This is a genomic window from Vibrio sp. JPW-9-11-11, from assembly GCF_013369335.1.
GTDB lineage: Bacteria > Pseudomonadota > Gammaproteobacteria > Enterobacterales > Vibrionaceae > Vibrio.
In genome coordinates, this window is the sequence record NZ_SZQJ01000007.1 from 230,686 (window position 1) to 279,602 (window position 48,917).

The window sequence follows — 48,917 nt, forward strand, 5'->3', positions numbered from 1 at the left end:
AGCTTCATCAATGATGAGTAAGGTTTGTATGCCTCGAGAGTGATTGTCGAGTAAAAACTGATGAATCGCTTGGTTAAGCATTTTCAGTGACGACCCAGCGGTATAGTCAATGGCAAACTCATCACAAATTGCCTCCAACAGCTCGACATCACAAAAAGTAGGATTGAGGATCAGCCCAGAGCAAGTATTGTCTGCTAACGTATTCAGTATCGATTTAGCTATGGTTGTTTTCCCGGTTCCGACCTCGCCTGTGAGCATGGCAAACCCGCCGCCTTCACCGAGTCCTGACTGAATCTGGTTCAGAGCTTCTTGATGGCGTCGGCTCTGATAAAGAAAACGAGAGTTTGGCACAATCGAAAAAGGCAACTCGGTCAGCGCAAAATGTTGTAGATACATACTTCTCGTCTCTGGGAATTTGTTGCTAAGGAAAGTACCATTGCTAACACAATTAGCCAATGGTCAGATAAGTAAAAGGGAGAGCTAGGTGCAAAGATACCTTGTTGGTGGTGCCGTTCGCGACCAGTTGTTAGATATTGATGTCTACGATCAAGATTGGGTAGTCGTAGGCTCCACTCCAGATGAGTTAATACGTTTAGGCTACACCCCTGTGGGTAAAGACTTTCCGGTATTTCTCCACCCCAAAACCAAACAAGAGCATGCACTGGCACGCACCGAACGCAAAACTTCAAGTGGTTACACTGGCTTCGACTGTTACTTTGCACCAGATGTAACGCTTGAGCAAGATCTTGAACGTCGCGATTTAACCATCAATGCCATGGCGCAAGATCCAAACGGAAATATCATCGATCCGTTCAATGGTCAGGCCGATCTCAATAATCGGGTGCTGCGCCATGTCTCCGAGGCCTTTACAGAAGATCCTTTGCGTGTGCTGCGTGTTGCCCGCTTTGCCGCCAAGCTTCACCATTTAGGTTTTACGGTCGCCCCAGCCACCCTCGAGTTGATGCGTGATATCAGCCACTGCGGTGAACTCGAGCACCTAACACCTGAGCGTGTATGGCAAGAGTGGCATAAATCCTTGTCCACTCGTAATCCGCAGATCTTTCTCAAGGTACTAAAACAGTGCCACGCGCTGAAAGTCGTGTTGCCAGAAATAGACGCACTATTTGGTGTCCCCCAACCTGAGCAGTGGCACCCTGAGGTTGATACCGGCATCCACACTCTTCTTGTCGCACAACAAGCTGCAATAATGAGCAATTCCCTGCCGGTCCGTTTTGCTTCTCAGGTACATGATTTAGGCAAAGGGATTACACCAGAATCAGAGTGGCCGAGTCACAAAATGCACTGCCATACTGGATTGAAACTGATCAAACAGTTATGTCAGCGTATCCGTGTGCCCAATGAGTTTCGCGACCTCGCCCTGATGGTCTGTGAGCAACACTCCAATATTCATAGGGCGGCGGAGCTGCGCCCCGAAACCAAACTCAAAATACTCAATAAGTTCGATGTGTGGCGCAAGCCGGAAAGGCTTGAAGAAATATTGCTGTCTTGTATGGCGGATAGCCGCGGTCGAACTGGCTATGAAGAGATTGAGTACCCACAAAAGGCCATATTTGAACAAGCGTATCAAGCCGCCCTCTCCGTCAATGTACAGGACATTATTAAGGATGGGTTTAAAGGCGCGGATATTCGAGCAGAGATGGAAAAGCGCCGAGTTGAGGCTATTCGCGTAGCTTAAGGAGATTCCCTACTCTCTCCTTCGTCGCTCTATGGAATAACACAAACAAAAACGCCTCCGAAACCGGAGGCGTTTTTTAAAGCTCTAAGCTAATAATTCAAACTATGAATTACTGACCTTTCACTTCTTTAAGACCGTTGAAAGGAGCACGCTCACCTAGCGCTTCCTCGATACGGATTAGCTGGTTGCTTTCTTTTAGGTATAGCAGCAACACGGTCAGAGCGGCTCATTTTTCTTAGAACCTTAAACGCAAAATGCCCCACTAAAAAGTGAGGCATTCATTAAAGCTTTAAGCTAATAATTCAAACTATGAATTACTGACCTTTAACTTCTTTAAGACCGTTGAAAGGAGCACGCTCACCTAGCGCTTCTTCGATACGGATTAGCTGGTTGTACTTAGCAACACGGTCAGAACGGCTCATAGAACCAGTTTTGATTTGACCTGCAGCAGTACCTACCGCTAGGTCAGCGATAGTTGCATCTTCAGTTTCGCCAGAACGGTGAGAGATTACTGCTGTGTAACCTGCGTCTTTAGCCATCTTGATTGCAGCTAGAGTCTCAGTTAGAGAACCGATTTGGTTGAACTTGATAAGGATAGAGTTAGCTACGCCTTTCTCGATACCTTCAGCTAGGATCTTAGTGTTTGTAACGAATAGATCGTCACCTACTAGTTGAAGCTTGTCACCTAGTAGTTCAGTTTGGTGCTTGAAGCCATCCCAGTCAGACTCGTCTAGACCGTCTTCGATAGAAACGATTGGGAACTGGTTCGCTAGCTCAGCTAGGTAGTGGTTGAACTCTTCAGAAGAGAAAGTTTTACCTTCGCCTTTCATATTGTAGATGCCAGCTTCTTTGTCGAAGAACTCAGATGCTGCACAGTCCATCGCTAGAGTCACGTCTTTACCTAGTTCGTAACCCGCAGCAGCAACCGCTTCTGCGATCACTTCTAGAGCTTCAGCGTTAGACTTAAGGTTAGGAGCGAAACCACCTTCGTCACCAACTGCAGTGCTGTAGCCTTTAGACTTAAGAACTTTAGCTAGGTTGTGGAATACTTCTGCACCGATACGTAGACCTTCTTTAAGAGTCTTAGCGCCAACTGGTTGGATCATGAACTCTTGGATATCAACGTTGTTATCTGCGTGCTCACCACCGTTGATGATGTTCATCATTGGTAGAGGCATAGAGAACTGACCAGCAGTACCGTTTAGCTCAGCGATGTGCTCGTACAAAGGCATGCCTTTAGCCGCTGCAGCAGCTTTCGCGTTCGCTAGAGAAACCGCTAGGATAGCGTTAGCACCGAACTTAGATTTGTTTTCAGTACCGTCTAGCTCAATCATTACTGCGTCGATTGCAGCTTGGTCTTTCGCGTCTTTGCCCACTAGAGCTTCAGCGATTGCACCGTTTACCGCTTCAACAGCTTTAAGAACACCTTTACCTAGGAAACGAGCTTTGTCGCCGTCACGAAGCTCAAGTGCTTCACGTGAACCAGTTGATGCGCCAGATGGAGCAGCAGCCATACCTACGAAACCGCCTTCTAGGTGTACTTCAGCTTCTACAGTTGGGTTACCACGTGAATCGATGATTTCACGACCTAGAACTTTAACGATCTTAGACATTGAATGTTTCCTTCTCGTTGAATATATAATGTCAAAATTAAGGGCAGCAGCACGACTAACGCTACTGCCCGTATCCTTACTTCTCTGATTCGCTGCGTTGGTATTCACCAGCCGCTTTCACGAAACCTGCAAATAGTGGGTGACCATCGCGAGGTGTCGAGGTGAACTCTGGGTGGAATTGAGCCGCTACAAACCATGGGTGAGCTGGGTTCTCAATTACTTCAACCAGTTTCTTGTCTGCCGATAAGCCAGACACTTTCAATCCCGCTTTTTCAATTTGTGGGCGAAGGTTGTTGTTCACTTCATAACGGTGACGGTGACGCTCGTGAATCGTCGCGCTGCCGTATAGTTCACGTGCTTTGGTGCCTTTCTCTAAGTGGCACAGCTGTGAACCAAGACGCATGGTTCCTCCAAGGTCTGACTTCTCGGTACGTTCTTCAACGTTACCAGATTCGTCAACCCACTCTGTAATCAGACCGACAACTGGGTACTTAGTTTCTTTGTTGAATTCTGTTGAGTGTGCACCTTCTAAACCCGCTACATTACGCGCGTATTCAATCAGTGCCACTTGCATACCTAGACAGATACCTAAGTATGGAACTTTGTTTTCACGTGCGTATTGCGCCGCCAGGATCTTGCCTTCGACGCCACGGTCACCGAAACCACCAGGTACTAGAATCGCATCTAAGCCACCCAGCAGTTCAACACCTTTACTTTCTAGATCTTGAGAATCGATGTACTTAATCTTTACGCTAAGGCGGTTCTTAAGACCGGCATGCTTTAGCGCTTCATTCACCGACTTATAGGCATCTGGCAGTTCAATGTATTTACCGACCATGCCAATAGTCACTTCGCCAATCGGATTCGCTTCTTCGTAGATCACCTGTTCCCATTCAGACAGGTTCGCTTCTGGCGCGGAAATACCAAAACGAGCACAAACGAGATCATCCAGGCCTTGAGATTTGATAAGTTGAGGGATCTTGTAGATCGAATCTACGTCCTTCATAGAGATAACCGCTTTTTCTGGCACGTTACAGAAAAGCGCAATCTTCTTACGTTCATTGGCTGGGATCATGCGATCGCTGCGACAAACTAGAATGTCAGGTTGGATACCGATAGAAAGCAGCTCTTTTACAGAGTGTTGCGTTGGCTTAGTTTTCACTTCGCCTGCCGCTGCTAGGTAAGGAACCAATGTTAGGTGCATGAACATGGCACGCTCACGGCCAAGCTCAACTGCAAGCTGACGAATGGCTTCCATGAAAGGTAGAGACTCGATATCACCAACGGTTCCGCCCACTTCAACGATAGCCACGTCGTGGCCTTCAGAACCTGCGATTACGCGATCTTTAATAGCATTAGTGATATGAGGGATAACCTGAATGGTTGCACCGAGGTAATCGCCACGACGCTCTTTGCGAAGAACGTCTGCGTAAACACGACCTGCTGTGAAGTTGTTGCGCTTGGTCATCTTGGTGCGGATAAAACGCTCGTAGTGACCTAGGTCAAGGTCAGTTTCAGCGCCATCTTCCGTGACAAACACCTCACCGTGTTGAGTTGGGCTCATTGTGCCTGGGTCAACGTTAATGTAAGGGTCAAGCTTCATCATAGTCACTTTAAGACCACGAGCTTCTAGAATAGCCGCAAGGGATGCTGCTGCAATACCTTTACCTAGAGAGGATACAACCCCGCCAGTAACAAAAATGTAATTTGTCGTCATGTTTAACCTGAAATTGGTTGAATGAGGGAAAATGGATTTCTTCTGGACGGGATATAAATATACCAGAAGCCCTTATCCGCCACAACGTGAAATCTATCACACTGCAATTTTTTATTTTTTGCTTCAAATCAAACTGCGCAAAGAGAAAACAGACAGCGAGATTTTGTTCTGAGTCACATTTGTCTCAAAAATAGCATTCACTAATTGCGCTTATAGATCTGGTTCAAGTCGCTTTATTTGTTGCCAATACTCTTCTAATTGCTCTAACGAACAGTCACTAAGCTCACGCCCAGATTGGGCCACTTTCTGCTCAACTTCACGGAATCGGCGAGTGAACTTGAGGTTTGCCTTACTCAGGGCGACCTCCGGGTTTGCTCCTAAGTGGCGAGATAGATTGACACAGGCAAACAGCAAATCCCCCATTTCCATCTCGACTTTTTCTTGTTCTGGCGTAACTTGCAACGCTTCGTCTAACACCTCTTCAATCTCTTCCTGAACTTTGTCGACAACTGGTCCAATCGAGTCCCAATCAAAACCATATTTAGCGCATTTTTTCTGGATTTTTGTAGCACGAGAAAGCGCCGGAAGAGAGACTGGTATAGAGTCTAGAATACTTTGCTCATTTTTTCCTGCTTGCGCTTTTTCTTTGGCCTTCTCCGCTTCCCAGTTGGCATTAATTTGCTCATCACTGTCAAACTCGACATCAGAAAAAACATGCGGATGGCGACGAGTGAGCTTCTCGTTCACCGCCTCCACCACCTCTGAAAAATCAAACAAATTCTGCTCTTTGGCTAACTGACTGTAGAAAATCACTTGAAACAGCAAGTCACCCAACTCTTCCTTGAGGTTAGGCCAATCACGATTTTGGATCGCGTCGACCACTTCATAAGTTTCCTCAATTGTGTGGGGCACTATGGTATCGAAGCTCTGCTTAAGATCCCATGGACACCCCGTTTTAGGATCGCGTAACTGCGCCATGATTTGTTCTAGCTGATCGATTGGATGACTCATATTCTTCTCTACCTTTGCTCTTTTTATCTAAACAACATCTCTAAAAAAAGTGAGTAGCCTAAACTACTCACCTTCACAAACGATACCGACTGTTTTTATTGACAAATACCTAGCCCAAACGCTTAACAGACATAACATCGCGAATCTGCTCAACCCGTTTTGAAACCCGTTGCAAGATTTCAATGTTGGTCACTTCAAGATCAAAATCCATAATCGCCATCTGACGTCGGTAATCGACGCGGTTTTTCATACTGGTCACTTTGATTTTCTCGTTGGCAAATAACGTAGTAATGTCTTTGAGCAAGCCACTACGCTCCATCGCCTCCACTCGCACGGTGAGAATGTAAGATCCGACGAAACCGCTGCCCCAAACCGTATCAATAATTCGCTCTGGGGCATGGTGGCGCAACTCTTCCAGCTGTTCACAATCACTGCGATGGACTGATATACCGCGACCTTGAGTGATATAACCACAAATATCATCGCCAGGAATAGGTTGGCAACAGCGGGCGAGATGCGTCATGAGATTATCCACACCTTCGACAACGACAGCATCTTTCTTCGGCCGACTTTGGGCCGGCGCTTTATTCACCGCCTCTTGAAGTTTCTCATATGCTTGTTGATCTTCTTCTTCTGCGGTGGGCTTATTCACCAAGGCATTAATATGATTAATGATTTGATTGATACGCAGGTCGCCACTGCCCACCCCGACATAGAGCTCATCGGCGCTATTCACGTTGAAACGTTTCAGCGCGTAGTGCTCAGCGTCTTTAAGTGTTGCGCCGATTTTCGCTAGTTCATCCTCTAAAATCTCGCGTCCTGCTTCGAGGTTTTTTTCACGTGACTGCTTACGGAACCAAGCGTTGATCTTGGCGCGCGCTCTACCAGAGGTCACAAAGCCCATGTTAGGGTTCAACCAGTCGCGCGACGGGTTAGGCTCTTTCGAGGTGATGATTTCGACCTGGTCGCCCATCTGCAACTTATGCGTAAACGGAACAATACGCCCCGCCACTTTAGCACCGATGCAACGATGACCGACCTCTGAGTGAATATGGTAAGCAAAGTCCAGCGGCGTCGCGCCCATTGGCAAGTCAACCACATCACCGCGCGGCGTGAAGGCATACACTCGGTCATCAAAAACCTGACTGCGCAGCTCATCGAGCATTTCTCCTGAATCGGACATTTCTTCTTGCCAATCTAGCAGTTTACGTAGCCAAGTGATCTTCTCATCGTAGCCGCTACGGCCACCGCCACCCTCTTTATATTTCCAGTGCGCAGCCACCCCAAGCTCCGAATCTTCGTGCATATCTTTGGTACGAATCTGTATCTCGATAGTCTTGCCTTCAGGGCCTAAGATCACGGTGTGAATTGACTGATAGCCATTCGGCTTAGGGTTAGCGACATAATCGTCAAATTCACTGGGTAAGTGCTTGTACTTGGTATGCACCATACCTAGCGCGGCGTAACAGTCTTGCAGTTTATCGGCAATGATCCGCACAGCTCGGACATCAAACAGCTCATCAAACGCTAAGCCTTTTTTCTGCATCTTGCGCCAAATACTGTAAATATGCTTTGGCCTACCGCTGACCTCAGCATTGATCCCGGATGCCTTCATTTCCGCTGTCAGATCGTCGACGAAGTTTTTTATGTACTGTTCACGTACAATTCGGCGCTCTGAAAGCTGTTTAGCGATCTGCTTGTAGGTTTCCGGTTGTTGGTAACGAAACGCGTAATCTTCAATTTCCCATTTAAGCTGACCAATGCCCAGACGATTGGCGAGCGGCGCATAAATATTGGCACACTCTTTGGCCACCGCACGGCGCACTTCGTCAGGGGCTTTTTTTACTTCAATGAGGTTACAAATACGTTCAGCAAGTTTGATGATCACACAGCGGAAATCGTCCACCATGGCCAACAACATTCGGCGAACGTTGTCGACTTGTGACGAAGCGGCGCTTCCTTCGAGGGTGATATTGAGCTGCCCCAACGCCGCCATCTCTTCAACACCATCAATCAGCTTGATGGTTTCTTTGCCAAAATCTTCTTCAAATTGTTCGCGTGGATACGCACCATTGGTGACCAGAGGGAACAACATGGCTGCGACTAACGTCGCCTTATCCATCGATAAGGTAATGAGGATTTCGATCATTTCTCGGCCACGCCACAGCAGCAAAGGCCCCTGTGTATTGCCCTCTAAAATCGTCTCGCCCCGCAGATAAACCTCTTTAAGGCGTTTGGCAACGCCTGGCTCTTGGCCGAGGCTGGCTATCCACTTGTCTAGCTCAAACTGTTCGTCTTGATTTAAATGTGCGCTTCTTACCGCAACCATTAGTTTCGTCCCGTTATTTTTTTGTCGTCGAACCACGCGAATTGAGACTCTCAATCACCGCTTTAGTTCGTTTAATCCTTTACAAACAGTGCCATCGACTCAAGATGGCTGGTATGAGGAAACATATCCAGCATACCCAGTTTTTGTAATCGATAGCCCTGCTTAAGCAAGCTGTGGGAGTCCCTGGCTAGCGTAGCAGGGTTACATGAAACATACACCACACGGCTCGCGCCTAGCGTTGATATTTGCTCGATAACGCCACTCGCTCCAGCTCGGGCTGGATCGAGCAATATTTTATCAAATTTTTCGTCAGCCCAGGGCAGACCAGAGACCTCTTGTTCCAAATTTGCTTGGTAAAAACGGGCGTTATCAATTTGGTTCACGCGCGCGTTTTCGCTCGCTTTACTCACCATCGCATCAACCCCTTCTACCCCAACCACCTGTGACACTTTTTGCGCAACAGGTAAGCTGAAGTTGCCCAAACCACAAAACAGGTCGAGCACGCGGTCTTGCTGCTTAAGCTCTAACCACGCAAGGGCTTGGCTCACCATGTCGCGGTTAACACTCTGATTAACCTGAATAAAATTATTCGGTTCGAACGGTATTGTTACCCCTGCGTCACAATAGTAAGGAATTTCACCGGCGACGCGCTCTAACTGTTCAGCTTGAGGCATCAAGTACAGTGTCGCATGATGTTGCTCGGCAAAGTTCAGCAACGCTTGCTTATCTCGCTCAACGAGTGGCTTTAGATGGCGTAGCACCATCACTTTTGCATTATCGCCTTTAACAAGTTCTACGTGCCCTAGCTGCTCTTGATGAGCAAAGCTTTGCAACAACTGATGCAAAGGGGAAATCAGTTGGTTGAGCTCAACATCCAATATTGGGCAATCCCCAATCGTGACGATCTCTTTGCTGTGCTTTTTGCGAAAACCAAACTCCAGCTGCTGAGTTCGCTTGTTGAACTTTATACTAATCCGAGTTCGGCGACGATAACCTTGATCTGGGCCGACAAGCGGTGCTTCCGGAACGATACTCTGCCCTGCAAATTTCTCCATCAACTGACTTAAGGTCTGCTGTTTGTAAACTTGCTGTGACGCAACATCGAGGTGCTGCATATTGCAGCCGCCGCACTCTTGATAATACTGACATATTGGCTCAACACGTTGTTCACTGGCTTTTTGCACCTTAATCAGGTTGGCACGAGCATATTTACTCTTACTTTCAGTCAGTTGTGCCAACACTTGCTCCCCAGGCAAACCTCCCTCGATAAACACCGGCTTTCTGCTCTGATAAGCGATACCTGCGCCATGATGATCGAGCTTTTCAATCGTAAATAACTGGTGCTTGGTGTTGAGTTGATTTTTCTTCTTAGGTTGGAAAAAACGCGCCATAGTGGTTGCCTGTGTCTATTGGCCAAACGGCCTATTGCTCGAAAAAGTGCTTACGTGCCAGCTTTTGTGTCTCAATCATTGTCTGAGTCGACCGAGTTGATTATGCTTAACGATTCGGCAGTCTCATCTTTTAATTGCGACTATTTTCCCATATCCACACCACGATGTTTAGACAATAATGACCAGATATGGCTTGCGCGCTCGCGTTATTACTCTCACTTTAGCTCCAACCCTGATCATTGGATTGCTGTTGAGTGCATTTTTCTCGTTTAATCGCTACCACGATCTCGAGACCCAAGTGGTCAATTCTGGTTTAAATATTATTGAGCCACTGGCCATCGCCAGTGAAGAAGGGCTCAAAAATAACAGTCGCGAGTCGGTACGTCGCATCATCAGCTATGCGCACCGAAAGAACTCAAAATTTGTACGCAGTATTGCTGTTTTTGATTACAACCACGAGCTGTTCGTGACCTCAAATTTCCACCCTAACTTTGAACTGCTGACTTTCCCTAAAAATGAGCCCATCCCTATGCTGGTGAGCTCAGACCTCGATAAAAATACCCTTGTGCTGCGCGCCCCCATTATCGCGGAGTCGGGAGTGGTCGCCACAATGCGAGGACAAAGCACCAATCCTGCGCTTGGTTATGTGGCGATCGAGCTCGATCTGTCTTCACTTCGCTTACAACAGTACCAAGAGATCTTTTCCGCCTGTTTAGTGCTGTTAATTGGGTTGGGGTTATCGGCGATGTTTGCCTATCGCCTCATGCACGACGTTACACGTCCTATCTCGCATATGAAAAACATGGTCGACCGTATTCGCCGTGGTCACCTGGATGTGCGAATTGAAGGCAAAATGCATGGTGAGCTGGATTCACTAAAAAACGGTATCAACGCGATGGCGGTCTCTTTGTCGGAATACCACGTCGAGATGCAACACAGTATCGATCAAGCGACCTCTGACTTGCGAGAAACGTTAGAGCAACTCGAAATTCAAAACGTCGAGCTTGATATCGCCAAAAAACGTGCTCAAGAGGCGGCACGAGTCAAATCAGAGTTTCTTGCCAATATGTCACATGAGCTTCGCACCCCGCTCAATGGCGTGATTGGGTTTACCCGTCAGATGCTCAAGACAACCTTAACCAACAGCCAAGCCGATTATTTGCAGACCATTGAAAAATCGGCCAAGAACTTACTCAATATCATTAACGATATTCTCGACTTCTCTAAACTCGAAGCGGGTAAGCTGGCACTTGAGAACATCCCGTTTGACTTCCAAGGTTCGCTTGAAGAAGTGGTCAGCTTGCAAGCCACCAGCGCCCATGAAAAAGGGCTAGAATTGACCCTAAAAATTGACCCTAAGATCCCACCGGGGTTAATCGGCGATCCACTACGTATCCAGCAAGTGTTAACCAACTTAGTCGGCAACTCAATTAAGTTTACCGAACGAGGCAATATCGATATCAGTGTCGAACTACGCTCCCAGCGTGACGATTTGGTCGAACTGCAATTTATGGTACGCGACACCGGGATTGGTATTTCTGAGCGTCAGCAATCACAACTATTCCAAGCCTTTAGCCAAGCCGATGCCAGCATCTCTCGACGCTATGGCGGCACTGGTTTGGGCTTAGTCATTACCCAAAAACTGGTCAGCCAAATGGGCGGTGAAATCAGTTTGACCAGCCGATTACACCAAGGCTCTACTTTCTGGTTTACACTGCGTTTGAGCGCAACCGATATGCCGGTCAGTGAGTTGTTGGAAACACAAACTCTGCGCCAACGTCGTCTGCTGCTGGTTGAACCGAACATGCAAGCGGCCTCGGTGATTCAACAGACTCTCACACAAGAGGGGTTAATCGTCACCTATCGCTCTTCGCTGCCCGAAGAGATCGAACACTATGACTACGTGCTGCTCAACCTAGCGCCAAACCGTGATAACGATACCGCCAGCGTCGAAATTTGGGTGGAGCATGCGCTACAATGCGCCTCTCATGTTGTCGTCGGTACCCCAAGTACAGCTCTGGCTTTATCAGACCACTTGATTCAAAAATACCCGATCCACTGTATAACTAAGCCTCTATCACGTCGCAAACTGCTACAAACGTTGGTGGCGAATCAAGATAACGTGCCCCGATTAGAGTCTCTGCCTGAGCAAAGCGAAACTCTGCCGCTGACGGTAATGGCGGTTGACGATAATCCGGCCAACCTTAAATTGATCAGCGCCTTACTCCAAGAACGTGTTGAACGAGTCATTACTTGCACCAATGGGGTTGATGCCGTGGAGCAAGCGCAAACTCAACAGTTTGATATCATCCTGATGGATATTCAGATGCCACACATGGATGGCGTGACGGCTTGCAAAAAGATCAAGCAGACTGACCTAAACACTCATACGCCCGTTATCGCAGTCACGGCGCATGCAATGAGTGGCGAACGTGACCGATTGCTCAATGCGGGAATGGACGACTACCTAACGAAACCGATTGAAGAGCATGTCTTGCAGCAAGTTTTGATGCACTGGAGCCCACATACAAGTCAACAAGCGCTGCAGAAGCTCGATATTACCAGCACACCAGTAACAGTGCCGCTAGATGACGCCGCAATCAGTAGCGAGCACAACACCATTATCATCGACTGGCAAGCGGCGCTAAAACAGTCGGCCAACAAAGAAGATTTAGCGCGCGATATGCTAAAGATGCTGGTCGATTCCATTCCCGAGGTGAGTGCCATTGTTGAAGGTGCTCTGGAAGACGACCATTTCGATATTGAGCAGCTTATCCATTATGTCCACAAACTGCACGGCAGCAGCTCCTATTGCGGCGTACCGCGCTTAAAGAGCGTTTGTGCGGCGATTGAAAAAGAGCTACGTTCAGGGGCAAGTATTGAAGAGATCGAACCAGAGCTGTTCGAGCTGCAAGATGAAATGGAAAAGGTCGTCGCCAGCGCGAAGCCATACATAGAGAGTTAAGCGTTAACTCTCTAAAATAACAGTGGCCACCGCGTAATGACGTTCATCTGAAATGGACAGGTGGATACTCGCCACCTGTTTTTGTTGTGCGATAGCTTCGGCCTGACCTGATAAGCTCAACAAAGGTTTACCAAACTCATCATTGGTCACTTGAAAATCATGGAATGTCACCCCTGCTGCGATGCCAGTGCCAAGCGCTTTAGACGCGGCTTCCTTTGCGGCAAAACGCTTGGCCAAAAAGCGGCCCTGCTGCTTAATTTGAGTGAACGTCGCCCATTCGCCTTCAGTCAAAATACGTTTAGCAAAAGGCTCGCCAGTGCGAGCGAGGGCTTTTTCCACTCGCTCAATTTCAGCAATATCGGTGCCTAAGCCTACAATCGCCATGACTAACGACGCGCTTCAACCATGATCGCTTTCATATCGGCAACCGCTTTATCCAAGCCATCAAACACGGCGCGACCGATAATTGAATGACCAATGTTCAACTCAAAAATCTCTGGAATTGCCGCGATTAGCGCTACGTTGTGGTAAGTCAAACCGTGGCCGGCGTTCACCGTTATTCCGAGGTCAGCCGCATAACTCGCGCCCGCCGCAATCTTTTTCAGTTCGCTTTGCTGCTCCTGTTCGGTCTCCGCATCGGCGTAATGGCCGGTGTGCAACTCGATAAACGGCGCACCACACGCTTTGGCCGCGTCAATCTGCTCACGGTCAGCATCAATAAACAGAGAAACTTTAATGCCCGCCTCTGTCAAGCGTTGTGTCGCGGCCTTAACTTTGTCTAAATGCCCAACCACATCTAAGCCACCTTCAGTGGTGAGTTCTTCACGCTTTTCTGGGACCAAGCAGACGTATTCAGGCTTTGTTTGCAGCGCGATATCGACCATCTCGTCGGTCACGGCCATCTCTAAATTCATTCGGGTTTGCAGCGTTTCACGTAGGATACGTACGTCGCGATCTTTGATATGACGACGGTCTTCACGAAGGTGGATTGTGATTCCATCTGCCCCTGCGCGTTCAGCGATCTCAGCCGCATGAACTGGGTCAGGATACTTAGTACCACGCGCATTACGTAGTGTCGCGATATGGTCGATGTTTACACCGAGGTAAATTGAGCTCATTTTCCAATACTCCGTTTGGGAATCATACTAAGAAAGAGTTCCCTGCTTTTTAATGGTTTGCCGCCAAGATACGGCTTTAAGGCTATGCGTGTAAAGCGTTTTGCCGCCTTGAGCTGCTCTTTTGTCGTGAAACGGCGTTCGCTGATGGCAATCAATTCGTCACCGACAAAGGTCAGGTTGTCATGACGCACTGACGCGATAAAACCTTTCTGCTCACGATAGCGATAGGTCATGTTAGGGTCTATCGGCTCGCCCGTGCCGGCACAATGCAAAAAATCAACGCCATACCCCATCGCCGATAATAAGGCCAATTCGAAGCGGCGCAATGCAGGCTCTGGATTATCACTTTGAGCGAGCTCTGTCAGCGCGTGTAAATAGTCATGAAACAGGGCGGGCATCGGCACTTCAGCCATTAATACCCGTCCCATTAACTCATTCACATACATGGCTGAATAGAGGTTAATTCCCGAGAGAGGCAATCCCAAACTGATCGGCTCGGCCTGTCTGAGTGTTTTCATCGAACCATTGCCAGACCACTTGAGCAACAAGGGCGTAAAAGGTTGTAGTGCCCCTTTCAGATTCGAACGCTTGCTACGTGCACCTTTTGACATCAAGGTCACTCGACCATACTCTTCGCTAAAGACATCTAAGATCAAGCTCGACTCACTGTACGGTCGCCTGTGCAGCACAAAGCAGCGCTGTAAGCCTTCTGATGACATATTACCTTCTAATCGAAAAAAGGAGCCAATTGGCTCCTTTATTGTCACTTGGGGAGCGAAGCGTCATGCCTCTCTCTGGTTATAGATCGTCGATGTATCCCAGCGAACGAAGCGCACGCTCGTCGTCAGCCCAACCTGATTTCACTTTCACCCATGTTTCCAGGTAGACCTTACGGCCAAACAGCTCTTCCATATCAAGACGCGCTTCACGACCGATAGTTTTGATCTTCTCGCCGCCCTTACCGATGACCATTTTCTTCTGACCAGAACGTTCTACCAAGATCAACGCGTTGATATGGAAACCATCAGTCTCTGGGTTGTAATCAAAGCGCTCAATCTCTACCGTGACAGAGTAAGGCAACTCTTCACCGGTAAAGCGCATCAATTTTTCTCGTACGATTTCTGACGCCATAAAACGCTGAGAGCGATCGGTGACATACTCTTCTGGAAAATGGTGTGTCGCTTTAGGCAGGTGCTCTCGCACATGCTTGCGTAACACATCGATGTTCTTGCCCTGTTTCGCCGAAATAGGCACCACATCAACGAAGTCCATCTTTTTCGACATTTCCATCATATGCAACATCACGTCGTTGCGATCTTGCACGTTATCCACTTTGTTAACGCACAAAACGACTGGGAAATTAGACTTCTGCAACTTAGTCAGAACCATCTCATCGTCGTTAGTCCAGTGGGTCCCATCGACAAGGAAGAACACTAGATTTACATCACTGAGTGAGGAGTTCGCAGCGCGGTTCATCAAACGGTTGATGGCACGCTTCTCTTCAATATGTAGACCCGGAGTATCAACGTATATTGCTTGATAATCCCCTTCAGTATCGACACCCATGATACGGTGACGCGTAGTCTGAGGTTTACGTGAGGTAATCGAAATTTTTTGGCCGAGAATGCGGTTCAATAGGGTCGACTTACCCACGTTCGGGCGGCCCACAATCGCCACAAAACCACAGTGTTGGTTTTCTGGAGAGCTCGGCTGCTCATTGCTCGATGAGAAGAACGCGTCGATGTCGAAATCGTTGTTGTCAGTTGAATCAGTCATTGGTCAATTGCTCTAGTGCTAATTCCGCAGCCGCTTGTTCTGCCTTGCGGCGGCTGGTGCCTTTACCAATAACAGGTTGTCCAATACCTGCTACGTCACACGAAACCGTAAATTCTTGGTTGTGTGCTTCACCTTTAATATTAGTCACTGTATAGGCGGGCAGTGGTTTTCTTCGCCCCTGCAAAAACTCCTGCAGACGCGTCTTGGGATCTTTTTGCGATACACCTGGCTTGATCGCGTCTAAGCGCGTCTGATACCAGCTCAAAATAATACCTCGTACTACTTCAATATCGCTATCGAGATAGATGGCACCAATGATCGCTTCCACCGCGTCAGCAAGAATGGAATCACGGCGGAAACCGCCACTTTTTAGCTCACCTGGACCTAATTTTAAGTGATCTCCTAGTTCGAATTCACGACCTAGTTCCGCTAGCGTTTTGCCACGTACTAACGTCGCTCGCATACGGCTCATGTCACCCTCATTCACTTTCGGGAAACGGTGATAAAGATCATCAGCAATGACAAAACTTAAAATTGAATCGCCCAGAAATTCGAGACGCTCATTATGTTTTCCATTAGCGCTGCGATGTGTCAGCGCTAAACTGATAAGCTCAGCATCATTGAACTGATAGCCGAGCCTTTTTTCTAGTTTTACTGTAGGAGAATTCATGCTCTCTGAATAATAGTGTTGAATATTCTAACTAGTTGATTTCACAGCTAGGTAACAAAGAAATCCAGCCCGATAAACATAGCTGTGCTATGTCATTCGGGCGGCCAGCGTTGCGGTGGATTTATACAGTCAACAACGCTGTGATAACAACTATGACGAAAATTTAGTTAATACCACCGATGCGGTTAAAGCGCACACCAGTTGGAATCCAAGACGGTAACACGCTATCGCTAGCTCGTTCAAACTCAAAGCTGATCCAAATACCGACCGCTTTACCGACTAAGTTAGCTTCTGGAACAAAGCCCCAATAGCGACTGTCGGCACTGTTGTCACGGTTATCACCCATCACAAAGTACTGACCTTGCGGCACCACCCATTCATTGACACCATTGCGAGGCTGATAAAGCTCAACACGATCACGACGAAGTGGGTTAACCAAAATCTGATGGCCCACTTCACCCAATTGCTCATCCAACTGGATCAGTGGAATACCATTTTGGATAAACTGGCTCTCTTCTACGTTCGATAACTTAACGGGTTGGCATGCGCTTTCACCCGCAGACTGAACGCAGATCTCTTTTTTGCTATTGTAGCGTACGGTATCACCTGGTAAGCCAACGACACGCTTGATGTAATCGATGCTTGGTTGCGGTGGGTACTTAAAGACCACGATGTCACCACGCTCAGGTTTACCCGTTTCAACCAGTTGAGTACGCCACACTGGATCTTTCAAACCATAAGCGTATTTCTCGACTAGGATAAAGTCTCCCACCAACAAAGTTGGCATCATGGAGCCCGATGGTATTTGAAATGGCTCATAGAGAAACGAGCGCAACACCAATACCGCTGCAATCACAGGGAAAATAGAAACACTATTTTCAATCCACCAAGGTTGCGTCTTCACTTTCTCTACCAGTGCGGCATCTAATCCATTGGTTTGCGCTTCAATTTCAGTCACTTTTGCTTGGCGCTTTTTAGCAAACACCAACTTCTCTAATACCCAAACCACACCGGTGACTAGAGTGACGATGACTAAGATGAGTGAAAATGTATTCGCCATTGACTTCCCTTATCTCAAAAATACGAAAGTGAAAGAGCCGAAACCCTTTCACTTATTTAGTTATCTAATGACAGGTCAGAGTATGAGAAGTTCAACTCTAATCCTTACCTACGTGCAGAATCGCTAAGAAGGCTTCTTGAGGCAGTTCGACGTTACCGATCTGCTTCATGCGTTTTTTACCTTCTTTCTGTTTCTTCAGTAGCTTCTTCTTACGGCTTACGTCACCGCCGTAACATTTAGCGATCACGTTCTTACGCAACTGTTTTACCGTCGAGCGAGCAATAATGTGGTTGCCAATTGCTGCTTGAATCGCGATATCGAACATCTGACGAGGGATGAACTCTTTCATCTTCTCTACTAACTGACGACCGCGAGTCTGAGATTGATCTTTGTGTGTAATCATCGCCAGTGCGTCAACCGTATCACCATTAAGAAGTACATCAACACGTACCATGTTAGATGCTTCAAAACGCTGGAAGTTGTAATCCAATGATGCATAACCGCGAGACGTTGACTTAAGGCGGTCAAAGAAGTCGAGTACCACTTCTGCCATTGGAATATCATAAGTCACAGCCACTTGGTTGCCGTGGTAGACCATGTCTACCTGAACACCACGCTTCTCAACACACAGAGTAATCACGTTCCCCAAGTATTCGGAAGGAACAAGGATGTTACAACGAGCAATCGGCTCACGAATTTCTTCGATATCGTTAACGGCAGGGAGTTTAGCCGGGCTATCGACATATAACAGGTTGCCGTTGGTCTCTTCCACTTCGTAAACTACCGTTGGAGCGGTCGTAATCAGGTCAAGGTCGTATTCGCGCTCTAGACGCTCTTGGATGATTTCCATGTGCAACATGCCAAGGAAACCACAACGGAAACCAAAGCCTAGTGCCGCAGAGTTTTCTGGCTCGTAAAACAGTGATGCATCGTTAAGGCTTAGCTTGCCAAGTGCATCACGGAAGTTCTCGTAGTCATCTGACGATACAGGGAACAGACCGGCATATACCTGAGGTTTTACTTTTTTAAAGCCTGGAAGCGCTTGTTCACAGCCATGTTTCGCAAGTGTCAATGTATCACCGACAGGCGCGCCTAGGATGTCTTTAATACCACAAACTACCCAACCTACTTCGCCAGTACGTAAGATATCTGTATCCACTTGCTTAGGCGTGAAGATACCTAGACGGTCAACACCCCATACCTGACCTGTGCTCATGACCTTGATCTTGTCATTCTTCTTCAGTTCGCCATTCTTAATACGAACCAGAGAAACAACACCTAGGTAGTTATCAAACCAAGAGTCAATAATGAGTGCTTGTAGTGGCGCTTCAGGGTCACCTTCTGGCGCAGGAATTGCTGAAACGATGTTCTCTAGAACGTCGTCAACACCGATACCTGTTTTTGCACTACAGCGAGTCGCTTCCATCGCGTCAATACCGACGATTTCTTCGATCTCTTCTGCGACACGCTCTGGATCAGCGGCAGGTAGGTCGATCTTGTTTAAGATTGGCACTACCTCAAGATCCATTTCGATCGCGGTGTAACAGTTAGCTAGAGTTTGGGCTTCTACACCTTGCCCCGCATCGACAACCAATAGTGCCCCTTCACAGGCAGCAAGCGAACGTGATACTTCATAAGCGAAGTCAACGTGCCCGGGTGTATCGATAAAGTTAAGCTGGTAGGTTTCACCATCTTTGGCGGTGTAGTTAAGCGTCACACTCTGGGATTTAATGGTGATACCACGCTCACGCTCTAGATCCATCGAGTCTAGAACCTGTGCGGCCATTTCACGGTCGCTCAATCCACCACATACTTGGATCAAACGGTCTGATAGGGTCGACTTACCATGGTCGATGTGGGCGATAATCGAAAAGTTACGAATGTGCTTCATGATTTGGTGTGACTAAACTCTTTAAAATAGGGATAAGAACGCCGCCCGATATGCGGAATAGAATCAGCATCCATGGCGGCATTTCGTTCAAGTTGGCAGATTCTACCCAATTTCTAGCCGATTCGCACTAGCTAATTGGTTCGCCCAGCACCCTTAGTAAGGTGACTTGTTGAGATGAGCGCTGCTCTAGTTGATAGGACAATCGCTTAGCTAACCAGATACCACCTAGCGTCGCTAATATCGAAACGGCGATAACCAGCCCCTCTCCCATCGATAGCATGGGGGCAAGCCACCACTGACCCGCCAGCGCACCTGCAATCATTGCCAATAAGGGGACTAAGTAAACCAAGGCTGCGGATTGCAATACGCTCTTTTCTGGCAGACCAATTTCAACTACCTGGCCTGGTTCAACTGCTTTATCGGTCACTAAATGCCAGTGAAGCGACTTGTTACCTACTGCCTTGGTGACGATTCCGGTACCACAGCTTTTCTGCGACGAGCAACTACTGCAGCTGGTTTGCTGCTCACAGCTCAACTCAACATCAAACATTTGTCCTTGCGGCGCTACTTTGGCTACTGTCGCTAATGCTGTCATCATTGCGTGGCAGTCTCACTCGATTTAAATATCACTGATTGTGCAATGCGTTTAGCGGTAGAAGGCGGTATATCGCCGATCACCGATATCTCTCGGTCATCTTTGACGAAACTGTGTAAGGTACGACGCCCTTGGCGAACTAATTGTCCCTTAAGAGACAGATTGTCGCTGTTTGAAACATACACAGAGAAGCTAAACAAGCCGTCGCTAAACATTTGGCTTTCAACCATGCGTTCGGTATTGTTCATGCGATAGCGATTGAGCTCTTTCGCTTCAAAACCGTTAGGAATCCAACCCACCGTCCAATAGGACTGCATTGCTTGACCTTTCGGTAACGAGAGCACGTCGGGTAATTTCACCTCACGTAAACCACTGAGGATCTCGGCAATCCGATCGCTGACGTTGTACGAAATCGTACGATACTGCTCCAGCACTTCACCATCTCGGTCCACCAAATCGGCACGCAGCGGCAGTTTACTCTTCTCGTCAACCCACAAAACGTATGAGTAACGTTGACCATCTTTTGGCACCACACGCAGCACTTGGCAAGCAGCGCCAGCTTCGCGCGCACGGCCCATTTGTACAAAGTCGTAATAGCGACTTAACCGCTCGACATCAGAATTGAGCAATGGAATAGTCGGCGCGACCACATTGCCCGACTCAATGGTGAAAGGCTCAACGCCTGGCTCAATGTAACTGACCTCATCGCCACGACGGATTACCTCTCGTACAGGGCCGCTAAGATAAACCAAATGGGCAAGCTGCTGTTGTTCTGAACGTGCATGACGATAGAGCAGAGGCTCAATACTATTTTTCTTGATTAGGATGTAAGAAAGTTCGTAGTTTAAGTGCTGACTGGCTTCGTTCATTTGAAGCAACAAAGCCTCTGCAGTTTTTTCTTCTGCAAAGGCCAATGTTGAGTTCAAACTGAACAGTGTCAGCACACTGATCAGAATTTTTTTCATTCAACTACCGTTTCAGGATTATCGCTGTGCTCGACACTATTACTGTTCAAGCGTAGTTGTAGTTCGTAGTCTTGCAGCATGGCATGAATGCGGCGGCGCTGCTCTTGAATATTAGCGTCGTTTGAGCTTGGCTGCTCAACCGAGGAACGCGTTAAACTCACAGGCTCTACGCTACCTGCAAATGGAATCGTCTGTAGCACAGGCAATGCATCGGACTCAGGCGCAGTAGTATCGCTGCCACCGTATTGCTGAACTCCAAGAATGACCACTAAAGAGACACACGCTGCCATGGCCACTTGACCAAACTGATTCAACCACGCAGGTAGTTGACGACGCGCTTGCGCCGGAGACGGCTGGGCTTCAACGCTTCGATGCTGTTCTAACTGAGTTACCGTCGAGTGTGCTGGTTCATTCTCTAAAGCCATTGCGACACTTTCAGCAATATTCCACTCCGGTTTTTCCGGAGCATCGCCACGCATTACATCACCAATCAAATGATAATGTTGCCAAGATTGCTGGCTCTGTTGGTCTTGCTCTAATTCAACAATTAGCGCTTTATCTACCAACTCTCCATCCATGAGTGCTGAAAGTTTCTCTTTGTCAGCCATTATTTTCACCATTAAAGTTACTGGTCTAGCGTTGCATTAGCGGTTGAATTTTCTTTTCTACCGCTTCGCGAGCACGAAAGATACGCGAGCGTACCGTTCCTACAGGGCAATCCATAACCGCTGCAATTTCTTCATAGCTTAAGCCATCAAGCTCACGCAATGTCATCGCGGTTTTTAAATCATCAGGCAGTGCTTCAATTGCACTAAATACCACCCGTTTCAATTCGTTGGACAACGTTAAGTTCTCAGGGTTCGATATTTCTTTCAATGCACTACCGGTTTCGTAATATTCTGCGTCTTCTGAATCGACATCTTGTGCCGGTGGACGCCTACCTTGAGCCACAAGGTGGTTTTTCGCTGTATTAACGGCAATCCGATATAACCAAGTATAGAAAGCACTTTCTCCACGAAAGCTAGGGATCGCTCGATACGCCTTAATAAATGCTTCTTGTGCTACATCGGGAACATCACCCGGATTATTCACATAGCGGGAAATAAGATTGCAGACCTTATTCTGGTACTTAGTCACCAGTAAGTTGAATGCTTGTTTATCCCCATTCTGAACTCGCTCAATTAATACTTGATCGGTCAGTTGCTCGTTCATTCGAGCGGGTACTCCTATTGTTATTTACTCTTATCTTCTCAGACATGAGCATTAATTATGCAAAATGTAGTCTTGACACCACTGTCTACTTGAGCACTATTGTGACCTAGTCAGAAAATTTAAGTTCAATCTTTCTGCAAACTTTTTTAACACAATGGTGTACTAAACTACCTCTTGCTCGATTTTGAGGTTCTAGGTACTGAAATGCAATGGCAATTTTCCAGCGAACGCATTCAAGCAAAACCTCGTTGGCAGTGCTACTATAGTCGCTAAACGCGCACTCTAGCCTAAATACGTGGGCCATTGTAAATGATTTGAGAGCGGGATCGCTCAGTCACCTGTCATGCTGAGGTCAATTTATTCCAGTTTGACATGGCGACACTTTAACTCGGGAATTTAAAAGTTTTATGAACGCAAACCGTGAACATCAGTGTGATGTGTTGGTGGTGGGCAGCGGTGCTGCTGGTCTTTCTTTAGCCTTACGTGTTGCAGAATACGGTAATGTCATAGTACTCAGCAAAGGACCGCGCAGTGAAGGCGCGACCTACTATGCACAAGGGGGAATTGCCGCCGTCTTCGATGAGGATGACAGCATCGAGTCTCACGTTCAAGATACTTTAGTCGCAGGCGCAGGCTTGTGCGAAAAAGAAACCGTAGAGTTTATTGCCAAAAACGCCAAAGAATGTGTGCAGTGGCTGATTGATGGCGGCGTTCCTTTCGACCGAGAAGAGAATGACAGCGACGAGGCACCTCGATATCACCTGACTCGCGAGGGGGGACACAGTCATCGACGTATTTTGCATGCCGCCGATGCCACTGGCATGGCAATGCAAACGTCGCTGCAAGACAACGTCCACAATCACCCGAACATTACGGTTTTTGAACGCCACAATGCGCTTGATCTTATTACCGAAGATAAAATTGGTGGCAACAATAAAAAAATTGTCGGCGCTTACATTTGGAACCGCAACCAAGAGCATGTTGAAACGGTGCGCGCTAAGTTTGTGGTTCTTGCCACTGGCGGTGCATCTAAAGTGTACCAGTACACGTCTAACCCTGATGTCTCTTCTGGTGACGGAATTGCGATGGCATGGCGAGCGGGCTGCCGGGTTGCCAATCTGGAGTTCAACCAATTCCACCCAACCTGCCTCTACCATCCTGAAGCACGTAACTTTTTACTGACCGAAGCACTGCGTGGTGAAGGTGCCTACTTACGACGTCCAGATGGCTCGCGTTTTATGCCTGATTTTGACTCACGTGAAGAGCTTGCCCCGCGCGATGTGGTTGCCCGCGCCATTGACTTTGAGATGAAGCGATTGGGTGCAGACTGTATGTACCTCGACATCAGCCATAAACCCGCAGACTTTATCGAAAAGCACTTCCCGACGATTAACACGCGTTTGCTCAAACTGGGCATAGATATGACGAAAGAACCGATTCCTGTTGTTCCAGCCGCGCACTACACCTGTGGTGGCGTGATGGTCAACCAACAAGGGCAAACGGACCTCTCGCAGTTGTATGCCATCGGCGAAGTCAGCTATACCGGTTTACACGGCGCGAACCGAATGGCGTCAAACTCATTGCTTGAGTGTGTGGTGTACGCTTGGTCTGCCGCGAACGATATTATCGCTAATCTAGCCAACGCCACTCTGCCTCCCTCTTTACCCGCATGGGATGATAGTCAGGTGAACTGCTCAGATGAAGAGGTAGTGATTCAGCATAACTGGCACGAGTTACGCTTATTTATGTGGGATTACATGGGGATTGTCCGTACCGACAAACGCTTAGAACGAGCCTTGCGCCGCATTCAACTCCTGCAACAAGAGACCCATGAGTACTACAGTAATTTTAGAGTCTCGAACAACCTGTTAGAGCTGCGCAACCTGCTGCAAGTCGCAGAGCTTATGGTGCGCTGCGCAATGGAACGCAAAGAAAGCCGCGGCCTGCACTACACCCTAGATTACCCGGATCTCGCCGAACACAGTGAACCCACAGTGTTAGTGCCGGAAAAGCTAAAAGAGTGATAGCCTCACATCAATAAACAGGGAGCTCAGTGCTCCCTTTTTAATAGCACCACTATTTGGCGATAACTTGCGTCAGATAAACTATCTCGCCAAAGCAAAATCCGTTGATTGTTGTGCAAAATGAGCACTATCGCCCAAGACATCAATGGGAATAGTACCGCTTTAATTTGATAAGTGCCGTGCAAAGTTTCGATTTGGCGTGGCGATACAAAGGTCACCTCACCTTGCAGTGCTGGAGCTAACCATATTTGATGTTGATGAAGTTTAACGATCAGAGGAAGTAAAACGGTGTATGCGATAATTGGCAGTGGAGAGTACATAGTGGCAAGACAGGCCAAAACAGAGAAGATACCGTTGGCCTGATTCGCGTGTTTCGAGGGCGTCAGGACAAACCTAACGCACTTTGCTGAGGTTATGAGCGACAATTTTGTCTACCATAGCCGCGTGACCTAAATTCTCACTTCGGCCATGCCCCATGATCCACGTAAACAGATCCGGATCATCACATTCAAGCAACGAGACAAAGTCACGCTGCTCATTCTCTTGTAGGCCATCAAAACATTCTTCAAAAAAAGGCATAATCACGACATCTAGCTCTAACATTCCGCGTCGGCATGCCCATTTGATCCGCGCTTTTTCTTCTGCGGTATACATTGTAATTCCTCACCAGAACAGGTTGTGTAACTCGAGTGTAACAAGCAAACCAGCCGACAACTAGTGCGTCAGTCACACTCCCGACCAGAGCGTTGCTTTTCCTGCTTAGACTTCAGGTGAATGGCACACTACTCAAAAGGTTGTTTATCACCAGCGATAGGCGATAACATAGCAATCATTCGATTATTATCAGGTATTAATCATGGACTGGCACAACGATTTCGCACCATTGCAACTCTCCTCCAATGACGCACTCCCTCCACTGGCTATTGCTCCCCTCACTGATTGGGGCATGATCACAGCACAAGGCGACGATAGTAAGTCATACCTTCAAGGGCAAGTAACCTGTGATGTCGTCACTCTGGATCCAAATCGAGCCACCTTTGGCGCCCACTGTGATGCCAAAGGCAAGGTATGGAGCGTGTTTCACCTCTTTCACTATCAACAAGGCTACGCGATGCTTCAGCCCAAGGCCTTGATTGAAAAAGAACTTGCCGAGTTAAAAAAATACGCGATTTTCTCTAAGGTCGAGTTCGAACACAGCCAAGATATCTTGCTGGGTGTGATGGGCATTGAAGCGACATCTCTGATCGATACGCTTTCCCAGCAAAAAGGAGAGGTTCGCCGAATTGAAGGGGGCACAGCGGTAAAAATTGACGACCAGCGCTGGGTACTTGCTTTAACCGCAACAGCGGCTGAGCAACTGGTCTTAGCGAGTGACGCACAAAAAGTGGCCCCTGCACTTTGGACTCTACTTGATATTAAAGCTGGGCATCCCCGTTTGACCGCAGAGCAGCAAAACGAACATATTCCTCAAGCGCTCAACGTTCATGCATTAAATGGCATCAGTTTTAGCAAAGGCTGCTATACGGGCCAAGAGACAGTGGCGCGCGCAAAGTATCGCGGTATCAATAAACGTGCACTATTTATCATCGAGGGCAGTGCCGACCAAGCTATCGAGGCCAATGCCGAGCTAGAGCGTGCCGTCGGCGAAAATTGGCGTAGCGCTGGTAAACTACTAGCCAGTTACCGCTTTAGTGACAACAAAGCGGTCGCCATTGCCGTACTCCCCAATAACCTTGACGACGATACGCAGTTACGTCTCAAAGACGAACCACAGCATCTCTGGCGATTTGCTCCCTTACCTTACTCTCTAGAAGACAATGACTGACTTCATTTCCACCCATATCACACAATATCTAGAGTCGCAGCAGGTCGCCTTTCGCCTGCTGCCACATCAAACTCCGGCAATAACTATCGAGGATGCGGCTAAACAGCGGGGAATTCGGCCAGCACAAATGGTTAAATCGATCGTCTTGCGCGATATGAGCAATCGCTATGCCATCGCATGCGCACCCGGCGATCAGGCCGTTGATCCCAAAAAAGTAAGAGCTTTACTCGATTGGCGTCGGATGACTTGTGTCGCAATGCAAGACGTTGTCAGTCTTACGGGTTATCAAGTGGGGACGGTGGTGCCGATCCTGTTAAGAACCCCAATGGCGGTCGTATTTGATCAACGGTTATTGACAGAACCAGAAGTGACCATCAGCAGTGGCTCAAATATGGCGGGGGTGGCTTTGCGTTGTGAAGACCTACTGCAGCTTTGCCAACCCATAGTGGGTGATATCTGCCGCGATTGTTGATGATCCTCTATTGATCAACTTCTTTGCAAAGCATTACATTTTTGTTTGATCGCCTTCGCATCATTAGTCACTTATAGTTAAATTATTATTCATTTTTAAAGCATAAGTAGTCATGAGTGCATTTTTGCAGTATTCTGCGTTTGTTGGTTAAAGTCCGCTCTGCTTACGTTTTTGCAGAGTGACGCATGGCTGGATTGAACACGATCAGTCCGGCAAATGTAAATCCTTCTCCAACAAAAAAAGTGAATCCACTGATTGTTTCAGGACATCCACTTTTTGTGTAATGCATCTGTGACTATTTGCCCGCCACTTTAGCGGGCTTTTTTTTAAAAATTTTTTACACAATATTCACACCTACCGATAAAGTTAAACTATTCTTAAAACTGTCATAAACATCGGGCTTAATAGGCCACGATTAATAACCCTTTTCAGTTCCAATCACAGAACATAAATGAGGGAGTCATCACAGTTAGTTGGATATTTATCCGAATTTTTGCTTACAGCAACACAAATATCCAAATGTAACTGTTTTTACTGCATATTCCACCATGAAAATCACACTATTAACGGTGGCAAATACGTATAATCTGCAGTGCTTGCTAAAAAGAAGGAAGGACGTATGAGACTGTTTAAGCGCTATACACCAAGTATGATTGCTAAACATATTAGTCGGCTGTTTAAAGGAAGAATTTACATTTACGGTGTAGGCAAGTTTGAGTTTGATAACGGCAAACTGATCCTGCCAGAAAAGGCAGAGACGCGGCATTTCAAGGCGGTAAAAGAGATCAACCAAGAGGTGATGCGGCTGCGCTGCGCTTACGCCTAATAAATTTAAAAAAGGGTTGGCAACGCCAACCCTTTCTCATTTACAACATCGGTGATTTAAGTTGCGATGGCTGAGCTAAACGAGGCAATTGGCCTTTTAACCCGAGCGCGCGCTTCATTATTTCATCTTTCGCACCAGGTAGTTGCCCTGCTAATTTCATCCCCAATCCGCGGATAAGCTTCTTCGCAGGATTATCGCCTTCAAATAGATCTTTAAAACCTTGCATCGCTGCGATCATTTTCGCCGCTTCTGCTTTTCGCCAACGCTCATAGCGGCGCAAATGGCGCTGACTACCGATATCTTGCCCTGCTTGATGCAGTTCGATCACTTCTTGAGCTAAACACGCAGCATCGAGTAAGCCTAGGTTCACCCCTTGGCCCGCAAGTGGATGAATGGTGTGCGCAGCGTCACCGACTAGAGCAATACGTTGAGCGACAAAATCTCGTGCGTAACGCATTTTCAACGGGAAAGCAAAGCGCTCCCCCACCACGTCACACAGACCAAGTCGATGGTCAAACTCTGCGGTTAACGCTTTATTGAACTCATGCTCAGACATGGCGACAAGACGTTCCGCTCGGTTGGGGTCTGTCGACCAAACGATAGAACAGAGCTGACTATCGCCAAGAGGAAGAAAAGCCAAAGGCCCTTGAGGAGTAAAAATCTGTCTCGCAACGCCTTGGTGAGGCTCTACGGTACGAATGTTAGCCACAATAGCACTGTGTCCGTAGTCCCAATGCGTCAGTGGAATGTCTTGTTGCTTTCTCACCCAAGAGTTAGCACCATCGGCCCCTACCACCAGCTTAGCGGTTAATGATTGACCGTCATCTAGGGTCAACCACGCTTCACTTTCACCGATTGCCAACGTTTGACATTGGGCAGGTAAAAATAAGCTGACGTTCTGCTGTTGTTTAACTTGATCAAGTAGAGCCAGTTGGATCACACGGTTTTCGACAATGTGGCCCAGATCAGGTTGAGCCAGTTGCTGCGCTTCAAATTCGATACGCGCAAAGCTATCTTGCTCCCACACTTCCATCGCAGAATATGGCGCGGCGCGGCGCTGGATAATCCCTTGCCAAGCCCCCAGATTACGCAAGATAACCTCGCTCGAGCGACTCAGCGCAGAGACACGCACATCCGGTAAGTCCTTCAGCTCACATTCTGGTTCACGACTTTCAATTACCGCGATTCGTAAATCCGTATCTTTGAAAGCAGCGGCCAGCGCCAATCCAACCATACCACCGCCAACGATTGCGATATCTACACTCTGCATCATTTTTGTTGTCCTTATGTGTGACTCTTAGCGAGCGACCAAACCTAACGTTCTTTGTAATAGGGGGGCTTTGAGTAACGGTAGCGTATCCATCGCCGCGAGCCCCAGGTTGCGCGCAATCCGTAACGATAGATAATCGTTGGAAAAGAGATGGACTAAGCTTGAGGTCATGGTGATCGTCGCTTCTCTGTCTGTTTGACGCGCTTGCTGATACTGTCTTAGCGCTTGATAACAACCGGGATCATCAGCAAACTGAGCGATATGCTCCGTCAAGGTGGCGACATCACGAATCCCTAAGTTAAAACCTTGCCCGGCAATCGGATGAAGCGTTTGCGCTGCATTGCCAACCACAGCCACTCGGTGTGAGATTGCCTGCTGACGATAGCGCAATAGCAATGGATAACAGGCTCGCTGGCCCACCTTGGTGATCGCCCCCAAACGCCAGCCAAAAGCCTGCTGCAGCGCTTGAGTAAATTCAGTGTCACTGGCTTGCATCATCGCATTGGCTTGATGCGGATCCAGGCACCATACTAAGGACATTCTCCCTTGAGACATGGGCAGTAAAGCCACTGGCCCCGACGAGGTGAATCGCTCAAACGCTCTGCCCAAATGCGCCTGCTCTGTGGTGATATTTGCAATCACCGCCACTTGACCATAATCATGTTCATGTAACTCAATACCCGCCTGCTGACAACAAGTTGACGTTGCACCGTCGGCGGCGACTAGGAGTTTAGCCTTGATTTGGTGGCCATTGGTAAGCAATAGCTCGACCGAATTTTGTTCTCGAACGATGGCCTCAACGGCGGCATCAACCAACGTAATCTGGGGATCCTGCTCGGCTTTTTGACGATAGATTGCTCCCACGTCAGTGAGTTCGACGACGTAACCTAAAGCTTCAACTGAGAGCTGCTGGTGCGTGATATCTGTCATGCCTGCATGGCCACGATCCGACACATGAATATGTTCAATAGGCGTCGCTACTTCACTGATCGCCTGCCATAACCCCACCTGTTTTAGAATGGCCACTGTGCCATAGCTAAGCGCAATAGAGCGTGAGTCAAAGCCTGGGTGTGCTTGATGGTTGGTTTGAAAAGGGTCAATCACCGCAACCGACAGCGGCGTCGGAGAGAGCTTGTTCAGCGATAAAGCTAAAGTCATTCCTGCCATCGCACCCCCTGCGATGACCACGTCAAACTGCTGCATAATGCTACCTAATTAATGAATTGTAGGCGCGGCCTGAGTATCAGCTTTGCGGCCAAACTCAGCGTGAATGGTCAGCACACAGGCTTTTACATGTTCGATGACTTGCTCAAGCAGTTGTGCTTGTTCTTCCATATCATCATCTTCGTCTATGCCCAGTTTGGCGATCTCTTCGAGATCGGCGAGTGCCTCTTTGACATCAGCCGCCGCTTTGTTGATAGGCGCATTCACCAGTCCAATACCGGAAATAAAATGGTTCACCCAATCGGCGAGCCCGTCAGCGACATCAAATAGAGTGGCGCTGGCTTCTTCATTCGGCAACAGGAGTTCAACGTCCATACCAGAGCCTGTTAACTCAGAGGCAGAGGCATCCAGCGTCATTTGAGCCAATTGCAAAGCCTTACTTGGCCAGCCCATTCCCTCACTAACATAATCGAAGACCATTGGCTGCCAACTTTTATCCGTCAGACTCAAGCCTCCACTTAGCATACCGGCGAGTAAACCGTGTAACTCCGCTGGGTTAACCGCTAATCCAGCAGACTGCAGCTCGCTGGCAAATGTCAGATAATCAGGTAACTTGGTATCGCTCATCGCATAGACCTAAATCAGAAAAAATTAACTCAATCGTATCACTTACCAAAGCGAGCGAAAACGAGTGATTACGCAATTGCGGATAGCTTTTACCCAAATTGCCCAATTACTGTGTTGTTACGCGCTGATTTCTGTTTGTGGGCGGGGAAAAGCTTGAATCTTAATACGCCTTTTTCTATAGTTTCCCCCTCGGTGATTATCTGCTTATCACCTCAAGCAACAGATATAGAGTCGATATGAGTAATCAAGCGGTAGAAGTGGAAATCTTAGGCAAACACACTCTTGTTAACTGTCCGGCAGGACAAGAAGAGTCTTTGATCAATGCCGCCAAGCAGCTCGATCAGCGCCTAAAAGATATGGCAGCGAAAACAAAAATTACCAACGAAGTTCAACTTCTGACGTTTGTTGCGTTAAACTTTTGTCATGAGCTAGAAACTCGCGACACTCACTCAAAGCAAGAACAAGATGCACTGTTTGAGCGTATGGAGTCTCTCTCTGCATCACTAGACAATGCAATCAGTAAAGTGAAACCTGAACAAGAGTAAAACTTTACCTAACAAATTTACCCTGGAGTGTGCGTGAGGGGATTAAGTCCCTGAGCCGATAAGCAATACCTAAGGGTTAGTACTTGATAGCTATTGAGCAAGCTCGGCTTGTACCGAGAAGCCTACGGTTATCTCTGCTGATCCGCCTTGAACCAGCTGGTTCAAGGGTCGATATCTCCAACGGCACTCTGGGGTATTCCTACTCAATACCCGACTAACGTGGGTAAAACTATGACTCTCTCTCGCCAGAAAATTCGAGCAACCGTGCGCCAAAAGCGCAATCAACTGGGGAGTGATACTCAATATCTCGCCAGCCTCGACTTGATCCGCCATTTCGCACAACTTCCCGAATTAAAGACCGCACAACATATCGCTTTGTATTTGGCGACTGACGGCGAAATCGATACGAAACCGCTTATCGAATGGTTATGGGAGCAAGGTAAGTGCACCTACTTACCGGTCATCCACCCTTTTTCTAAAGGACACTTGCTGTTTCTTCATTATCACGACGATACCCCGATGGTACTCAATCAATATTCCATCGCAGAGCCTAAACTGGATCAAACCCAGGTCCTTCCCGTGGATAACCTTGACCTTATTTGTACCCCGTTAGTCGCCTTTGATCATCAAGGGCAACGCCTAGGGATGGGAGGAGGTTATTACGACAGGACTTTGGCGCCGTGGTTTACCACTCACCAAGGCCCTAAACCAATCGGTCTTGCGCATGATTGCCAACAAGTCGACTCACTGCCAGCCGAATCTTGGGATGTACCTCTGCCCAAAATAGTGACCCCAAGCCATATCTGGGATTGGGAATAAGGTTAATTTGGCGATATAATCGCGCCGCAAACCATATTACTACCGCTTTTAGGAGATGAGCATGACTCAAGATGAAATGAAGAAAGAAGCTGGTTGGGCAGCACTGAAATATGTGACCGAAGGCAGTATTGTCGGTGTGGGTACAGGCTCAACAGTGAATCACTTCATCGATGCACTTGCCACCATGAAAGAAGAGATTAAAGGTGCAGTTTCAAGCTCTGAGGCATCAACCGAAAAGCTCAAAGCGTTAGGTATTGAGGTTTATGACTGCAACGACGTAGCAAAACTCGATATCTATGTCGATGGCGCCGATGAAATTAATCCGACTCGCGACATGATTAAGGGCGGTGGTGCGGCATTAACTCGAGAAAAAATCGTCGCTGCGATTTCAGATAAGTTTGTCTGTATTGTCGACAATACCAAAGCCGTGGATGTACTCGGTGAGTTCCCGCTGCCAGTTGAAGTCATTCCAATGGCGCGTTCTTACGTGGCACGTGAACTGGTTAAACTCGGTGGCGATCCAGCTTATCGTGAAGGTGTGATCACAGATAATGGCAACGTGATTCTTGACGTTCATCACATGAAGATTACCGACCCGAAAGCGCTAGAAGACAAAATCAATGCCATCGCAGGTGTCGTGACCGTGGGTCTTTTTGCTCACCGAGGTGCTGATGTGGTGATCACAGGTACACCGCAAGGGGCAAAAATCGAAGAGTAACGTCGAGTTTTTTGTCATTTCATTACAAGCGGCGCCTATTGGCGCCGTTTTTTTCGTTTTACCCGATAAAAATTATGGCTTATTCCGTAATTTTCTTACCCAAACTGTATTTTTTTTGTTAACTTAAAGGTCAGAAGACGCACAAGGAAAACGTTTGCGTAACACTTTAAGCACTTTAAGCCGTGAGAAACGTTTGCTTTACTTGCTTTTGTCCAATGTGCGCCAGTTAAGCCCAATTTCCCCACTTTAAGGAAGAAGACAATGGCCAGAGTTTCGCTGGAAAAAGATAAAATCAAGATTCTGCTGCTAGAAGGTCTACACCCATCATCGGTAGAAGTCCTTCAAGCCGCTGGCTACAGTAATATCGAATACCACAAAGGCTCACTTGCCGAAGAGGATCTACTCGAAGCGGTAAAAGACGTGCACTTTATTGGCATTCGCTCGCGCACCAACCTATCAGAGAAGGTAATCAACGCGGCGGAAAAATTGGTAGCCATTGGTTGTTTCTGTATTGGTACTAACCAAGTTAATCTCAAATCAGCGGCCTGCCGCGGTATCCCGGTATTCAACGCCCCATTCTCTAACACCCGCAGTGTGGCAGAGCTCGTATTGGGACAAGTGTTGCTACTATTACGCGGCATTCCAGAAAAAAATGCACTGGCGCACCGTGGTATATGGAAAAAAAGTGCCGACAACTCTTACGAGGCTCGCGGCAAGCGCTTAGGTATCATAGGTTATGGCCATATCGGTACGCAGCTCGGTATTATTGCGGAAAACTTAGGGATGCGGGTCTACTTTTACGATATCGAGAACAAACTATCTCTGGGTAACGCGACACAAGTGCACACCATGAGCGAGCTGCTAAATAAATGTGATGTCATTTCATTACATGTACCAGAAACGCCAGAAACTAAAAATATGATGGGCGCTGAAGAGTTTGCTCGCATGAAACCAGGGGCGATTTTCATCAATGCAGCCCGCGGTACTGTGGTGGATATTGAAGCCTTATGTCACACGCTTGAGTCGGGCCATCTTGCTGGCGCGGCGATAGACGTCTTCCCAACTGAGCCAAAAACGAACGCCGACCCATTTGAGTCGCCATTGCAAAAGTTCGACAACGTTATCCTAACCCCTCACGTTGGTGGCTCAACTCAGGAAGCACAAGAGAACATTGGTGTTGAAGTCGCCGGGAAACTGGCTAAGTATTCAGATAATGGTTCAACACTATCAAGCGTCAACTTCCCTGAAGTTTCACTGCCTGAGCATCGCGATTGTTCACGTCTACTGCACATTCACACCAACCGCCCAGGTATCATGACCCAAATTAACACCATCTTTGCAGAAGAAGGGATCAACATTGCCGGTCAGTACCTCCAGACCACGGCTGACTTTGGTTACGTAGTAATTGACGTCGAAACAGAGCGTTCAGAAGAAGCCCTGCTGAAATTAAAGAGTATTGAAGGTACCATTCGCGCACGTATTCTTCACTAATCCCAGCAAATAAAAAACCACCGCCGCTGCGGTGGTTTTTTTATGCTCACTATTTTCGTCGTTTAAGGTTTTAGTGCGCGCTCTCCACGAGCGATGCCTACCACCCCACTGCGCGCGACTTCAATCACCTCGGTGACCTCTGAAATGGCTTGGATAAATGCATCAAGTTTTTCACTGGTACCAGCCATCTGAACGGTGTATTGCGAAGCCGTCACATCAACAATTTGACCGCGGAAGATATCTGCGGTGCGCTTCACTTCTGCCCGAGAAAACCCACTCGCTTTCACTTTGACCATCATCAACTCACGCTCAATGTGGTCGAGTTCTGTGACTTCTTGAACCTTAAGGACATCAATCAACTTGTTAAGCTGTTTCTGGATCTGCTCTAGCTCCATATCATCAGAGATGGTGGTGATATTAAGTCGAGATAAGGTTTCATCATCAGTGGGTGACACCGTTAATGATTCAATATTGTATGCACGCTGAGAAAACAGCCCAACCACGCGTGACAACGCGCCCGGTTGGTTCTCTAACAACAATGAAATAATGTGTCTCATATTAGGTTCTCTCCGTTTTGCTTAGCCACATTTTATCCATACCCTCGCCTTTAATTTGCATCGGGTAAACATGCTCGGTTTCATCCACACTGATATCGACAAATACGAGACGATCTTTCATCTCGAGCGCTTGCTTTAGACCCGCTTCGAGCTGATCCGGCGTTTCAATGCGAATACCGACATGACCATACGCTTCTGCGATGGCAGCAAAATCGGGAACAGAACTCATGTATGAGTTTGAATGTCGGCCCTGATAAATAATGTCTTGCCACTGTTTTACCATGCCGAGGAATCGGTTATTTAGGTTAATAATCTTCACGGGAATATCATACTGCAGCGCCGTCGAAAGCTCTTGGATATTCATTTGAATACTGCCATCCCCAGTGACGACGACCACTTCTTCATCAGGTTTAGCAAACTTGACCCCCATACCCGCTGGCAGCCCGAATCCCATAGTGCCCAAACCACCGGAGTTAATCCAGCGACGCGGTTTGTTAAAGGGGTAGTAGAGAGCAGCAAACATTTGGTGCTGGCCTACATCTGATGCAACATAGGCATCGCCATTGGTCAATTTGTGCAGCGTTTCAATCACTTGCTGGGGCTTAATTCGCTCAGGGGAAGTCTCATAAGAAAGGCACTGGCGATCGCGCCAAGCTTGGATCTCATCCCACCAGCAGTTCAACGCCTGTTGATCATTCGTACTGCCCTGCTCTTCAAGCAAGCTCACCATGCTATGTAACACTTTATCTGCCGAGCCAACGATAGGTAGGTCCGCTTTAACATTCTTCGAGATCGAGGAAGGATCGATATCGATATGCATCACTTTGGCATCTGGACAGTACTTCTCGAGGTTATTGGTGGTACGGTCGTCAAAGCGCACCCCAACACCAAATATTAGGTCGGCTTTATGCATCGCCATATTCGCTTCATACAGACCATGCATCCCCAACATACCTAATGAGTTTTTATGAGTGCCGGGAAAGGCGCCCAATCCCATTAAGGTACTTACAACGGGAAGGTTAAGCGCTTCAGCCAATTTGATAAGAGGTTGTTCAGCCTCTGAAATGACAGCACCACCACCAACATAAAGCACGGGTTTTTTCGCTTCAAGAAGTGCTTTGAGACCTTTTTTAATCTGGCCTTTATGACCTGTGGTGGTCGGCTTGTAAGAGCGCATAGAAAGAGACGTTGGGTATTCATAAGGCAACTTAACCAAAGGATTCATGACATCTTTCGGCAGGTCGATCAATACCGGGCCAGGGCGGCCAGTGGTCGCAATGTAAAAGGCTTTTTTGACCGTTTCTGGAATATCTTCTGCCTTCTTGACTAGAAAGCTATGCTTCACGACCGGACGAGACACGCCAACAATGTCACATTCTTGGAACGCGTCGTTGCCAATCATGTTATTCGGCACGTTGCCAGAGATAACAATCATGGGAATCGAGTCCATATAAGCCGTTGCAATACCGGTAATTGTATTGGTTGCACCTGGGCCAGAACACACGAGTACAACGCCGGGATTACCGGTTGCACGTGCGTAGCCATCCGCCATATGCGTTGCGGCTTGCTCATGACGAACCAGTACATGCTTAATTTGATCATCTTTCGCGTGCAGAGCATCGTAAATATCGAGAACAGAACCACCGGGATAACCAAAAATCTGTTCCACGCCTTCTTCGATCAGAGATTGCACGACCATCTCTGCACCGGACAACATTGCTGCCATATTATTCTCCTTAACCAATCGACCACTGCGTGAGGTCAACACAATGGGTTGGTTTTTCATAGTCTAGGTCTTATTCGTAGCCTAATTCGAAATACTTCCACTTTTTCGGCTATGCCTTGCTCACAGGTAACATAAAGCAAGGTTACGCAACAAATGTAACGCTTTATTATCAAGGGGTCTAATGCGATTTGAGTCGCAAATTATACTTTGCTCTAGAAAAAAGCACTCCATAACAAAATACAGTGGGCCATTGCCAGTAAACTAGTATTTTGCACTAACATTTGGGGAAACTTCGTTTAATTATTTTATATAACAGTCACAGTAAAGCGGGGTAACTGTGCGGTATGTTCGCCAACTTAAGTGACAAAAAAATCCCCCAGCCACCGAAATGGCGTGCTGGGGGATTTTTGTTCACTCAGAAAATTAACACGGCAATAAACTAGTTTTTATCGACCTTATCTGTGTACATTTCTTCGATTTCATCCTGATATTTGTCATTAATGACTTTACGACGCAATTTCTGAGTTGGCGTTAGCTCACCATCATCCATAGAGAAAGCTTTAGGCAGTAACTTAAACTTTTTCACTTGTTCAAACTTAGCCAGCTCTTGCTGCAGGTCGTTGACACGTTTTTCCAGCATTTCAACAATCTGATGATGTTTCACCAACTCCACACGATCATGATACTTAATGTTCAATTCCTTGGCGTACTCTTCTAGTGAGTCGAAACAAGGAACGATCAACGCAGAGACAAACTTTCTCGTATCGGCAATGACAGCGATCTGTTCAATAAAGTGATCTTTACCAATCGCACCTTCAATCATTTGCGGCGCGATGTATTTGCCACCCGATGTTTTCATCAACTCTTTAATACGGTCGGTAATAAACAAGTTGCCATTCTCATCAATATGGCCAGCATCACCCGTCTTGAGAAAACCATGCTCATCAAACGTCTTGGCGGTCTCGTCAGGCATCTTGTAGTAGCCACGCATCACCATAGGTCCACGCACCAAGATCTCATTGTCATCGCCAATTTTTACTTGAGCGCCGGGCATCGACATACCGATTGAATCCGGATTGAAGCACTTGTCATCCCAACAAGAGACGGTCGCGGTGGTTTCCGTCATCCCGTACCCTAACTTAACGTTAATACCGATAGCATGGAAAAAGCGGCCAATAGTCTCGTCGAGTTTGGCACCACCACACGGCATAAAATTGATATTGCCCCCCAGCAGAGCACGTAGCTTTAACAGCACTAACTTGTCAGCTAAGGCGTACGACTTGTTCAACAGTAGTGAAGGTTTGCGACTTTCTTGGTGGCATAGCGCCATCTTCGCGCCCATGTTGACAGCCCAAGTAAATAACACTTTGCGAATAAATGGCGCTTTGGCCACTTTTTCGTGGATCGCAGAGAAGATCTTCTCGTAAAAACGGGGAACCGCGCACATGACAGTAGGACGCACTTCACTCAGCGCGTCTCGCACTTGCATCGTATCTTGTAGGTAGCAGTTAGTCGCCCCTTTATACAGAACGTAAAAGGTCCAAGCACGCTCGAAAACGTGCGACAACGGTAAGAAACAGAGTGACACATCATCGTGTGATAAGCTTAAGCGCTGATCATGTCCTTCAAGTTGAGCGCCAATATTGGCGTAATCCAACATGACGCCCTTAGGTTGACCTGTGGTACCTGAGGTATAGATAAGCGTTAACAGATCGTCAAAATTGGCTTGCTCAAGCCGAGAGTCTAACTCTTGCTGGTGCGCTCGATTGGATTGCGCAATAAACGACTGCCAATGAACGGCAAAGCAATGATCACCGATGTCCACATCTTCTGACATCGCCACGACCAACTCTAGTTGTTCACATTGGTCAAAGACAGACACTGCCGCATCAAACTGGGCTTGTTCCCCCACAAACAATACACGTACATCGGCGTTCTGCAGTATGTAGGCAGACTGAGCAGCGGTATTGGTTGGGTAAATAGGAACAGTGACCGCGCGCAATTGCAGCGCTGCGAAATCTGCCACTGTCCATTGCGGCATGTTGTTGGAAAAGATCCCAACTTTATCTTGGACTCGAATCCCTTGAGCCAGTAGCGCAAGCGATAATGCATCTACTTGCTGACCAAACTGCTTCCAGCTAATGCCGTTCCACATATTGCCCACTTTATGCTTAAGTGCAATGCGGTCGCTGCCTTGTGCAATCTGGTCTCGAATTCGTTTTACGATATGAAAATCTAGGTTGGCCATTTTTACTACCTTTAGCTTACACCTGTAAGCTTTAATCAGCGCACAAGTGTACATTTCAAGTTAGAAAAGGCAACTGATGGGCGTCAAAGTTATCAATATAAATAGTAAAAAACCTTGAATGGCGCATACCATTCAAGGCCTGTATTTACCGCTTGGATTAGCGAAACTATTTAAACGCGACAACCTCACCACAAATCATCATCAGTTGATCGCGCAGCCATATATGACCTTTATCTTTCTCGCTTGATTCATGCCAGCTAAGGAAACCACTGATGTTGCCGTCGGCGAAAGGAAAATCGAGTACTTGTAGCTGCTCTTTGTTGGCCGCGTTTTCCACCATCCAACGCGGAGCAATGGTCACCAACTCAGACTGGCCAACGACATATAAGACATTACTTAAGCTAGTGCCCTCATAGTAGGCCTGCACATCCAAATCGCGATACGCTTGCTCAGAGAAACTGCGTTGACCATGCACTTTTGACAACTTAGCATGGCGTTCATTGTGCAAGGTTTGTGCATCGACAGTACCTTGGATTCTCGGGTGAGACTTAGACACAACCACCACCAACTCGTCCTGAAAGATTTCTGTGCTGGAGAAGCCTTGCTCATCAAAACGGGCATAATCAATCACAAAATCGATCTCTTGATAGCGCATTCTCTCTGCCAATTGGCGGTCGAACTCAGCGTCGAGGTGTAACTGAACGTTTGGAGCGGAATCATGGATAGTGGTCATGATTTTAGGTGCAAATCGCATGTCGCATGGACTGCAAATCGCCAATTTAAACAGACGAGTTGATGTCTCTGGCGAGAAAACCGAACTTGGCAGTTCGTTACGAATCAATTGTAGCGCTTGACGAATCGGACCAAAGAGTTGACGTGCTCGTTGGGTTGGCTGAATGCCACGCCCCTGACGCATAAATAGCTCATCATTAAACATCACTTTTAGTCGAGCCACAGCATTGCTCACCGCCGGTTGAGACATGCCCAAATTGTGCGCTGCACGTGTAATATTTTGCTCTTGCATCACAGCATCGAACACGGTTAGTAGGTTGAGATCTACTCCACGTAGAGTGCTTTCCATACGGTAGCTAGCAATAGCACTCATAGACTCTTTTTTGTCAATCATCGGCAAAGCCTCATTAATTCTTAATCGTAAGATTTGGTCATCGACAACGGTTTGGAATAGAACACCTATCGCCTATCCGTTGTATTTATGTGTTGGATACGTCGTGACGAATCATTACTATCTACGAATCATTTGGCGCATAGCAATAAGATTGACAATTAATCAGTATTTTTTACCTGTACGTTTAATTTACCTCTAAAATACAAAGAGTTAATCATTAGATAAAAAAATATAAAGTGGGTGGTTTTATAGATTTATATAATAATTTGTTATTATTTCGTGCTGCAGATATTAAGTTGCAATCATGAATAAGTGTGATGAATTAGCGCAAAAATCAAAAGCACGATCAATGAATGGCATTTCCATCGTACTTATGTGCCTGCACCCTAAACGTGCGTAGCATAGCTCGGAAAGTCTACTTGCTCCCATAACTCACGGCACAAACGGGTTTTATCGTGCCAATTCCCTTGCTTGATCCACTCAACAATGGCTGCAGCGACATTGGGATAATTGACACTCTCAGCGCTGGCTTCATCTAACCAGCAGCGAACAATCGAGGCATCAAGGTAATCCATACACGTTGCCAATCCGAGGTTTTCTAGGGTCGCCACATTGCTTATTTGCTCAAACTGCCCACTTAGCGGCTTGAGCAGCAGTTTTTTACCTAAAGTGAGCGCTTCCGACGGCAGCTCAAATCCCCCATTGGCAATAACTCCACTGCAGCGCACGAGATGGTGATGAAAATGGTCGACACTGAGGGGCAAAAATTCGATATTGTCGATGCTCATCGCCTCAATAACTTCGGGATGAAAGCAGACAAATCGCTGAGTGGTAAATCTAAGCAATAAATCGGTAATATCATCCAGATGTTCGAACGGCAGATAGACTAAAATAGTCGCCTCTTCGCCGCCTTGAGTTTGCGGCGTTGATACGATGGGGGGCAAAATAGGTTGGTCAAAATGATACCAGTGCAAACCAATATGATGCTGCGTCGGCGCAAAGTGACGCACAACCTGCTTGTCTATCCAGCTTGCCCCTTTAAGCGGCACCGAATAGCGGAACGCATTTTGATGACTAATGCTTATCGAAGGCACGCCTCGCCGCTTTGCCGCCCAAGCGGAAACAGGTTCAAAGTCATTCAACACCAAATCGTAATGGTGCAGTTCAAGTTGGTTGACGTCTTGCCCAAACTGCCACAGGTTGTTGTTAACCGCCGTTTTTAGGTAATTAACTTGACCTTTCTCAGTAACAAACGTTAATCCGCGTCGAGTGGTGAACGCTCCAAACGGCTCCATTGAAAAGTACTTACTAGGCTCTCGGCCAGTAAAGAGATAATCAACGTTAAATCCTTGCTGAGCCAGTTCATGGGCCATCGCTCGTGCTCGCGCAATGTGGCCATTTCCGGTTCCTTGCACGCCATACAAAATCTTCATCACCTAGCCTCCGAGCAAAATAAACGCCAACTGCGCACAACCCAATCCAAGTAAAGCGCCCAACAACACATCGGTAAGAAAGTGCACGCCTAAAAGAACCCGTGCTGCGCCAATCAAGCTTGCCCAAGCCAAGACAAACCAAGACATTTCGGGATAGAAGTGACTGATCATCGTTGCCATCAAAAACGCAGCAGCTGTATGACCCGAAGGCAAACTGTAGCGATCTGACGGAGTAATATAAGAGGTCACCAATTCCGATAACTCTTGAGGTCGACGGCGTTTAAACAGATTTTTGCATAGCCAATAAACGGGGAGTTCAATCACGAACGCCAATAATGCTGCGGCGACAAAGTGCTTTCCCTCACTCTCACCAAGAAAGTACGCCACCAATCCGAGTAGTACATAAAGGTGACCATCACCGGTATGAGAGATTGACTTACTTAACCTAGAAATAGGCTGTGCAAACTTATGTGTTAAACAAAAAAGAGAAAATGCCAGATCAAACTTAGCTATCGGTTCTATTGAGCGCATTTGTCACTCCTTCATCTCGATGGGCTTAAGCACAATCTACTTAGTCTCAGTGACAGATCAGTGACGGTTTCACGCGATTTCGATGACACGAAATCTCAACATAAAAGGATATTTTGCAGATATCATCGAACAAACACGGCGACTTGAATAAAAAAACAACTTTAGGGTTGACGTAACCAGTCGAGTGCGGTACTAATTTGTTAACTTAAAGATGTGGATAATTTAACGCCCATAAAGGAACCGTTAACAATGATTAAGCGTTTTTCTCTCCTGCTGAGCCTCCTCCTTATCGTGACCAATTCGCGCGGGTAGGCTGTGGAAGAAAAATAACCACACAGATTGACACTAAACCCGCACTGAGATGCGGGTTTTTTTATACCTAGCTTTTATTGCTAAGTAATGGAAGTAAACGATTAACCGGTGCAATAAACACCGAATCACTAAGGAAGCAAACATGAACGATCAAGTCATTATTTTCGACACCACGTTACGTGATGGCGAACAAGCGTTGTCAGCAAGTTTGACGGTTAAAGAGAAACTGCAAATTGCCTATGCGCTTGAAAGGCTCGGCGTTGATGTAATAGAAGCAGGCTTTCCTGTTTCATCGCCGGGTGATTTTGAATCGGTTCAAACCATCGCCAAACACGTCAAGAACAGCCGTATCTGTGCGCTTTCGCGAGCCGTTGCCAAAGACATCGATGCGGCAGCAGAAGCGTTAAAAGTCGCAGACCAGTTCCGAATTCATACCTTTATTTCTACCTCCACTGTTCATGTGCAAGATAAACTGCGTCGCAGCTACGATGACGTCGTTGAAATGGGGGTTAAAGCCGTTAAACATGCACGCCAATACACGGATGATGTCGAATTCTCATGCGAAGATGCCGGGCGTACTCCTATCGACAATTTATGTCGCATGGTCGAAGCCGCCATCGATGCGGGAGCAAGCACAATTAACATTCCTGATACGGTGGGCTACACAGTTCCCAATGAGTTTGGTGGCATTATTCAAACCTTGTTCAACCGTGTACCCAATATTGATAAAGCGATTATTTCTGTTCATTGTCATGATGATTTGGGTATGTCGGTGGCAAACTCTATCGCCGCAGTACAAGCGGGGGCTCGCCAGATTGAAGGAACCATCAACGGTATCGGTGAGCGAGCAGGCAACTGTTCACTAGAAGAGATTGCGATGATCATCAAGACACGTCAGGAGTTTTTAGGTGTTCATACAGGCTTGAAACATGACGAAATTCATCGCACCAGTAAGCTGGTTAGCCAACTTTGCAATATGCCCATTCAAAGCAACAAAGCCATTGTCGGCGCCAACGCCTTTAGCCACTCGTCAGGTATTCACCAAGATGGCATGTTGAAGAACAAAAATACCTACGAAATTATGACGCCAGAGTCTATCGGCCTTAAGAACCAAGCGTTGAACTTAACCAGTCGAAGTGGTCGTGCGGCCGTGAAAAGCCATATGGACGCCATGGGCTACAAAGAGGAAGAGTATAACCTAGACGCACTGTATGAAGACTTCTTGAAGCTTGCCGACCGAAAAGGCCAAGTGTTCGATTATGATCTAGAAGCTTTGATGCATTTCTCGAACTTACGCGAAGAAGATGACTTCTATAAATTAAATTATCTCAGTGTTCAATCTGGTAGCGTGATGGCGACCACTAGCATCAAGCTACAGTGCGGTGATAAAGAAACCAGTGAAGCTGCTGTGGGGAATGGCCCCGTTGATGCCCTTTATCAATGTATCTATCGCGTCACGGGTTATGATATTGTTCTAGATAAGTTTGACTTAACCGCCAAAGGCGAAGGCGAAGATGGCTTAGGTCAAGCCGATATCATTGCCAACTACAAAGGACGCAAATACCACGGTACTGGCGTCTCCACTGACATCGTCGAAGCGTCGGGCCAAGCGTTATTGCATGTGATCAACAGCATCCACCGCGCTGACAAAATCGCTGAAATCAAACAAAAAAAGATCGCTACAGTATAACAAGAGACTCCAGGGACGTGAGTACTCTGGAGCGTATTACAATTTAAAGGAATAACATGACAGACAAATCATACAAAATTGCCGTCCTTGCTGGCGACGGTATTGGCCCAGAAGTCATGGCGCAAGCGAATAAAGTCCTTGACGCCATCGAGAAAAAACACGCTCTAGAGTTTGTTCGCGAAGCACATGACGTTGGCGGTATCGCTATCGACAACCATGGCTGCCCGCTACCAGACAACACAGTAAAAGCGTGTGAACAGTCGGATGCGGTTCTGTTTGGTTCTGTTGGCGGCCCTAAGTGGGAGCACCTTCCCCCCAACGACCAACCTGAGCGCGGCGCGCTACTACCGCTACGTAAACACTTCCAGCTATTTTGTAACTTACGCCCAGCGCAAATCCACCAAGGGCTAGAAGCCTTCTCTCCGCTACGCGCAGATATCTCTGAACGAGGTTTTGATATTGTCGTCGTGCGCGAGCTAACTGGCGGTATCTACTTCGGCCAACCAAAAGGTCGTGAAGGTGAAGGGGCTAACGAAAAAGCGTTCGATACTGAGGTTTACCACCGTTTTGAAATCGAACGTATTGCGAAAATCGCTTTTGAATCAGCTCGTCTACGCAACAAGAAAGTATGCTCCATTGATAAAGCCAACGTACTGCAAAGCTCTATCCTGTGGCGTGAAGTCGTTGAAGAGATAGCAAAAGACTACCCAGATGTAGAGCTGTCACACATGTACATCGACAACGCAACCATGCAGCTAATCAAAGACCCATCACAATTTGACGTCATGCTGTGTTCGAACATCTTCGGCGACATTATCTCAGACGAGTGTGCCATGATTACCGGTTCTATGGGGATGTTACCTTCCGCATCTCTCAACGAGAGTAAGTTTGGCCTTTACGAGCCTGCAGGCGGCAGTGCACCAGATATTGCGGGTAAAAACATCGCGAATCCAGTCGCTCAGATTCTTTCGGCTGCATTAATGCTTCGCTACAGCTTAGGTGAAGAAACTGCCGCCCAAGACATCGAAAGCGCGGTCTCTAAAGCGCTATCAGCGGGCGAACTGACTGGTGACCTGTCTGGTGACAAACCCGCTCTATCGACTTCAGAAATGGGCGATAAGATCGCTGAGTACATTCTAAATTCGTAGTAACACTCTTTTATAATAATGATGAGCTGCAGGTAAGCCGTTGCCTGCAGCCATACACAGGACAGTAATCATGGGCAAAACACTATATGAAAAAGTCTACGACGCGCACGTCGCCGTAGCCGCAGAGGGTGAAAACCCAATTTTATACATCGACCGCCACTTGGTGCACGAAGTGACCTCTCCTCAGGCATTTGATGGTCTACGCGAGAAAGGCCGCAAGGTACGCCAAGTGAGTAAAACGTTCGCGACGATGGACCACAACGTATCAACAACGACAAAAGATATTAACGCTTCAGGTGAAATGGCGCGTATCCAAATGGAAACCCTGTCCAAGAACTGTGAAGAATTTGGCGTGACCCTTTACGATATCAATCACAAATACCAAGGTATCGTCCATGTAATGGGACCCGAGCTTGGTATCACTCTGCCTGGAATGACGATTGTTTGTGGCGACTCACATACCGCAACTCACGGGGCATTCGGTTCACTCGCATTTGGTATCGGCACGTCAGAAGTCGAGCACGTCCTAGCCACTCAAACGCTTAAACAAGCTCGTGCTAAAACCATGAAAATCGAAGTGAAGGGCAAAGTCGCGCCGGGGATCACGGCTAAAGACATCGTCCTAGCCATCATTGGTAAAACCACGGCAGCGGGCGGTACGGGTTATGTCGTTGAATTCTGTGGTGAAGCCATCACCGACCTTTCGATGGAAGGTCGAATGACAGTATGTAACATGGCGATCGAACTAGGCGCAAAAGCGGGCCTTATCGCCCCCGATCAAACCACATTCGACTACATCAAAGGACGCAAGTTCTCGCCACAAGGTGAAGACTTCGATGCGGCAGTAGAATACTGGCAAACACTCAAAACCGATGATGACGCCGAGTTTGACGCAGTCGTAACACTTGATGCCGCAGACATCAAACCACAAGTCACTTGGGGGACAAACCCAGGTCAGGTTATTGCGGTCGACCAACCTATTCCGGCACCAGAAAGCTTTACCGATCCGGTAGAGAAAGCCTCAGCAGAAAAAGCGTTGGCTTATATGGGGCTAGAAGCGGGTAAAGCACTGTCTGATTATAAAGTCGATAAAGTCTTTGTTGGCTCATGTACCAATTCACGTATCGAAGATATGCGCGCTGCTGCTGAAGTTGCGAAAGGTCGTAAAGTCGCTGACAACGTGCAAGCACTCATTGTTCCTGGCTCTGAACAAGTAAAGGCGCAAGCAGAAGCGGAAGGCTTGGATGTTATCTTTAAAGACGCAGGCTTTGAGTGGCGCCTACCTGGCTGCTCTATGTGTCTAGCAATGAACAATGATCGCCTCGGTCCACATGAGCGTTGTGCATCCACCTCAAACCGTAACTTTGAAGGCCGTCAGGGCCGTGATGGTCGCACCCATCTAGTTAGCCCAGCGATGGCCGCTGCCGCAGCGATAGCAGGTCACTTTGTCGACATTCGTAACTTGGATTAAGGAGAAACACATGTCAGGTTTTAAACAACATACAGGACTAGTGGTTCCTCTAGATGCAGCGAACGTTGATACTGATGCCATTATTCCTAAGCAGTTCCTACAAAAGGTTTCTCGTCTAGGCTTTGGCAAACACCTATTCCACGATTGGCGCTTTCTTGACGACGCTGGTGAGCAACCAAACCCAGAGTTTGTGATGAATGCGCCACGCTACCAGGGCGCTTCTATTCTGCTCGCTCGTGAAAACTTTGGTTGTGGTTCATCGCGTGAACACGCACCTTGGGCATTAGCAGATTACGGAATCAAGGCAATGATCGCGCCGAGTTTTGCAGATATCTTTTACGGCAACTCAATCAACAACCAAATGGTTCCAGTACGCCTAACAGAGCAAGAAGTAGATGAAATCTTCCACTTCGTTGAGGCAAATGAAGGTGCCCAAGTCGAAGTCGACCTTGAAGCAAACGTCGTTCGAGCAAATGGTAAAGAATACGCGTTTGAAATTGATGAATTCCGTCGTCACTGTCTACTTAACGGTTTAGACAACATTGGGCTAACGCTTCAGCATGAGGATAAGATTTCGAGTTACGAAGCGAAGATTCCAAGCTTCCTCAAGTAATTCAATCTTCCGCTATAGAACAAAGGTTAGCTCAGGCTAGCCTTTTTTGTTTGTCGTTGAAACAAACAATCTGCAAACTAGGTCTAATGGTAAAATTATACCAAGGAACTTAACCCATGATACGTATATTGACTTTGCTGCTTACTCTGATCTCTTTTAATACGTTTTCTGCACCTAAATCGGAGTTATGGCCTTTTTGGCAACAAGCAAACCAAAACAACCAAGCCAGCATTTCACACCAAGCGTGGCAGTCATTCTTAGATAACTACTTGGTGACAAATGGCGACTATACCTTGGTTAAATACGGCGATATCTCAACACATGATAAGCAACAACTTAATCAATATATTTCCACTCTTGCGACTATCGACCCAAGAGATTACCCACTCGATGAACAATACGCTTACTGGGTTAATCTCTATAACGCCATCACGGTGGAGTTGATTATTGATGCCTATCCGGTCAAGTCGATCACCAAATTAGGTGGTCTATTTAGTTTCGGGCCCTGGGGAGAAGAAGTGATCAAAGTTGCCGGCAAAGCGCTAAGCCTGAATGATATTGAACATCGAATTCTGCGCCCGATCTGGAACGATCCACGCACTCACTATGCGGTTAACTGTGCAAGCTTAGGTTGTCCTAACCTACAGAGTCAGGCCTTCACCGCTGAAAATAGCGAACAGTTATTGGATCGAGCGGCCAAACAGTTCATCAATAGTGATAAGGGGGTTTTAGTCAAAGGCGACACTACCCAACTCTCCTCGATTTACGATTGGTTCCGCGCGGATTTTGGTTCTCAACAAGAGTTCTCGTTTCCGCTCGACTTGCATGTGTTAGGCCTGCCGCCAGCGTTCAATCTGAGCCATGATCAAACTCTTCAATTTAAGATTTTGTCGGCTCAATGAATACTGATTACATTCCCTATTCTTTCGAATAGAGGACTGTGAATTGACTGTGCCAAGTCTTTCGACTTGATTGGTCACTCAGTTCATTGAAACCTAAATTGTTTCCGAAGAAACTATTTGGATTATCATCAACGAGTGCCCACACAGATTGATAGGTTTATATTGTTAAAGAGCTTTGCTTTCAGTGCCTTAGCACTTAGGCAGGACGCGTATAATACGCGATTGACTCAGTAAGTCAACATAAAACTCTAAGAAAACTTAAAGATTTATGGTGACTTGTCTACATCGTAGACAAAGTCAAAATTAGAGCCTGGCGATGTCCTACTCTCACATGGGGAAACCCCACACTACCATCGGCGCTAATTCGTTTCACTTCTGAGTTCGGCATGGAATCAGGTGGGTCCAAATCGCTATGGTCGCCAAGCAAATTCTTTAATTCGGAAAGCTGTTATTGTGTTCTCTACACATTCAAATCTGTTCTTGCTTTGAGTCCATCAAAACCCTTTGGGTGTTGTATGGTTAAGCCTCACGGGCAATTAGTACAGGTTAGCTCAACGCCTCACAACGCTTACACAAAAGGCCTATCAACGTTCTAGTCTCGAACAACCCTTGTCTTCACCTTTTGAAGAAGGGAAAAATCATCTCTAAAGCCTGGCGATGTCCTACTCTCACATGGGGAAGCCCCACACTACCATCGGCGCTAATTCGTTTCACTTCTGAGTTCGGCATGGAATCAGGTGGGTCCAAATCGCTATGGTCGCCAAGCAAATTCTTTAATTCGGAAAGCTGTTATTGTGTTCTCTACACATTCAAATCTGTTCTTGCTTTGAGTCCATCAAAACCCTTTGGGTGTTGTATGGTTAAGCCTCACGGGCAATTAGTACAGGTTAGCTCAACGCCTCACAACGCTTACACACCCTGCCTATCAACGTTCTAGTCTCGAACAACCCTTTAGGACTCTCAAGGAGTCAGGGAAGACTCATCTCAGGGCTCGCTTCGCGCTTAGATGCTTTCAGCGCTTATCGATTCCGAACTTAGCTACCGGGCAATGCGTCTGGCGACACAACCCGAACACCAGAGGTTCGTCCACTCCGGTCCTCTCGTACTAGGAGCAGCCCCCTTCAATCTTCCAACGCCCACGGCAGATAGGGACCGAACTGTCTCACGACGTTCTAAACCCAGCTCGCGTACCACTTTAAATGGCGAACAGCCATACCCTTGGGACCGACTTCAGCCCCAGGATGTGATGAGCCGACATCGAGGTGCCAAACACCGCCGTCGATATGAACTCTTGGGCGGTATCAGCCTGTTATCCCCGGAGTACCTTTTATCCGTTGAGCGATGGCCCTTCCATACAGAACCACCGGATC

Annotated in this window: 43 protein-coding genes, 3 rRNA genes and 1 other RNA gene (1 of these 47 running past the window's edge); 16 read left to right on the forward strand and 31 right to left on the reverse strand. The window is 47.3% G+C overall.

All coding sequences use genetic code 11. From position 1 onward, the window contains the following. Positions 1–396, reverse strand: partial view of an ExeA family protein gene (locus FCU94_RS11270; protein WP_176288636.1) — the beginning only. It extends 1,227 nt beyond the left edge of the window; the window shows 396 of its 1,623 coding nt (coding positions 1–396); its start codon is at positions 394–396; the stop codon falls past the left edge of the window. Between the two features lie 88 nt (positions 397–484). On the opposite strand from FCU94_RS11270, the gene FCU94_RS11275 reads away from it, so the two are divergent. Next, the gene (locus FCU94_RS11275) at positions 485–1,696 is read left to right on the forward strand and encodes a multifunctional CCA addition/repair protein (RefSeq protein WP_176288637.1); all 1,212 of its coding nucleotides are present in this window, start codon (positions 485–487) and stop codon (positions 1,694–1,696) included. Positions 1,697–2,010: 314 nt separating this feature from the next. Here FCU94_RS11275 and eno read toward each other — a convergent pair whose 3' ends face one another. From eno to rlmD, 5 genes are all read right to left on the reverse strand, one after another. Continuing rightward, a complete protein-coding gene (gene eno, locus FCU94_RS11280) occupies positions 2,011–3,309 on the reverse strand; it encodes a phosphopyruvate hydratase (RefSeq protein WP_176288638.1) in 1,299 nt (432 codons plus the stop codon). A 76-nt stretch (positions 3,310–3,385) separates the two neighbouring features. Further along, the gene (locus FCU94_RS11285) at positions 3,386–5,026 is read right to left on the reverse strand and encodes a CTP synthase (protein ID WP_176288639.1); all 1,641 of its coding nucleotides are present in this window, start codon (positions 5,024–5,026) and stop codon (positions 3,386–3,388) included. A 210-nt stretch (positions 5,027–5,236) separates the two neighbouring features. Next, positions 5,237–6,037 carry a nucleoside triphosphate pyrophosphohydrolase gene (mazG, locus tag FCU94_RS11290; protein ID WP_176288640.1) on the reverse strand — a complete coding sequence of 267 codons (801 nt, stop codon included), beginning with the start codon at positions 6,035–6,037 and terminating at the stop codon, positions 5,237–5,239. Positions 6,038–6,146: 109 nt separating this feature from the next. Then, a complete protein-coding gene (gene relA / locus FCU94_RS11295; protein ID WP_176288641.1) occupies positions 6,147–8,366 on the reverse strand; it encodes a GTP diphosphokinase in 2,220 nt (739 codons plus the stop codon). A 71-nt stretch (positions 8,367–8,437) separates the two neighbouring features. Continuing rightward, positions 8,438–9,757, reverse strand: coding sequence for a 23S rRNA (uracil(1939)-C(5))-methyltransferase RlmD (gene rlmD, locus FCU94_RS11300; RefSeq protein ID WP_176288642.1), 1,320 nt, complete (start codon positions 9,755–9,757; stop codon positions 8,438–8,440). A gap of 178 nt (positions 9,758–9,935) precedes the next feature. On the opposite strand from rlmD, the gene barA reads away from it, so the two are divergent. Then, positions 9,936–12,722, forward strand: coding sequence for a two-component sensor histidine kinase BarA (gene barA / locus FCU94_RS11305; RefSeq protein WP_176288643.1), 2,787 nt, complete (start codon positions 9,936–9,938; stop codon positions 12,720–12,722). 3 nt (positions 12,723–12,725) lie between these two features. On the opposite strand, the gene acpS is transcribed toward barA, so the two are convergent. From acpS to rpoE, 11 genes are all read right to left on the reverse strand, one after another. After that, entirely contained in the window at positions 12,726–13,106 is a 381-nt protein-coding gene (acpS, locus tag FCU94_RS11310; RefSeq protein WP_176288644.1) for a holo-ACP synthase, read from the reverse strand. A 2-nt stretch (positions 13,107–13,108) separates the two neighbouring features. Next, on the reverse strand, positions 13,109–13,840 hold the full coding sequence (gene pdxJ, locus FCU94_RS11315) for a pyridoxine 5'-phosphate synthase (RefSeq protein ID WP_176288645.1): 732 nt from the start codon (positions 13,838–13,840) through the stop codon (positions 13,109–13,111). Then, entirely contained in the window at positions 13,837–14,559 is a 723-nt protein-coding gene (gene recO / locus FCU94_RS11320) for a DNA repair protein RecO (RefSeq protein WP_176288646.1), read from the reverse strand. The genes pdxJ and recO overlap by 4 nt, the downstream gene beginning before the upstream one ends. A 79-nt stretch (positions 14,560–14,638) precedes the next feature. Next, the gene (gene era, locus FCU94_RS11325) at positions 14,639–15,616 is read right to left on the reverse strand and encodes a GTPase Era (RefSeq protein WP_176288647.1); all 978 of its coding nucleotides are present in this window, start codon (positions 15,614–15,616) and stop codon (positions 14,639–14,641) included. Further along, entirely contained in the window at positions 15,609–16,286 is a 678-nt protein-coding gene (rnc, locus tag FCU94_RS11330; RefSeq protein WP_176288648.1) for a ribonuclease III, read from the reverse strand. Before rnc ends, era begins: the two co-directional genes overlap by 8 nt. A 163-nt stretch (positions 16,287–16,449) precedes the next feature. Then, positions 16,450–17,346 (reverse strand): signal peptidase I, encoded by an 897-nt coding sequence (lepB, locus tag FCU94_RS11335; RefSeq protein WP_176288649.1) that lies wholly within the window; start codon positions 17,344–17,346, stop codon positions 16,450–16,452. A 97-nt stretch (positions 17,347–17,443) separates the two neighbouring features. Beyond that, positions 17,444–19,237: a translation elongation factor 4 gene (gene lepA / locus FCU94_RS11340; RefSeq protein ID WP_176288650.1), complete on the reverse strand. Its 1,794-nt coding sequence runs from the start codon at positions 19,235–19,237 to the stop codon at positions 17,444–17,446. Positions 19,238–19,364: 127 nt separating this feature from the next. Then, the gene (locus tag FCU94_RS11345; RefSeq protein WP_176288651.1) at positions 19,365–19,835 is read right to left on the reverse strand and encodes a SoxR reducing system RseC family protein; all 471 of its coding nucleotides are present in this window, start codon (positions 19,833–19,835) and stop codon (positions 19,365–19,367) included. After that, entirely contained in the window at positions 19,832–20,797 is a 966-nt protein-coding gene (rseB, locus tag FCU94_RS11350; RefSeq protein WP_176288652.1) for a sigma-E factor regulatory protein RseB, read from the reverse strand. Before rseB ends, FCU94_RS11345 begins: the two co-directional genes overlap by 4 nt. Beyond that, a complete protein-coding gene (locus FCU94_RS11355) occupies positions 20,794–21,417 on the reverse strand; it encodes an RseA family anti-sigma factor (protein ID WP_176288653.1) in 624 nt (207 codons plus the stop codon). The genes rseB and FCU94_RS11355 overlap by 4 nt, the downstream gene beginning before the upstream one ends. A 13-nt stretch (positions 21,418–21,430) precedes the next feature. Next, entirely contained in the window at positions 21,431–22,009 is a 579-nt protein-coding gene (gene rpoE / locus FCU94_RS11360; RefSeq protein ID WP_176288654.1) for an RNA polymerase sigma factor RpoE, read from the reverse strand. Positions 22,010–22,416: 407 nt separating this feature from the next. Between rpoE and nadB the strand changes: the two genes are divergently transcribed. Further along, complete coding sequence (nadB, locus tag FCU94_RS11365) at positions 22,417–24,033, forward strand: L-aspartate oxidase (RefSeq protein WP_176288655.1); 1,617 nt, start codon at positions 22,417–22,419, stop codon at positions 24,031–24,033. A 26-nt stretch (positions 24,034–24,059) separates the two neighbouring features. Here nadB and FCU94_RS11370 read toward each other — a convergent pair whose 3' ends face one another. Continuing rightward, a complete protein-coding gene (locus FCU94_RS11370; protein WP_176288656.1) occupies positions 24,060–24,458 on the reverse strand; it encodes a protein YgfX in 399 nt (132 codons plus the stop codon). Continuing rightward, a complete protein-coding gene (locus tag FCU94_RS11375; RefSeq protein ID WP_176288657.1) occupies positions 24,427–24,687 on the reverse strand; it encodes an FAD assembly factor SdhE in 261 nt (86 codons plus the stop codon). Before FCU94_RS11375 ends, FCU94_RS11370 begins: the two co-directional genes overlap by 32 nt. A 202-nt stretch (positions 24,688–24,889) precedes the next feature. Here FCU94_RS11375 and ygfZ point away from each other — a divergent pair, with 202 nt between their 5' ends. From ygfZ to FCU94_RS11390, 3 genes are all read left to right on the forward strand, one after another. Then, positions 24,890–25,858: a tRNA-modifying protein YgfZ gene (ygfZ, locus tag FCU94_RS11380; RefSeq protein WP_176288658.1), complete on the forward strand. Its 969-nt coding sequence runs from the start codon at positions 24,890–24,892 to the stop codon at positions 25,856–25,858. After that, on the forward strand, positions 25,851–26,330 hold the full coding sequence (locus FCU94_RS11385; protein WP_176288659.1) for an aminoacyl-tRNA deacylase: 480 nt from the start codon (positions 25,851–25,853) through the stop codon (positions 26,328–26,330). The genes ygfZ and FCU94_RS11385 overlap by 8 nt, the downstream gene beginning before the upstream one ends. A gap of 619 nt (positions 26,331–26,949) precedes the next feature. Beyond that, positions 26,950–27,156: a DUF1107 domain-containing protein gene (locus tag FCU94_RS11390; protein ID WP_176288660.1), complete on the forward strand. Its 207-nt coding sequence runs from the start codon at positions 26,950–26,952 to the stop codon at positions 27,154–27,156. Positions 27,157–27,196: 40 nt separating this feature from the next. Here FCU94_RS11390 and FCU94_RS11395 read toward each other — a convergent pair whose 3' ends face one another. Genes FCU94_RS11395 through FCU94_RS11405 form a run of 3 tightly spaced genes read right to left on the reverse strand, consistent with a single transcriptional unit; the run spans position 27,197 to position 30,217 of the window. Then, on the reverse strand, positions 27,197–28,429 hold the full coding sequence (locus FCU94_RS11395; protein ID WP_176288661.1) for an FAD-dependent 2-octaprenylphenol hydroxylase: 1,233 nt from the start codon (positions 28,427–28,429) through the stop codon (positions 27,197–27,199). A 24-nt stretch (positions 28,430–28,453) separates the two neighbouring features. Beyond that, positions 28,454–29,629 carry a 2-octaprenyl-6-methoxyphenyl hydroxylase gene (gene ubiH, locus FCU94_RS11400; protein WP_176288662.1) on the reverse strand — a complete coding sequence of 392 codons (1,176 nt, stop codon included), beginning with the start codon at positions 29,627–29,629 and terminating at the stop codon, positions 28,454–28,456. Positions 29,630–29,641: 12 nt separating this feature from the next. After that, the gene (locus FCU94_RS11405; protein ID WP_176288663.1) at positions 29,642–30,217 is read right to left on the reverse strand and encodes a YecA/YgfB family protein; all 576 of its coding nucleotides are present in this window, start codon (positions 30,215–30,217) and stop codon (positions 29,642–29,644) included. Positions 30,218–30,453: 236 nt separating this feature from the next. Here FCU94_RS11405 and FCU94_RS11410 point away from each other — a divergent pair, with 236 nt between their 5' ends. From FCU94_RS11410 to serA, 5 genes are all read left to right on the forward strand, one after another. Next, complete coding sequence (locus FCU94_RS11410; RefSeq protein ID WP_176288664.1) at positions 30,454–30,762, forward strand: cell division protein ZapA; 309 nt, start codon at positions 30,454–30,456, stop codon at positions 30,760–30,762. A 16-nt stretch (positions 30,763–30,778) separates the two neighbouring features. Further along, a non-coding RNA gene (gene ssrS / locus FCU94_RS11415) (6S RNA) lies at positions 30,779–30,961 on the forward strand. Positions 30,962–30,993: 32 nt separating this feature from the next. Beyond that, positions 30,994–31,581, forward strand: a complete 588-nt coding sequence (locus FCU94_RS11420) for a 5-formyltetrahydrofolate cyclo-ligase (protein ID WP_176288665.1) — start codon at positions 30,994–30,996, stop codon at positions 31,579–31,581. A gap of 61 nt (positions 31,582–31,642) precedes the next feature. Continuing rightward, complete coding sequence (gene rpiA / locus FCU94_RS11425) at positions 31,643–32,299, forward strand: ribose-5-phosphate isomerase RpiA (protein WP_176288666.1); 657 nt, start codon at positions 31,643–31,645, stop codon at positions 32,297–32,299. Positions 32,300–32,560: 261 nt separating this feature from the next. Then, positions 32,561–33,790 (forward strand): phosphoglycerate dehydrogenase, encoded by a 1,230-nt coding sequence (serA, locus tag FCU94_RS11430; RefSeq protein WP_176288667.1) that lies wholly within the window; start codon positions 32,561–32,563, stop codon positions 33,788–33,790. Positions 33,791–33,852: 62 nt separating this feature from the next. On the opposite strand, the gene ilvN is transcribed toward serA, so the two are convergent. The 6 genes from ilvN to FCU94_RS11460 all read right to left on the reverse strand — a co-directional run bounded on the left by ilvN (position 33,853) and on the right by FCU94_RS11460 (position 41,411). Further along, complete coding sequence (ilvN, locus tag FCU94_RS11435) at positions 33,853–34,347, reverse strand: acetolactate synthase small subunit (RefSeq protein ID WP_038174270.1); 495 nt, start codon at positions 34,345–34,347, stop codon at positions 33,853–33,855. Between the two features lies 1 nt (position 34,348). Next, on the reverse strand, positions 34,349–36,073 hold the full coding sequence (locus tag FCU94_RS11440) for an acetolactate synthase 3 large subunit (protein WP_176288684.1): 1,725 nt from the start codon (positions 36,071–36,073) through the stop codon (positions 34,349–34,351). A gap of 439 nt (positions 36,074–36,512) precedes the next feature. Next, positions 36,513–38,321: an AMP-dependent synthetase/ligase gene (locus tag FCU94_RS11445; protein ID WP_176288668.1), complete on the reverse strand. Its 1,809-nt coding sequence runs from the start codon at positions 38,319–38,321 to the stop codon at positions 36,513–36,515. A 166-nt stretch (positions 38,322–38,487) separates the two neighbouring features. Then, positions 38,488–39,447, reverse strand: coding sequence for a transcriptional regulator LeuO (leuO, locus tag FCU94_RS11450; protein ID WP_176288669.1), 960 nt, complete (start codon positions 39,445–39,447; stop codon positions 38,488–38,490). Between the two features lie 386 nt (positions 39,448–39,833). Beyond that, positions 39,834–40,880 carry an MJ1255/VC2487 family glycosyltransferase gene (locus FCU94_RS11455; protein ID WP_176288670.1) on the reverse strand — a complete coding sequence of 349 codons (1,047 nt, stop codon included), beginning with the start codon at positions 40,878–40,880 and terminating at the stop codon, positions 39,834–39,836. A gap of 3 nt (positions 40,881–40,883) precedes the next feature. Next, complete coding sequence (locus tag FCU94_RS11460; protein WP_176288671.1) at positions 40,884–41,411, reverse strand: phosphatase PAP2 family protein; 528 nt, start codon at positions 41,409–41,411, stop codon at positions 40,884–40,886. A gap of 454 nt (positions 41,412–41,865) precedes the next feature. Between FCU94_RS11460 and leuA the strand changes: the two genes are divergently transcribed. From leuA to FCU94_RS11485, 5 genes are all read left to right on the forward strand, one after another. After that, positions 41,866–43,413 carry a 2-isopropylmalate synthase gene (gene leuA / locus FCU94_RS11465; RefSeq protein WP_176288672.1) on the forward strand — a complete coding sequence of 516 codons (1,548 nt, stop codon included), beginning with the start codon at positions 41,866–41,868 and terminating at the stop codon, positions 43,411–43,413. 56 nt (positions 43,414–43,469) lie between these two features. Next, the gene (leuB, locus tag FCU94_RS11470) at positions 43,470–44,561 is read left to right on the forward strand and encodes a 3-isopropylmalate dehydrogenase (RefSeq protein WP_176288673.1); all 1,092 of its coding nucleotides are present in this window, start codon (positions 43,470–43,472) and stop codon (positions 44,559–44,561) included. Between the two features lie 70 nt (positions 44,562–44,631). Further along, on the forward strand, positions 44,632–46,032 hold the full coding sequence (gene leuC, locus FCU94_RS11475; RefSeq protein ID WP_176288674.1) for a 3-isopropylmalate dehydratase large subunit: 1,401 nt from the start codon (positions 44,632–44,634) through the stop codon (positions 46,030–46,032). A gap of 10 nt (positions 46,033–46,042) precedes the next feature. Then, positions 46,043–46,645, forward strand: coding sequence for a 3-isopropylmalate dehydratase small subunit (gene leuD / locus FCU94_RS11480; protein ID WP_176288675.1), 603 nt, complete (start codon positions 46,043–46,045; stop codon positions 46,643–46,645). A gap of 116 nt (positions 46,646–46,761) precedes the next feature. After that, complete coding sequence (locus FCU94_RS11485; protein WP_217906418.1) at positions 46,762–47,547, forward strand: DUF547 domain-containing protein; 786 nt, start codon at positions 46,762–46,764, stop codon at positions 47,545–47,547. A 308-nt stretch (positions 47,548–47,855) separates the two neighbouring features. On the opposite strand, the gene rrf (FCU94_RS11490) is transcribed toward FCU94_RS11485, so the two are convergent. From rrf (FCU94_RS11490) to FCU94_RS11500, 3 genes are all read right to left on the reverse strand, one after another. Beyond that, positions 47,856–47,971, reverse strand: a 5S ribosomal RNA gene (rrf, locus tag FCU94_RS11490). 225 nt (positions 47,972–48,196) lie between these two features. Continuing rightward, a 5S ribosomal RNA gene (gene rrf, locus FCU94_RS11495) occupies positions 48,197–48,312 on the reverse strand. A 91-nt stretch (positions 48,313–48,403) separates the two neighbouring features. Next, positions 48,404–48,917, reverse strand: a 23S ribosomal RNA gene (locus tag FCU94_RS11500); the annotation flags it as partial.

What these genes read in the sequence shown, in the direction of transcription:
- eno (WP_176288638.1), bottom strand. Translation starts at nt 3,309, where the DNA reads ATGTCTAAGATCGTTAAAGTTCTAGGTCGTGAAATCATCGATTCACGT.
- FCU94_RS11285 (WP_176288639.1), bottom strand. Translation starts at nt 5,026, where the DNA reads ATGACGACAAATTACATTTTTGTTACTGGCGGGGTTGTATCCTCTCTA.
- mazG (WP_176288640.1), bottom strand. Translation starts at nt 6,037, where the DNA reads ATGAGTCATCCAATCGATCAGCTAGAACAAATCATGGCGCAGTTACGC.
- relA (WP_176288641.1), bottom strand. Translation starts at nt 8,366, where the DNA reads ATGGTTGCGGTAAGAAGCGCACATTTAAATCAAGACGAACAGTTTGAG.
- rlmD (WP_176288642.1), bottom strand. Translation starts at nt 9,757, where the DNA reads ATGGCGCGTTTTTTCCAACCTAAGAAGAAAAATCAACTCAACACCAAG.
- barA (WP_176288643.1), top strand. Translation starts at nt 9,936, where the DNA reads ATGACCAGATATGGCTTGCGCGCTCGCGTTATTACTCTCACTTTAGCT.
- acpS (WP_176288644.1), bottom strand. Translation starts at nt 13,106, where the DNA reads ATGGCGATTGTAGGCTTAGGCACCGATATTGCTGAAATTGAGCGAGTG.
- pdxJ (WP_176288645.1), bottom strand. Translation starts at nt 13,840, where the DNA reads ATGAGCTCAATTTACCTCGGTGTAAACATCGACCATATCGCGACACTA.
- recO (WP_176288646.1), bottom strand. Translation starts at nt 14,559, where the DNA reads ATGTCATCAGAAGGCTTACAGCGCTGCTTTGTGCTGCACAGGCGACCG.
- era (WP_176288647.1), bottom strand. Translation starts at nt 15,616, where the DNA reads ATGACTGATTCAACTGACAACAACGATTTCGACATCGACGCGTTCTTC.
- rnc (WP_176288648.1), bottom strand. Translation starts at nt 16,286, where the DNA reads ATGAATTCTCCTACAGTAAAACTAGAAAAAAGGCTCGGCTATCAGTTC.
- lepB (WP_176288649.1), bottom strand. Translation starts at nt 17,346, where the DNA reads ATGGCGAATACATTTTCACTCATCTTAGTCATCGTCACTCTAGTCACC.
- lepA (WP_176288650.1), bottom strand. Translation starts at nt 19,237, where the DNA reads ATGAAGCACATTCGTAACTTTTCGATTATCGCCCACATCGACCATGGT.
- FCU94_RS11345 (WP_176288651.1), bottom strand. Translation starts at nt 19,835, where the DNA reads ATGATGACAGCATTAGCGACAGTAGCCAAAGTAGCGCCGCAAGGACAA.
- rseB (WP_176288652.1), bottom strand. Translation starts at nt 20,797, where the DNA reads ATGAAAAAAATTCTGATCAGTGTGCTGACACTGTTCAGTTTGAACTCA.
- FCU94_RS11355 (WP_176288653.1), bottom strand. Translation starts at nt 21,417, where the DNA reads ATGGTGAAAATAATGGCTGACAAAGAGAAACTTTCAGCACTCATGGAT.
- rpoE (WP_176288654.1), bottom strand. Translation starts at nt 22,009, where the DNA reads ATGAACGAGCAACTGACCGATCAAGTATTAATTGAGCGAGTTCAGAAT.
- nadB (WP_176288655.1), top strand. Translation starts at nt 22,417, where the DNA reads ATGAACGCAAACCGTGAACATCAGTGTGATGTGTTGGTGGTGGGCAGC.
- FCU94_RS11375 (WP_176288657.1), bottom strand. Translation starts at nt 24,687, where the DNA reads ATGTATACCGCAGAAGAAAAAGCGCGGATCAAATGGGCATGCCGACGC.
- ygfZ (WP_176288658.1), top strand. Translation starts at nt 24,890, where the DNA reads ATGGACTGGCACAACGATTTCGCACCATTGCAACTCTCCTCCAATGAC.
- FCU94_RS11385 (WP_176288659.1), top strand. Translation starts at nt 25,851, where the DNA reads ATGACTGACTTCATTTCCACCCATATCACACAATATCTAGAGTCGCAG.
- FCU94_RS11390 (WP_176288660.1), top strand. Translation starts at nt 26,950, where the DNA reads ATGAGACTGTTTAAGCGCTATACACCAAGTATGATTGCTAAACATATT.
- FCU94_RS11395 (WP_176288661.1), bottom strand. Translation starts at nt 28,429, where the DNA reads ATGATGCAGAGTGTAGATATCGCAATCGTTGGCGGTGGTATGGTTGGA.
- ubiH (WP_176288662.1), bottom strand. Translation starts at nt 29,629, where the DNA reads ATGCAGCAGTTTGACGTGGTCATCGCAGGGGGTGCGATGGCAGGAATG.
- FCU94_RS11405 (WP_176288663.1), bottom strand. Translation starts at nt 30,217, where the DNA reads ATGAGCGATACCAAGTTACCTGATTATCTGACATTTGCCAGCGAGCTG.
- FCU94_RS11410 (WP_176288664.1), top strand. Translation starts at nt 30,454, where the DNA reads ATGAGTAATCAAGCGGTAGAAGTGGAAATCTTAGGCAAACACACTCTT.
- FCU94_RS11420 (WP_176288665.1), top strand. Translation starts at nt 30,994, where the DNA reads ATGACTCTCTCTCGCCAGAAAATTCGAGCAACCGTGCGCCAAAAGCGC.
- rpiA (WP_176288666.1), top strand. Translation starts at nt 31,643, where the DNA reads ATGACTCAAGATGAAATGAAGAAAGAAGCTGGTTGGGCAGCACTGAAA.
- serA (WP_176288667.1), top strand. Translation starts at nt 32,561, where the DNA reads ATGGCCAGAGTTTCGCTGGAAAAAGATAAAATCAAGATTCTGCTGCTA.
- ilvN (WP_038174270.1), bottom strand. Translation starts at nt 34,347, where the DNA reads ATGAGACACATTATTTCATTGTTGTTAGAGAACCAACCGGGCGCGTTG.
- FCU94_RS11440 (WP_176288684.1), bottom strand. Translation starts at nt 36,073, where the DNA reads ATGGCAGCAATGTTGTCCGGTGCAGAGATGGTCGTGCAATCTCTGATC.
- FCU94_RS11445 (WP_176288668.1), bottom strand. Translation starts at nt 38,321, where the DNA reads ATGGCCAACCTAGATTTTCATATCGTAAAACGAATTCGAGACCAGATT.
- leuO (WP_176288669.1), bottom strand. Translation starts at nt 39,447, where the DNA reads ATGATTGACAAAAAAGAGTCTATGAGTGCTATTGCTAGCTACCGTATG.
- FCU94_RS11455 (WP_176288670.1), bottom strand. Translation starts at nt 40,880, where the DNA reads ATGAAGATTTTGTATGGCGTGCAAGGAACCGGAAATGGCCACATTGCG.
- FCU94_RS11460 (WP_176288671.1), bottom strand. Translation starts at nt 41,411, where the DNA reads ATGCGCTCAATAGAACCGATAGCTAAGTTTGATCTGGCATTTTCTCTT.
- leuA (WP_176288672.1), top strand. Translation starts at nt 41,866, where the DNA reads ATGAACGATCAAGTCATTATTTTCGACACCACGTTACGTGATGGCGAA.
- leuB (WP_176288673.1), top strand. Translation starts at nt 43,470, where the DNA reads ATGACAGACAAATCATACAAAATTGCCGTCCTTGCTGGCGACGGTATT.
- leuC (WP_176288674.1), top strand. Translation starts at nt 44,632, where the DNA reads ATGGGCAAAACACTATATGAAAAAGTCTACGACGCGCACGTCGCCGTA.
- leuD (WP_176288675.1), top strand. Translation starts at nt 46,043, where the DNA reads ATGTCAGGTTTTAAACAACATACAGGACTAGTGGTTCCTCTAGATGCA.
- FCU94_RS11485 (WP_217906418.1), top strand. Translation starts at nt 46,762, where the DNA reads ATGATACGTATATTGACTTTGCTGCTTACTCTGATCTCTTTTAATACG.